General features: G+C 70.2%; 50 protein-coding genes and 2 CRISPR repeat arrays (1 of these 52 running past the window's edge). Of the genes, 24 read left to right on the top strand and 26 right to left on the bottom strand.

What is annotated here, in order from left to right; genetic code table 11:
- Positions 1-145, top strand: the end of a protein-coding gene (locus ACIBVQ_RS34565; protein WP_386189503.1) for an NUDIX domain-containing protein. It extends 263 nt beyond the left edge of the window; 145 of the gene's 408 nt are visible here — the last part of the coding sequence; its start codon lies off the left edge, out of view; its stop codon occupies positions 143-145.
- 77 nt (positions 146-222) lie between these two features.
- Here ACIBVQ_RS34565 and ACIBVQ_RS34560 read toward each other — a convergent pair whose 3' ends face one another.
- On the bottom strand, positions 223-591 hold the full coding sequence (locus tag ACIBVQ_RS34560; protein WP_399182720.1) for a hypothetical protein: 369 nt from the start codon (positions 589-591) through the stop codon (positions 223-225).
- A 666-nt stretch (positions 592-1257) separates the two neighbouring features.
- On the opposite strand from ACIBVQ_RS34560, the gene ACIBVQ_RS34555 reads away from it, so the two are divergent.
- Genes ACIBVQ_RS34555 through ACIBVQ_RS34535 form a run of 5 tightly spaced genes read left to right on the top strand, consistent with a single transcriptional unit; the run spans position 1258 to position 8965 of the window.
- Positions 1258-1740 (top strand): hypothetical protein, encoded by a 483-nt coding sequence (locus ACIBVQ_RS34555; protein WP_399182718.1) that lies wholly within the window; start codon positions 1258-1260, stop codon positions 1738-1740.
- Positions 1706-3349, top strand: coding sequence for a SulP family inorganic anion transporter (locus ACIBVQ_RS34550; protein WP_399182716.1), 1644 nt, complete (start codon positions 1706-1708; stop codon positions 3347-3349). Before ACIBVQ_RS34555 ends, ACIBVQ_RS34550 begins: the two co-directional genes overlap by 35 nt.
- Positions 3346-6342 carry a YbcC family protein gene (locus tag ACIBVQ_RS34545; RefSeq protein WP_399182714.1) on the top strand — a complete coding sequence of 999 codons (2997 nt, stop codon included), beginning with the start codon at positions 3346-3348 and terminating at the stop codon, positions 6340-6342. Before ACIBVQ_RS34550 ends, ACIBVQ_RS34545 begins: the two co-directional genes overlap by 4 nt.
- On the top strand, positions 6339-7697 hold the full coding sequence (locus ACIBVQ_RS34540) for a proton-conducting transporter membrane subunit (RefSeq protein ID WP_399182712.1): 1359 nt from the start codon (positions 6339-6341) through the stop codon (positions 7695-7697). The genes ACIBVQ_RS34545 and ACIBVQ_RS34540 overlap by 4 nt, the downstream gene beginning before the upstream one ends.
- Entirely contained in the window at positions 7694-8965 is a 1272-nt protein-coding gene (locus tag ACIBVQ_RS34535; RefSeq protein ID WP_399182710.1) for a proton-conducting transporter membrane subunit, read from the top strand. Before ACIBVQ_RS34540 ends, ACIBVQ_RS34535 begins: the two co-directional genes overlap by 4 nt.
- Before the next feature lie 162 nt (positions 8966-9127).
- On the opposite strand, the gene ACIBVQ_RS34530 is transcribed toward ACIBVQ_RS34535, so the two are convergent.
- The gene (locus tag ACIBVQ_RS34530) at positions 9128-9295 is read right to left on the bottom strand and encodes a DUF3073 domain-containing protein (protein ID WP_352015836.1); all 168 of its coding nucleotides are present in this window, start codon (positions 9293-9295) and stop codon (positions 9128-9130) included.
- Between the two features lie 351 nt (positions 9296-9646).
- On the opposite strand from ACIBVQ_RS34530, the gene ACIBVQ_RS34525 reads away from it, so the two are divergent.
- Together ACIBVQ_RS34525 and ACIBVQ_RS34520 are read left to right on the top strand one after the other, a co-directional pair.
- On the top strand, positions 9647-9988 hold the full coding sequence (locus tag ACIBVQ_RS34525; RefSeq protein ID WP_352015835.1) for a metalloregulator ArsR/SmtB family transcription factor: 342 nt from the start codon (positions 9647-9649) through the stop codon (positions 9986-9988).
- A 79-nt stretch (positions 9989-10067) separates the two neighbouring features.
- Positions 10068-10445 carry a hypothetical protein gene (locus ACIBVQ_RS34520; protein WP_399182708.1) on the top strand — a complete coding sequence of 126 codons (378 nt, stop codon included), beginning with the start codon at positions 10068-10070 and terminating at the stop codon, positions 10443-10445.
- Between the two features lie 114 nt (positions 10446-10559).
- Here ACIBVQ_RS34520 and ACIBVQ_RS34515 read toward each other — a convergent pair whose 3' ends face one another.
- From ACIBVQ_RS34515 to ACIBVQ_RS34505, 3 genes are all read right to left on the bottom strand, one after another.
- A complete protein-coding gene (locus ACIBVQ_RS34515) occupies positions 10560-10784 on the bottom strand; it encodes a BldC family transcriptional regulator (protein ID WP_352015833.1) in 225 nt (74 codons plus the stop codon).
- A gap of 791 nt (positions 10785-11575) precedes the next feature.
- A complete protein-coding gene (locus tag ACIBVQ_RS34510) occupies positions 11576-12079 on the bottom strand; it encodes a hypothetical protein (RefSeq protein WP_399182705.1) in 504 nt (167 codons plus the stop codon).
- A complete protein-coding gene (locus ACIBVQ_RS34505; protein ID WP_399180239.1) occupies positions 12076-12300 on the bottom strand; it encodes a hypothetical protein in 225 nt (74 codons plus the stop codon). Before ACIBVQ_RS34505 ends, ACIBVQ_RS34510 begins: the two co-directional genes overlap by 4 nt.
- A 902-nt stretch (positions 12301-13202) precedes the next feature.
- On the opposite strand from ACIBVQ_RS34505, the gene ACIBVQ_RS34500 reads away from it, so the two are divergent.
- The 3 genes from ACIBVQ_RS34500 to ACIBVQ_RS34490 all read left to right on the top strand — a co-directional run bounded on the left by ACIBVQ_RS34500 (position 13203) and on the right by ACIBVQ_RS34490 (position 14887).
- Positions 13203-13595: a GntR family transcriptional regulator gene (locus ACIBVQ_RS34500; RefSeq protein WP_399182703.1), complete on the top strand. Its 393-nt coding sequence runs from the start codon at positions 13203-13205 to the stop codon at positions 13593-13595.
- Between the two features lie 244 nt (positions 13596-13839).
- Complete coding sequence (locus ACIBVQ_RS34495; protein WP_399182701.1) at positions 13840-14694, top strand: helix-turn-helix domain-containing protein; 855 nt, start codon at positions 13840-13842, stop codon at positions 14692-14694.
- A complete protein-coding gene (locus ACIBVQ_RS34490) occupies positions 14681-14887 on the top strand; it encodes a DUF397 domain-containing protein (protein ID WP_362783031.1) in 207 nt (68 codons plus the stop codon). The genes ACIBVQ_RS34495 and ACIBVQ_RS34490 overlap by 14 nt, the downstream gene beginning before the upstream one ends.
- A gap of 107 nt (positions 14888-14994) precedes the next feature.
- Here ACIBVQ_RS34490 and ACIBVQ_RS34485 read toward each other — a convergent pair whose 3' ends face one another.
- The 7 genes from ACIBVQ_RS34485 to ACIBVQ_RS34455 form a co-directional block, all read right to left on the bottom strand.
- Positions 14995-15933: an NAD-dependent epimerase/dehydratase family protein gene (locus ACIBVQ_RS34485; protein ID WP_399182699.1), complete on the bottom strand. Its 939-nt coding sequence runs from the start codon at positions 15931-15933 to the stop codon at positions 14995-14997.
- A 308-nt stretch (positions 15934-16241) separates the two neighbouring features.
- Positions 16242-17432 (bottom strand): cytochrome P450, encoded by a 1191-nt coding sequence (locus tag ACIBVQ_RS34480; protein ID WP_399182697.1) that lies wholly within the window; start codon positions 17430-17432, stop codon positions 16242-16244.
- 70 nt (positions 17433-17502) lie between these two features.
- Positions 17503-18399 (bottom strand): UbiA family prenyltransferase, encoded by an 897-nt coding sequence (locus tag ACIBVQ_RS34475; protein ID WP_399182695.1) that lies wholly within the window; start codon positions 18397-18399, stop codon positions 17503-17505.
- Entirely contained in the window at positions 18396-21107 is a 2712-nt protein-coding gene (locus ACIBVQ_RS34470; protein ID WP_399182693.1) for a PEP/pyruvate-binding domain-containing protein, read from the bottom strand. The genes ACIBVQ_RS34475 and ACIBVQ_RS34470 overlap by 4 nt, the downstream gene beginning before the upstream one ends.
- On the bottom strand, positions 21104-21823 hold the full coding sequence (locus ACIBVQ_RS34465) for a nitroreductase family protein (RefSeq protein ID WP_399182691.1): 720 nt from the start codon (positions 21821-21823) through the stop codon (positions 21104-21106). The genes ACIBVQ_RS34470 and ACIBVQ_RS34465 overlap by 4 nt, the downstream gene beginning before the upstream one ends.
- 2 nt (positions 21824-21825) lie before the next feature.
- Positions 21826-22491 (bottom strand): isoprenylcysteine carboxylmethyltransferase family protein, encoded by a 666-nt coding sequence (locus ACIBVQ_RS34460; RefSeq protein WP_352015823.1) that lies wholly within the window; start codon positions 22489-22491, stop codon positions 21826-21828.
- Positions 22488-23393 (bottom strand): AfsA-related hotdog domain-containing protein, encoded by a 906-nt coding sequence (locus ACIBVQ_RS34455; protein ID WP_399182689.1) that lies wholly within the window; start codon positions 23391-23393, stop codon positions 22488-22490. The genes ACIBVQ_RS34460 and ACIBVQ_RS34455 overlap by 4 nt, the downstream gene beginning before the upstream one ends.
- Before the next feature lie 764 nt (positions 23394-24157).
- Between ACIBVQ_RS34455 and ACIBVQ_RS34450 the strand changes: the two genes are divergently transcribed.
- The 4 genes from ACIBVQ_RS34450 to ACIBVQ_RS34435 all read left to right on the top strand — a co-directional run bounded on the left by ACIBVQ_RS34450 (position 24158) and on the right by ACIBVQ_RS34435 (position 27462).
- Entirely contained in the window at positions 24158-25009 is an 852-nt protein-coding gene (locus ACIBVQ_RS34450; RefSeq protein ID WP_399182687.1) for a maleylpyruvate isomerase N-terminal domain-containing protein, read from the top strand.
- 226 nt (positions 25010-25235) lie between these two features.
- Positions 25236-25397 carry a hypothetical protein gene (locus ACIBVQ_RS34445; RefSeq protein WP_362911318.1) on the top strand — a complete coding sequence of 54 codons (162 nt, stop codon included), beginning with the start codon at positions 25236-25238 and terminating at the stop codon, positions 25395-25397.
- Positions 25398-25459: 62 nt separating this feature from the next.
- Positions 25460-26470 carry an MvdC/MvdD family ATP grasp protein gene (locus ACIBVQ_RS34440; protein WP_399182685.1) on the top strand — a complete coding sequence of 337 codons (1011 nt, stop codon included), beginning with the start codon at positions 25460-25462 and terminating at the stop codon, positions 26468-26470.
- Positions 26467-27462, top strand: a complete 996-nt coding sequence (locus ACIBVQ_RS34435; RefSeq protein WP_386189535.1) for a TIGR04500 family putative peptide maturation system protein — start codon at positions 26467-26469, stop codon at positions 27460-27462. The genes ACIBVQ_RS34440 and ACIBVQ_RS34435 overlap by 4 nt, the downstream gene beginning before the upstream one ends.
- 12 nt (positions 27463-27474) lie before the next feature.
- Here the strand turns inward: ACIBVQ_RS34435 and ACIBVQ_RS34430 are convergent, their stop codons facing one another.
- The 4 genes from ACIBVQ_RS34430 to ACIBVQ_RS34415 are packed head-to-tail and all read right to left on the bottom strand — an operon-like array spanning position 27475 to position 35000.
- The gene (locus ACIBVQ_RS34430; protein WP_352015817.1) at positions 27475-28161 is read right to left on the bottom strand and encodes an ABC transporter ATP-binding protein; all 687 of its coding nucleotides are present in this window, start codon (positions 28159-28161) and stop codon (positions 27475-27477) included.
- Entirely contained in the window at positions 28151-29119 is a 969-nt protein-coding gene (locus ACIBVQ_RS34425; protein ID WP_399182683.1) for an ABC transporter ATP-binding protein, read from the bottom strand. The genes ACIBVQ_RS34430 and ACIBVQ_RS34425 overlap by 11 nt, the downstream gene beginning before the upstream one ends.
- Before the next feature lie 2 nt (positions 29120-29121).
- The gene (locus ACIBVQ_RS34420) at positions 29122-31701 is read right to left on the bottom strand and encodes a hypothetical protein (RefSeq protein ID WP_399182681.1); all 2580 of its coding nucleotides are present in this window, start codon (positions 31699-31701) and stop codon (positions 29122-29124) included.
- Positions 31698-35000: an ABC transporter permease gene (locus ACIBVQ_RS34415; protein WP_399182679.1), complete on the bottom strand. Its 3303-nt coding sequence runs from the start codon at positions 34998-35000 to the stop codon at positions 31698-31700. The genes ACIBVQ_RS34420 and ACIBVQ_RS34415 overlap by 4 nt, the downstream gene beginning before the upstream one ends.
- Before the next feature lie 340 nt (positions 35001-35340).
- Between ACIBVQ_RS34415 and ACIBVQ_RS34410 the strand changes: the two genes are divergently transcribed.
- Positions 35341-35751, top strand: coding sequence for a hypothetical protein (locus tag ACIBVQ_RS34410; protein ID WP_399182677.1), 411 nt, complete (start codon positions 35341-35343; stop codon positions 35749-35751).
- A 12-nt stretch (positions 35752-35763) separates the two neighbouring features.
- Here ACIBVQ_RS34410 and ACIBVQ_RS34405 read toward each other — a convergent pair whose 3' ends face one another.
- From ACIBVQ_RS34405 to ACIBVQ_RS34395, 3 genes are all read right to left on the bottom strand, one after another.
- Positions 35764-36408, bottom strand: coding sequence for a hypothetical protein (locus tag ACIBVQ_RS34405; RefSeq protein WP_399182675.1), 645 nt, complete (start codon positions 36406-36408; stop codon positions 35764-35766).
- Positions 36405-37814 carry an AAA family ATPase gene (locus ACIBVQ_RS34400; protein ID WP_386189540.1) on the bottom strand — a complete coding sequence of 470 codons (1410 nt, stop codon included), beginning with the start codon at positions 37812-37814 and terminating at the stop codon, positions 36405-36407. The genes ACIBVQ_RS34405 and ACIBVQ_RS34400 overlap by 4 nt, the downstream gene beginning before the upstream one ends.
- A 77-nt stretch (positions 37815-37891) precedes the next feature.
- Entirely contained in the window at positions 37892-38437 is a 546-nt protein-coding gene (locus tag ACIBVQ_RS34395) for an ATP-binding protein (RefSeq protein ID WP_386189541.1), read from the bottom strand.
- A gap of 259 nt (positions 38438-38696) precedes the next feature.
- Between ACIBVQ_RS34395 and ACIBVQ_RS34390 the strand changes: the two genes are divergently transcribed.
- A complete protein-coding gene (locus ACIBVQ_RS34390) occupies positions 38697-41588 on the top strand; it encodes an AAA family ATPase (protein WP_362911309.1) in 2892 nt (963 codons plus the stop codon).
- A 488-nt stretch (positions 41589-42076) separates the two neighbouring features.
- On the opposite strand, the gene ACIBVQ_RS34385 is transcribed toward ACIBVQ_RS34390, so the two are convergent.
- Positions 42077-42673, bottom strand: a complete 597-nt coding sequence (locus tag ACIBVQ_RS34385; protein WP_362911308.1) for a TetR/AcrR family transcriptional regulator — start codon at positions 42671-42673, stop codon at positions 42077-42079.
- A 74-nt stretch (positions 42674-42747) separates the two neighbouring features.
- On the opposite strand from ACIBVQ_RS34385, the gene abc-f reads away from it, so the two are divergent.
- Positions 42748-44247, top strand: coding sequence for a ribosomal protection-like ABC-F family protein (gene abc-f / locus ACIBVQ_RS34380; RefSeq protein WP_399182813.1), 1500 nt, complete (start codon positions 42748-42750; stop codon positions 44245-44247).
- Positions 44241-45086 carry a virginiamycin B lyase gene (locus ACIBVQ_RS34375; RefSeq protein WP_399182671.1) on the top strand — a complete coding sequence of 282 codons (846 nt, stop codon included), beginning with the start codon at positions 44241-44243 and terminating at the stop codon, positions 45084-45086. Before abc-f ends, ACIBVQ_RS34375 begins: the two co-directional genes overlap by 7 nt.
- On the opposite strand, the gene ACIBVQ_RS34370 is transcribed toward ACIBVQ_RS34375, so the two are convergent.
- Positions 45062-45868, bottom strand: coding sequence for a class I SAM-dependent methyltransferase (locus ACIBVQ_RS34370; RefSeq protein WP_399182669.1), 807 nt, complete (start codon positions 45866-45868; stop codon positions 45062-45064). The genes ACIBVQ_RS34375 and ACIBVQ_RS34370 overlap by 25 nt on opposite strands.
- Positions 45869-46328: 460 nt before the next feature.
- Between ACIBVQ_RS34370 and ACIBVQ_RS34365 the strand changes: the two genes are divergently transcribed.
- Positions 46329-47069, top strand: a complete 741-nt coding sequence (locus ACIBVQ_RS34365) for a hypothetical protein (RefSeq protein WP_399182667.1) — start codon at positions 46329-46331, stop codon at positions 47067-47069.
- A 231-nt stretch (positions 47070-47300) separates the two neighbouring features.
- On the opposite strand, the gene ACIBVQ_RS34360 is transcribed toward ACIBVQ_RS34365, so the two are convergent.
- From ACIBVQ_RS34360 to ACIBVQ_RS34345, 4 genes are all read right to left on the bottom strand, one after another.
- A complete protein-coding gene (locus tag ACIBVQ_RS34360; protein ID WP_362911305.1) occupies positions 47301-47933 on the bottom strand; it encodes an AAA family ATPase in 633 nt (210 codons plus the stop codon).
- Between the two features lie 181 nt (positions 47934-48114).
- Positions 48115-48486 (bottom strand): VOC family protein, encoded by a 372-nt coding sequence (locus tag ACIBVQ_RS34355; protein ID WP_399182665.1) that lies wholly within the window; start codon positions 48484-48486, stop codon positions 48115-48117.
- 62 nt (positions 48487-48548) lie between these two features.
- A complete protein-coding gene (locus ACIBVQ_RS34350) occupies positions 48549-49439 on the bottom strand; it encodes a DnaB-like helicase C-terminal domain-containing protein (protein ID WP_399182663.1) in 891 nt (296 codons plus the stop codon).
- Positions 49440-49535: 96 nt separating this feature from the next.
- Positions 49536-50114 (bottom strand): RICIN domain-containing protein, encoded by a 579-nt coding sequence (locus ACIBVQ_RS34345; protein ID WP_362782966.1) that lies wholly within the window; start codon positions 50112-50114, stop codon positions 49536-49538.
- A 276-nt stretch (positions 50115-50390) separates the two neighbouring features.
- On the opposite strand from ACIBVQ_RS34345, the gene ACIBVQ_RS34340 reads away from it, so the two are divergent.
- The gene (locus ACIBVQ_RS34340) at positions 50391-51674 is read left to right on the top strand and encodes a sensor histidine kinase (protein WP_399182660.1); all 1284 of its coding nucleotides are present in this window, start codon (positions 50391-50393) and stop codon (positions 51672-51674) included.
- A gap of 56 nt (positions 51675-51730) precedes the next feature.
- Positions 51731-52240, top strand: coding sequence for a DinB family protein (locus ACIBVQ_RS34335; RefSeq protein WP_352015800.1), 510 nt, complete (start codon positions 51731-51733; stop codon positions 52238-52240).
- An 81-nt stretch (positions 52241-52321) separates the two neighbouring features.
- On the opposite strand, the gene ACIBVQ_RS34330 is transcribed toward ACIBVQ_RS34335, so the two are convergent.
- Positions 52322-53935 carry a M4 family metallopeptidase gene (locus tag ACIBVQ_RS34330; protein WP_399182658.1) on the bottom strand — a complete coding sequence of 538 codons (1614 nt, stop codon included), beginning with the start codon at positions 53933-53935 and terminating at the stop codon, positions 52322-52324.
- Positions 53936-54307: 372 nt separating this feature from the next.
- Here ACIBVQ_RS34330 and ACIBVQ_RS34325 point away from each other — a divergent pair, with 372 nt between their 5' ends.
- Both ACIBVQ_RS34325 and ACIBVQ_RS34320 read left to right on the top strand, forming a co-directional pair.
- On the top strand, positions 54308-54604 hold the full coding sequence (locus ACIBVQ_RS34325; RefSeq protein WP_399182656.1) for a hypothetical protein: 297 nt from the start codon (positions 54308-54310) through the stop codon (positions 54602-54604).
- A gap of 200 nt (positions 54605-54804) precedes the next feature.
- A complete protein-coding gene (locus ACIBVQ_RS34320; RefSeq protein ID WP_399182654.1) occupies positions 54805-55623 on the top strand; it encodes a phosphotransferase family protein in 819 nt (272 codons plus the stop codon).
- A gap of 116 nt (positions 55624-55739) precedes the next feature.
- Positions 55740-56255: a CRISPR direct-repeat array (repeat unit 28 nt; unit sequence GGACCATCCCCGCGTGCGCGGGGAGCAC).
- A 307-nt stretch (positions 56256-56562) separates the two neighbouring features.
- Positions 56563-56715: a CRISPR direct-repeat array (repeat unit 28 nt; unit sequence GTGCTCCCCGCGCACGCGGGGATGGTCC).
- Positions 56716-56831 lie beyond the last annotated feature (116 nt).

The following is a 56831-nucleotide window of genomic DNA, read 5'->3' as shown; positions in this document are numbered from 1 at the left end:
GCGCGCCACGGTCGACGGCTCCGCCCCGCTCCAGGTCAGTGAGGAGCACAGCGCCCTGCGTTTCTTCCCTGTGGACGAGCTCCCTGAGGATCTGGAGAACGGCTACGCCGACCTGATCGGCAAGGCCGTCGCCTTCCCCGCCTGAGCCGTACGGCTCGGCGAGAACGCGGGGCCCGGCCGGAGACGCCCCTGGGACTCCGGCCGGGCGGTGTGCCGTCGTGGTCAGCAGTTCTTGATCGACCGCGGGTACGGCGCGAGGGCCTTGATGGGGTACGTGGCGGTCCACGTCACCGTGGAGCCCCCCGGGATGGTCCTGCAGGGCAGGTCACGGGCCCAGCGGATGTCGACCTTCTTGCGTGAGGTGCGGGAGCCGCAGTTCGCCCAGGTGATCCGGTAGGTACGGGTGTGCCTGCCGTACCTGTGCGTGTCCTTGTGGGTGATCGTTCCACCGCAGTCGGAGGCGGCCACCGCGGTGGGCGCCTGAGGGACCCGTGCCTGGGCCGCGTTCGCCGGGCCGACCGCCGTGAGCAGCCCGGCCGCCGCGATGGCCGCCACGGCGGTCACTCTCAGAGAGGAGCTTGGTGCGCGCATGTTCGGCTCTCCTTGTCGGAAGCGGAATGACACGGGCACCGTAGGCCGGGGGGCGTTGAGGATTCGTTGAGGATTCGTCGGGCCCGGCGTCCCCGTCTCCGGACGCGCACCGGACGGCCGCGCGCCGGAGAACGACCGGCGCGTTCCCTATAAGGAACCCAACATTCTTCCCATGTTAGGGAAACGCGTTATGGCACACGAAATTACGGCATTCATCGTATAGAAAAGACGATGTTAGGTATTTGGGTTATAGCCGGGCATCACAGCGAATGCCGATATCCGTGTAGAGAAAACAGCGATCCCGCAGCCCTTCCGATAACGCTTTGGTAACGTTTCCCTGTTCACGACCTGCGGCGTTTACAGAAAGTCATAGTGACATTGACCGGGAGAATTTCCGGTAACCGGCAGATCATCGCAGCTAGAGTACGGTCGCGTGCGCCGCGAAGCCACGGATGGAGAGTGAACAACCACTCTTCGTAGGTCTTGACCGATTTAATCCTTTTCTGGATCAATCATGAGGCTTCATCCCGACCCATATCGTGGCCCGGAGCCAAAGTGACCCCGCCATCCCTCGACCGGCCGAATGCCCCTTTTGTCAGGGCATCATCCCGGCACGGGCGGAAACTGCTCCGTGCGGTGGGGGCGGCGCTCGCGGTCGTGATGGCGATGACGTCATGGTTCGAGACGATCGCCCCGGCCAGGGCCTTTTCCGTGGCCTGCGCGGACACGCGCCATCACCACCACCACGAAGAGCTCGACCGCACCAGGGCCGTCCCACCGACCCCGGTGCGAGGCCCGATCAGCGGGACGGCCATGGGAAGCCTCGATTCCCCGGTCGCCACCGCCTTCGGCGACGAGCACGACACCTTCGGCAACGACTCGCGTGAGGTCAAGGACGACTTCACCGACAGTGAGACCACCGACTCCCGTTCTCCGGTACGCGACGTCACCGTCGCGATCCACCAGGAGCGGCCGTCGGAGACGATCCTCGAAACGAGCGTGGCCCGCGGTCCCCCCGTGCGCCCAGGACGCCTGCGAGCAGGCGTTTCCCGTGCGCACGACCTCCGGCCGAACACGGCCGGAGCAGACCGCCCACGCCCTTGTGAGGATCTCAGTGACGTCAGAACAGCACGGCCTGAAGGCCCATGACGACTTAGCCACCGCGCCCCGCCGCGGCGCCTTCCAGACGGCCGACGTCAAGTCCGGCTTCCTGGTCTTTCTCATCGCGCTCCCGCTCTGCCTGGGGATCGCGCTGGCCAGCGGGTTCCCGCCGGTCGCCGGTGTCCTGACGGCGATCGTCGGCGGTGTGCTGGTCAGCCTGCTCGGCAGCGCGCCCCTGACCATCAAGGGCCCCGCCGCGGGCCTGATCGTGATCGCGCTCGGCGCGGTCCAGGAACTCGGCGGAGGCGACCTCGCGGTCGGCTACCGGCGGGCACTGGCCGTCGGCGTAGTCGCCGCGGTCGTCCAGATCGCCTTCGCGCTGTGCCGGGTGGCCACCGTCGGCATCGCCATGTCCCCCTCGGTCGTGCACGGCATGCTCGCCGCGATCGGGATCATCATCATCTCCAAGCAGGCCCACGTCGCGCTCGGCGTCAAGCCGGAGAGCAAGGAGACCCTCGGCCTGATCGCGGAGATCCCGCACAGCGTCGCCAGTGCCAACCCCCGCGTCCTGCTGCTCGGCGCGCTCGGCCTGCTGATCATGTTCGGCATGCCGCTGATCAGGGCCAGGTGGGCCAGGGCCGTACCCGCGCCGCTGGTCGTGCTCGCCGTGACCGTGCCGGTCGCGCTGTGGTTCCACGTCGGTGTCCCGCACGACTACCGGTTCATGACCACGACCTACCACCTCGGCCCCGAGTTCCTCGTCCGGCTCCCCGGCACCCTGCTCGACGCCGTGGCCTTCCCCGACTTCTCGGTGATCCTCAGCGGGACGTCGCTGAAGTACGTGGTGATGTTCGCCCTGATCGGCACCATCGAGTCGACGCTGACCGTGCTGGCGGTCGACTCCATGGACCCCGAGAGGCGTTCCTCCGACCTCAACCGCGACCTGCTCGCCCTCGGCGGCGGCAACCTCGTCTCCGCGCTGATCGGCGGCCTGCCGATGATCTCGGAGATCGTCCGCAGCCGGGCCAACATCGACGCGGGCGCCGCCTCTCGGGGGTCCAACTTCTTCCACGGTGTCTTCCTGCTGCTGTTCGTCGCCCTGGCACCGGGCCTGCTGCAGACCATTCCGCTGGCGGTGCTGGCCGCCATGCTCGTCTACACCGGCACCAGGCTCGCCTCCCCCCGCGAGTTCGCCCACGCCCGTGAGATCGGCCTCGACCAGCTCGCCCTGTTCCTGACCACCATGTTCGTCACGCTCGCCACCGACCTGCTCATGGGCGTCGCGGCCGGTCTCGCCCTGAAGATCGTGCTGCACCTGGTCCGCGGGGTGCCGCCGGTGGCCTTCCTGCGGCCCCGCGCCGTGGCCGTCCGTTCGGGGAGCGTGCTGAACGTCCGCGTCCCCGTCGCCGCCGTCTTCACCGCCCTGCTGCCGCTGCGCCGTACGGTCAACGGGGCCACCAAGGACGACACGGGGGACGGCGGCGTCACCGAGGTCGTCGTCGACGTGACGGACGCGACGCTCGTCGACCACACCTTCCTTTCCGGGCTGGCCACGATGTCACGTGAGTGGCGGGCCACCCTCACCCTGCGCGGGCTCGACGGGCTCGTCCCCGTCTCCGCCCACCCGCGGGCGACCAGACGCCGGAGGCGAGCATGACCCATCTGGACATCGCCGCGGCCCCCGGACGTGGGGACCGCGTCACGGACGTCACCGAGCTGGTCGAACGGGCGGCGAGGCTGCTGCCCGAGCAGGCTCCGTTGCAGACGTTCGTCCACCACAACACCCTGCACGCCTTCGAGCACCTGCCCTTCGACGAGGCCGTCGTCAGCGCGGCGCGGGTGTTCGGCACCGAGCCGTTCCAGAGTGAGGCGGCCTTCCGGGACCACGTCGGCTCCGGACGGATCCGTCCCTCGGACATCGACGCGGTCGCCGAGGCCGAGGCACCCGGCGGTGCCCCGATCGTGCCGGGTGGGCCGACGCGGGCGCGCTTCCTCGCCCTGCGGCTGCGGAACCTGTTCGAGATCCCCAGCGGCGCCGCGCTCGACTGGCTGCTCCTGGAGACCGACGCCCGAACCCGCCTCAGCGACCTTCTCGACCCCCGGCGACGCGCCGAGCTGCTCGCGCAGGCCGGCCGCGACTGGACCACGACGCCCGAACAGACTGCGCGGGCCTCGCAGGCGCGGCTTCTCGACACCCTGTGGAACGGCTTGGCCGCGGCGGCTCCGGCGGTGCCCGGCGCGGGCGCTCCCCCGGCGCGCGGGCGGGACCGGATCCTCGCCGAGACCGGGACCGACACCGACGAGCTGGTGCACCCGCTGCTGATCCGGCTGTCGGCGGCCTTCCTCGACCAGGGGATCGCCTACTGGCCGATGCCCGAACGCGAGCTGGGCTTCCTGCGCGCCTTCCGCCGCCTGTACGGCCAGGCCGGCGGCCCGCCCGACCGGTTCCTGCGGGGTCTCGGCGCCGAGCTGAGACGGCAGGAGGCCGAGGGCTGGACGGCCGAGCGGACGGTCGTCTGGGCCCTGGACGAGCTGGCCGTACCCGAGGAGGCCCGGGGCGCCGCGATCGAGGCGACGCTGCTGTCGCTGCGCGGCTGGGCGGGCATGATGCGTCAGTTCGAGCACCGGCCCGACCTGGCGCCGGTCGAGGCGCGTGCGGCACGGCTGCTCGACTACCTGGCCGTCCAGCTCGTCCTGGACGTCCAGGCCGCACGGCACGCGATGGCCGGTCGCCTCGACCGGCCGCCCAGGGTGACCGGCGCAGACGACGGGGCGGTACGGCCCGGCCTCGAACTGGTCTACGAGGCGTTCGTCCTGGCACAGCTGATGCCCGTGGACGTCACGGTCCTCGCCAGGCCGGAGCACGCCGCCGCCTGGCTCGGGGCGGTCGCCGCCTGCGACGAGACCGAACGGCGCCGTCTGCTGCACCTGGCCTACGAACGGCGGCACCGGGTCGGGGCGCTCGACGCGCTCGACGCCCACCGGCGGTTCACGGCCGGAGCCGAGGCGCCGCCCGTCACGATGCAGGCCGTGTTCTGCATCGACGAGCGGGAGGAGTCCCTGCGCAGGCACCTTGAGGAGCACTTCCCGCAGGCCAGGACCTACGGCTACGCCGGTTTCTTCGGGGTGGCCATGACCTACCTCGGGACGGGCGAGGTGCGCCCGCGCCCGCTGTGCCCGGTCGTCGTCACCCCGACGCACCTGGTCGTCGAGGAACCCGCAGAGTCCCGCACGCCACGGCAGCCGGGTTCACGGCACGGCCGGGGCGGGCTGAGCCTGGGTCTGGCCGTGGGCAGCAGGACCCTGGCGCGCGGCAGCGTGATCTCCCTCGGCCTCGGGGCGACCCAGGTCGTCACGCTGGTCGGCCGCTGCCTGTTCCCGCGCCGGTTCCACCGCTGGTCCCGGCGCCTGGACCACGACCCCGGCGGCGGGGCCGTGACCAGGCTGGCGATCGAGCGGGCCCCCGGCGCCGTGGAGACCGAGGACGGCCTGCGGCGGGGGTACTCCGTGCCGGAGATGACGCAGGTCATCTCCTCCGCCCTGCGGACGACCGGGCTCGGCCGTGAACTGGCGCCCGTCGTGCTGATCGTCGGTCACGGCTCCTCAAGCCTCAACAACCCGCACGAGTCGGCGCACGACTGCGGGGCGACCGGCGGCGGGCGCGGCGGCCCCAACGCGCGCGCGTTCGCGGCGATGGCCAACCACCCGGGAGTGCGCGCCGGACTGCGTGACCTGGGCCTGGACATCCCGGACGGCACCTGGTTCGTCGGGGCGTACCACAACACCTGCGACGACTCCATGACCTACTACGACGAGGACCTCGTCCCCGAGCGGTCGAGGCACGCGGTCGAGGAGGCGAAGCGGATCATGGCGCGGGCGTGCGTCCTGGACGCGCACGAACGCTGCCGCAGGTTCGAGTCGGCCCCCCTCGACCTGCCGCTCGACGCGGCGCTGGCCCACGTCGAGAGTCACACCGTCGACCTGGGCCAGCCCAGGCCCGAGTACGGCCACGCCACGAACGCGATCGGCGTCGTCGGGCGCAGGTCGCGCACCCGGGGGCTCTTCCTCGACCGGCGGGCCTTCCTCGTCTCCTACGACCCGGAGGGCGACCCGTCGGGGGACCTGCTGACGAACCTGCTGCTCGCGGCGGGACCGGTCTGCGCGGGCATCAACCTGGAGTACTACTTCAGCTACGTCGACCCGGCGGGGTACGGGTGCGGCACGAAGCTGCCGCACAACATCGTCGGCCTGCTCGGCGTCATGGACGGCCACGCCTCCGACCTGCGCACGGGCCTGCCCTGGCAGATGGTCGAGATCCACGAGCCGGTACGGCTGCTGCTCGTCGTCGAGACCGAGCCCGAGCGGCTGGCCGCGATCGTGGGGGCGCACGCCGTGCTGGAGCGGCTCGTGAGCAACGGGTGGATCCAGCTCGTCGCGTGGAGCCCGTCGTCGGACGCGATGCACGTCTTCGAGCGGGGCGGCTTCGTGCCGTACGTCCCCGAGGGGGAGGCCCTCCCCACGGTGCACCGCTCGGCGCAGTTCTACGCGGGCAGGCGGGAGCACCTGGGGTTCGCCCACGTGACGGCCTCCCTCGGCACGGGGTCCGGGGAGCCGGTCTCCCCGGAGCTTGTCGGAGAGGAGGCGTCGTGAACGACACCCTCCAGCGGTTTCTGCTGCTCTCGGTCGCCGGGTTCCCGCTCGGGGCGTTCGCCCTGATGGCGGTGTTCGCCTGGCAGGGGCGGCGGCGGGTCGAGCGGGCCGTCTCGACGGCCGTCGCGCTGGCCTTCGGGCTGGCGACGGCCGCCGCGCTCACGCTGGCCTGCGTCATGGTCGGCGAGGGGCGGACGTTGGTGACGGCGCCCGTCGGCACCTGGTTCGGCAGCGGGGAGTCGGAGTTCCACCTGCTGCTCGTCGGCGACCGGCTCTCGCTGCCCTTCGCGATCCTGGCCGCGCTGCTGTGCGGCCTGATCGGTGTCTTCTCCCGGCGCTACCTGCACCGGGAGCCCGGCTACCTGCGCTTCTACATGCTGCTGGCGCTGTTCGGCGCGGGCGTCGAGCTGGTGGCCCTCGCGGGCGCCCTCGAACTGTCCCTCGTCGGCTGGGAGCTGGCCGGGCTGTCCTCGGCGTTGCTGATCGCGTTCTTCCACGAGCGCAGGAGGCCGGTCGAGCACGGTCTGCGGGCCTTCCTCGTCTACCGGGCGTGTGACGTGGGCCTGCTGGTCGCGGTGGTGTGGCTGCACCACGCCACCGGCTCGTCGAGTGTGGCCGGGGTCGACGGCGGCGGGTGGGCGCTCTTCCCGCCCCCCACGTCGAGCGGGGACGCGCTCATGGTCGGCCTGGCGTTGCTGTGGGCCTCGATGGGCAAGGCCGCCCAGGTCCCGCTCGGCGGCTGGCTGCCCCGCGCCATGGAGGGGCCGACGCCGTCGAGCGCCGTCTTCTACGGCGCGATCTCCGTCAGCATGGGGCCGTACCTCCTGCTGCGCACCGAGTCGGCCTGGTCGGGGGCGCCGGGGGTGCGGGCGGCGATCGTGGTGGTCGGCGCGCTGACCGCCGTGCACGCCACCCTGGTCGGCCGTACCCAGACCGACATCAAGAGCACGCTGGCCTACGCCTCGATGACCCAGATCGGGGTGGTCCTGGTCGAGGTCGGGCTCGGGCTGCGGTATCTCGCGTTGGCGCACCTGGTCGCGCACGCCGCTTTGCGCACCGCCCAGATCCTGCGTTCGCCGAGCCTGATCCACGACCACCACCACCTCGAACAGGCGCTGGGCGCGCCGCTGCCGCCGACGGGAAGGCACCTGGACCGGCTCGTCCCGGCGGGCCCGCGGGCGTGGCTGTACCGCTACGCGCTCGAACGCGGTTACTTCGACGCGTGGCTGCGCGACCACCTGGTCGGCGGGCTGGCGCGCCTGGTCAGGCGGGCCGAGTCGCTGGACGACCGGTGGGCGCGGCTGCTGAGCGCCGGTGACACCGCCGTCCCCGTGAGAGAGGGGCGCACGTCATGATCACCTTTGTCCCCTCGCTGGTCGCGGTGCTGTTCCTGGTGTCCTCCGTGGTCGTCGCCCGGGTGGCCGACCGGCAGCCCGCCCGCCGTACCGCGGTGACCTGCGCGTCGGCCGCGACGGCGCTGTCCGTCGTACTGCCCTGGTCGGGAGGGTTCGTCCCGTTCCTCTCCGGCGAACACGCCGTACTGCCGGAGGGCACGGCCAGGCTCGTCGTCGTCGCGACGTGCGCGGCGGGCCTGCTGGTCGTCGCGATGAGCCCGCTGGCCTCCCATCCGCCCGCGACGCTGGCCAGGATCCTGCGGCTGCTCGCGGTCTCCTGCGGCTTCGTGGCCGTACGGCACCAGGCGGTCGACGTCGTGCTGTGGGCTCTGTCGGCCTGGCTGGTGTGGGCCGGGTTGCGCGGCGGCGAGGGAAGCCGGGGCGGCGACCGGCTCGACCGGCTCTTCGCCGCCTACCACCTGCCCGGCGTCCTGCTCTTCGGGGTGGGCACCGCGTTGTCGGCCACCGGCTGGCGGACGGCGGGCGGCGTCCTCGTGGTGCTCGCGATCATGGCCAGGTTCGCGGTCGTCCCGCTGCACAGCTGGTATCCCCGCTTCGTCGAGCGGGTCCCGCTGGGAGTCGTGGTCGTCTTCCACACCGCGCCCCTCGGCCTGCTCGCCCAGCTCGACCTGCCGGTTCCGCTCGCCCACGACGTGGCGCTGCTCGGCGGCGCGACCGCCGTCGTGGCCGCGCTGTTCGGAGTGGTCCAAGGGGAGGCGAGGCGTGCGCTGGCCTTCCTGACGATGAGCCAGACCGGGCTGGTGACGTGCGGGCTCGGCGGCTCGCCGGAGGCGGTCTCCGGGGCGGTGCTGACCTGGGAGGCCTCCGCGCTGGCCGTCTCCGGGCTCGCCATGACGCTGGCCGCCCTTGAGGCGCGGCGCGGCTCGCTGTCGCTGCGCGCGCCGAGCGGGAACTTCGCCAGGACCCCCCGGCTGGCCGTGGCGTTCCTGCTGTGCGGGCTCGCCACGGTCGGCTTCCCGCTCTCCCTGGGGTTCGTGGGCGGCCACCTGCTGATCCACGGCTCGGTCACCGGGTCACCGGTCGTCTGGCTCGCGCTGGCCGGAGCCGTCGGCGTCAACGGCATGACCGTGATGCGGTGCTTCTTCGCGCTGTTCGCGGGCAGCCGTACGCACTCGGGGGAACGTGACCTCGTCCCGCTTGAGACGTACGCGCTGACGATCGCGATCGGCGCGCTGCTGGTCGGAGGCCTCTTCCCGATGACCCCCTGACCCCACGGAACCCGAAGGACCGGCCGCCGGAGTCCGGCGGCCGGTCATATAAGGCTCCGTCGCGCCACACGGTCTCGTTCGTGTCGTACGGCTGCGCCAACGCGGTAAGACCTCGTGTGGCTTCACCGGCACCGTACGGCTCGGCGATCCGGCGCGGGGAACCTACCGGTTGGGAAGCTCCTCCACGGGCTCTTCCGTCCGGTCCTCCTTCGCAGAGCCCCCGGTCGCGCTGAGTTCCTCACGCAGCCGGTTGAAGTCAATCCCGTGGCTGCTGTACTTCAGCTCGCGCGCCACCTTCGTCTGCTTCGCCTTGGCTCGACCCCGCCCCATTGGCTGTACTCCCTCACACGGCCGTGCTGACCTACTGTCACCGTCGCGTCGCCGGCGAATCCAGCCTGGCGCGGCAGGTCAGGCTGTGTTCGCCGGTACCTGTACCCAGCGACGCCCTACCCCATCCTCGTATCGACCGGGATCGGGTCTGCCGAGCGGCGTTGGGGAACAGAACACGGCCTCATCCTACCTAGAAACCTGACGATTTGAACAATTATGCAATTTGCCAGATTATAAGTGTCTTGTGTTCCTCGATTGGATCCAGCAGGAGGTCATCGGTCCACGAGAAGTGGGCGGCGTCAACGCGTTCGCGGCCAGGCCGCGGGCACACGCCGACGGGGCGTCCTGATCATGCCCGCGCCGCTCTACCAGGTCAAGGCCGACCTCTTCCGCACACTGGGGCACCCGCTCCGCATCCGGGTTCTGGAGTTGCTGCAACGCGGCCCGCTGCCCGTCCGTGACCTCCTGGTCGAACTCGACATCGAGGCCTCCAACCTGTCCCAACAGCTGGCCGTACTGCGCCGCGCCGGGATCGTGAACGCCACCCGTGACGGGGCGACCGTCGTGTACGCGCTCTCGACCCCCGACCTGGCCGACCTGATGGTGGCCACCCGCAGGATCCTGGCGAACCTGCTGGCCGACCGGGACGAGTTGCTGGCCGAACTCCGCGATCCCGACAAACCCATTCCCTGACGCTCCCGACTTCGGCCATGATCGACCCGCGGGCGGCATCCCGCCCGCGGGCAGCCGATCAGAGCACAGGAGCGCCGTCATGGACCCAACCGTACTCACCGCGATCGTCACCGCCCTCGTCGGTGGCGCGGCGGGTGAGGTAGGCAAGAGCGCCTGGACCTCGCTGGTCACCCTGGCCAGGAACCGCTTCGGCGGCGACTCCGGCGAGGTCGCCGCCCTTGAGGCGGCCCCCGGCGGCACCACCGGGCAGGCCAAGGAGATCACCGGCATCCTCATCGACCGCGCCACGGCCGACCCCGCCTTCGCCGACGAGCTGGCCGCCTGGGCACAGGAGACGGCCAAGGTCGTACGGCAGAGCCACGACGTCTCCAACACCATCGGCGGCGACGCCACGATCCACGGGACGGTGATCCAGGCCGGCGACGTGTTCGGCTCGATCAACCTGGGCCCGCGCTGACGGGTTCCCCGCCCGGCCTCGACCGGGCGGGGAGACTGTTTCGGCGACGTTCACGGGGCGGCCCAGCTGGTTCCTCTGTTCGCTCTTCATCGATCCCGGCCTCCTGGACGGCCGTCAGGGGGAGGGGTTGAGGAGGGCGTCGATGTCGCTCTGGCGGTAGCGGCGTTGGTTGCTGGGGGTCCTGACCGAGGGGATGCGCCCGGTGAGCGCCCACCGGTTGACGGTCTTGGGATCGACCCCGAAGACGCGGGCCACCTCGCCGGGGGTGAGGAGGCGTTCTGTGGTGTCGGGGCCGGTGGTGAAGGTGCCGTCCGGTGCGACGGCCTTGAGGGGGGACAAGGAGCTTCTCCTTCAGTGGCGGAGGGTGTGCGGGCTGGGCTTCTGATCGCTTGGGTTGTGAGGCTCAGTGGGGGTCCGGGGTTCATGACTTTGTCGGGGGTGAGAGGGCGGGTGCCCGGCCCCGAGCCGGGGAGCACGACGGCCGGGCACCCTGGAGGAGGACCGGCCTTCCACGAGGGAAGACCGGTGCGCCAGACGGCTCCCTCCTTCCCCAGCACGCCCTGCCATGTCCCGGCGTGCGTGGAAGCCGTCTCGCGAGGGGTGCGGCCCAGGTCCCTCCCACCTGAGCCGCACGTCTGAGGAGGTACGGCGGGCCACGAGCCTTCCCGCCCGCCGTACCGGCTTTCCGGAGTTGTGTGCGGTCCAGGTCCCTCATCCCTGGACCGCACGCTCAAGGGGTACGGCGAGCCGCCGTACCGGCTATGGGGAGCGCAGCAACCTGCGCAACGCCGTAGGCCGACCAGGCGCGATGGCCTGACCAGGGCATACGGCCTGAACGACCCGAGCGGTCCGAGTCCGAAGCGCGCGGGCGACGGCCACGGCCTGGATGCTCGGCGGCACCACCGGAGGTGCCTGGGCGGTCAGCTTGCGCTCCAACTCCCCGACCGACCCGGCCCGCACCAGCAGCACGTCACCGGGACACGGCCTGCCGGACAGGACACTCCGATAGGCGCTCCACAGTCCGGACCGTGAGCTGTGGAACACCAGCCAGTCAGGATGAGCCCGCCGCAAGCTGTCGCAACTGGGATATGCGACACCACCCACTGGACACGTCGGTTCGACGAACGGCATCATGCCGCCCTCCCACCCGGCGAACGCCCTCCGGCGGACACCGTCTCCCCACCCGACGAAGGCCGTCCACCGGCGAACACCATTCCCTCACCCGGCGAAGCACCCGGCGAAGACCGTCCCCCAGCCGATGCCGTCTCCTCACCCGGCGAACCCCGCTCCCCGCCGACCTCCCCGTTCCGCGCCCCGGAAGACGGACGACCGGCCCCGCCCCTCCTACGCCGAACCGGCGCCGGGGAGGACTGCGGCGAGAGCCGGAACGCCCGGATCATCTCGGCCTCCCGCATCCGCTCCTCCAACCCCTCGGAGGTGGGGTCCTCCACGATCACCGGCCGGGGACCGTCCCAGGCGGCGACGGCGTAGAAGGAACGTCGGCCCAAGCTGTAGAGCACGGTCCAGTCGGCCCATGCCTGGTCGATCCGCTCGGCCTCGGCGCGTGCCGGGCCGTCCCACACCCGCCGATACACCGGCGCGTACGGCAGACCGTCCCTGTGCCGTCCGGTCACGAGGTGACCTCCTCGACCAGGGCGACGCGGGCGGTCTCCTCCTGCTCGGCGACGACGGCCTGGATCTCCTCGAAGGTGTCGGCGTCCACGGCCGATTCCGCTCCGGCCCGTACGGCGGCGCGGGGAAAGAGGTGGTTGCGGAAGGCCCAGAACCGGCCCGCGTCACTGATGATCAACCGCCAGCCCGGGATCACCGGGCGGTTGGGGGTGGGGTGCTGCATGACCTGAACCTCCAAGATCCGATCAGAGGCATGCCTGGCCAGGGCGTTCACCAGACGGGCCTGCCCTGCGAAACAAGAAACAGCCGGAACCCGAACCGGCCGACAGGCCGTACGAGCACGAGCAACGGGACATCGAGGCCGTACGGCCAGGCGGCCGGGCCGGTGCACCCGCGTCCAGATGACCCCCGACCGAGGAACCATGGGGAACGGACGCCGAACCCGCCTGGGCAACGGAGGCCGTACCGGCACAACCGGAGCGGCGACCGGCCTGTCCACAGGCACCGGCGCGGAAGCGCCGTCCTCCTCCACAGGACCACCCGGTACGACGGTCACGGCCTGGGACACCGGCTCGGGAGCAGAACGCCCCTGTCCAGCCCTTTCCACAGGACCGTCCGGTACGGCCCTCGCGGCCGGAACCATCGCGGGCGCCTCCGGCTCAGGCTCAGGGTCGGGACGCCGCTGAGCGGGCACCAACGGAACCACCTCAGCGGGAGCCACCTCCACCGGAGGCCGAGGAGCCGGAAGAAGCTGCGGGCCGTACTCACGACGGGCCTGGAGACGGGCGTTCATCAACAGCCCGGACGGCTGCACGTACTCGTGCCCGTCCTGCTGCGAACACCCGTGGGCATAGGGGGCATGCCCACACCGGGCACACCCCATCGGCAGGGGCACGGCACCGGCGAAGCAGCCGCAACCGTCCCGGATCGACGTGTCCGGACTGGAGTCCGGAGCACTACTGTTGCTCACGTCAGGAGACACCTTCCTGATAGAGGGCCTGTCCCGGCGGTCGCGACGTCGGGCAGGTCCGTTTTTCATCTATGGCCTATGGCCATATGGCCCAAAGGCCGGGTGCCCTTATGGCCTGATGCCATAGGGCAATGCCTCCTCGATTGCGTCGCCACGTGCCTCTGTATCGGCAGATCGCGGATGATCTCCGGCAGCAAATCGCCAAAAAGACGCTTTCGCCGGGCCAGCGACTGGCAGCCGAAGCCGATTTGGCCCACAAGTACGGAGTGGGGGTGGACACCGTACGAGATGCTTTGGCCCTACTACGAACCGAAGGAGTGGTTCGTACGGTTCGAGGCGAAGGCAGCTACATACGGGAGCAAGCTGAGCGTGTAGTGCTGACGGTGGAGGGACCGGCTCTGATCTCGGCACGGATGCCATCGGCGGACGAGAAGGAATCTCTCGACATGCCTGAGGGGGTGCCGGTCCTTGTGCTGGAGATCGGTGAGGAGACGCGGATTCTGCCCGCGCACGAGACGAAGATCGAGATTTCCGGCCCCGAGTCGTGAACACGAAAGATTGAGGACTGCGGCGGCTTGGGCTGCGCCCAACGGAGATGCCCTCCGTTGAAGCAGAGGCCCGGCCCTGGCCTCGCGGCCTGAGCACCCTCTCCATCAAATCCTGTCACGAAACCCTCACTCACTGTCGCGGGCCACAGCACCCAATGATGCGCGTGCAATTGCACGCGTGCAAGGGGAACACGAAAACGAGATCCGTGGAAATCCACGCGGGCACCCCTCCACACTGGTGCCCATGCCCATGAAGTCCCCCACAGTCCGCCACCGTCGCCTGGGCCGTGACCTGCGCCAACTCCGTGAAAAAGCGGGCTTGCTCGCGGACGAGGCAGCCCGGCGGCTCGGCTGGTCCCCCGCCAAAATCTCAAGGATTGAGAACGCGAGGACCGCACCGTCCGTCACAGACGTCTCCAACGCCTGCGACCTCTACGGTGCGGACTCCGCGACCAAGGCCGGCCTGATCGAACTGTGCCGCGAAGCCGGTCAACGTGGCTGGTGGACGGCCTATTCGGACGTGTTCACCGGCTCCTACATCGCGCTCGAAGCCGAGGCCAAGCTCATCCGCATGTGGGAGCCGCTACTGATTCCTGGCCTACTCCAAAGCGAGGGCTACGCCCGAGAAGTCATAAGTTCCGGACGCCCTGACCTGAGCAAACCTGAAGTGCAGCGCCGAGTGGACGCCCGCATGATCCGCAAACTGCGCATGGTAGGACCCTCGGCCCCAACATTGCACGCGGTCATCGACGAGGCTGTTTTCCAACGTCCGCTGGGCGGCTCCGAACTCATGAAGCACCAGCTTGACGACATCCTTCAGGTTGTGGACTGGCCAAACATCATCATCCAGGTTCTGCCCATCCGCGCACCCGTCGTGGTGGCCAGCATGGAAGGTCGCTTCTGCGTGATGTCCTTCGGCGACTCGGGCGACCCGGATGTGGGCTACGCGGAAGGTCCTGCGGGAGAGGTGTACGTCGAAGCCGACGGGCAGGTCCGACGTCTTATGCTGCTTTTCGAGCGCCTGGCCGACGTGGCGCTGTCCCCCGAGGAGTCCGCGGCCTTCATCGCTGCGGCGAGGAGCGAGCATGATTTCCACTGATCTGCACGGTGCCAAGTTCCGCAAATCCAGCCTCAGCACAAGCGGCAACAACTGCGTCGAAGTCGCCACCAACCTCCCTGGCCTGGTTGCCGTCCGCGACAGCAAGGACCCCTCCGGCCCGGCCCTGGCGTTCACCCCCGCCCAGTGGCGTTCGTTCATCGGCCGCGTGAACACCGGTGCCTTCGACGCCTGACCACCCACCTCCACGCAAGGCCTCGGCGCTGACACGGTACCGAGGCCTTGCACGTGTCGGGGAGCGCTCACACAGTGATGACGGGGGACACGCTGTGGAAGCGTTCCCTAGGAGAGCGCCCGGTCGGGCTGGCCGTCGCGCACCCATGCGTACGCGCGGGCGATTCCCTGCTCGATGGGAGTGGTGGCCGTCCATCCCAGGTCGTGTTCGGCGGCGACGGCGTTCAGGGCGCTGCGCTGAAGCTCACCGGGCCGGGCGGCGGCGAAGACCGGTTCGATGTCGCGGCCGGCGGCCTGGCCGATGTGCTTGATCAGCTCCACGACGCTGGTCTCCTGGCCGGTGCCGATGTTCCACACCCCACCCACCCGGGTGTCGCCTGCGGCGAGGAACGCGGCGGCGACGTCGCCGACGTACACGTAGTCGCGGGTCTGCGCGCCGTCACCGAAGATCGTGGGTCGTCGGCCGGTATGGGCACAGCCGGAGAAGATCGCCACCACACCGGCTTCGCCTGCGGGGTCCTGGCGGGGCCCGTAGACGTTGCCCAGCCGCAGCGCGGTGTGGCGGGTGCCGTACAGCCGGTTGAACAGGCCGAGATACTGCTCGGCGCAGTACTTCGCCGTGCCGTACGGGGCTTCGGGCGCGGGCTGGACCTGCTCGTCGGAGGGGATGGGCGCCTCCGTCCCGTACAGGGCGCCGCCGGTGGAGGCGAACACGAGTTTGGCGTCCACCTGACGGGCGGCCTGTAGCAGATTGATGGTGCCGCCGATGTTGACGGCCGCGTCGTGCGCCGGGTCGGTGACCGACGTCCGGACGTCGATCTGCGCGGCCAGGTGATAGATGACCTGCGGCTGCGTCTCGGCGACCACGGCGGCGACCGAGGCGGCGTCGGTGACGTCGATCTCCCAGAGCATGGGGCCCTTGGGCAGGCGGCTTGTCCTGCCGTTGGAGAGGTCGTCGATCACGTGGACGGTGTCGCCCCGTTGGAGAAGGGCATCGACGATGTGGGAGCCGATGAATCCGGCACCGCCGGTGACGAGTGTGTTCATGCCCGGCAGCCTAAGGGCGCTCATACCGCCTGACCTGGAAAATCGGACGGCTTAGCACACGCGTTGGCCGCGCAGCTAAACCCGGTCGCCCAGGTGCTGTAGGTCGGATGGCAGGCGATGCGCTCGGTGGTACGCACCTGCCGACGCATGTTCATCCAGCCGCCGCCACGCAGGACTCCATAGCGTCCCTGGGCGAGGCGCAGGTCCCTCATCGCCCTGGTGTGGTTCCTCCAGCTCGGCCCTGGCGGGCCGGCGACGCCTCACAAGAGGAACGGTTCCCCGCCCGGCCGTGACCGGGCGGGGAGGGTTCACCAGCGGACCGGAAGCTCCCGCAGTCCCCGGATGAACATGCCGCGGCGCCACACCAGTTCCTCGGCCGGTACGGCCAGCGCCAGCCCGGGGAACCGGCCGAGCAGCGCCCCGAGGCCGACGTGGATCTCGGCCCTGGCCAGGTGGGCGCCGGGGCAGAAGTGCCTGCCGTGCCCGAAGGCCAGGTGCGGGTTGACCTCGCGGGCCGGGTCGAACCGCCCCGGTTCGGTGAACATCCCGGGGTCCCGGTTGGCGGCGTCGATCAGCGGCACCACCACCTGGCCCGCGCGCACCAGGGTCTCGCCGAGCCGTACGTCCTCGGTGGCGACGTGCGGCGCTCCGCCGGTCGAACCGAGCGCGTTCCAGCGCAGCATCTCCTCGACGGCGGGGGCGAGCGCGTCCGGTTCGGCGCGCAGGCGGGCGGCCAGGGCCGGGTCCTGGAGCACCGTGAGCACGCACATGGCCAGCTGGTTGCCGGTCGTCTCGTAGCCCGCCATCAGCAGCCCGGCGCCGAAGACCACGATCTCCTCGACGCTGAGCCGTTCCTCCTCCGGCGCGGTCAGCAGTTCGGTCAGCAGGTCGGGCCCGGGCCGTCCGGCCGCGATCTCCTCTCCCCTGGCCGCGACCAGGGCGGTGAAGTAGCGCCGCGACTCGGCGTGCGCCTCGGCCACCTCCTCGGGGGCGAACCGGCCCGCGGACATCATCCTGTCCACCAGCGGGCGCAGCATGGTCCGGTCCGCCCAGGGGACGCCGAGCATCTCGGTGATGACGCGCAGCGCGAGCGGCACGGTGAACCCGTCGACCAGGTCGACCGGCCGTTCGCCCTTCTCCAGGTCGTCGAGCAGTTCCCCGGCGACCTCGCGCAGCCAGGGCGTCTGCTGCCTGGCCCGGCGCGCGGTGAAGGCGTGCAGTACGGCCCGCCGCCTGCGGGTGTGCACCGGCGGGTCACTGGTGGCCAGCGCCAGCGACTCGGGGGTGCGGGCGAACATCGGCCGCCCGGAGAAGGCGGCCCGGCTGAACCGGTCGTCGGACAGCACCGCCCTGACCTCGGCGTGCCGGGAGACCAGCAGCGCCTGCCTGCCGTTCGACAGCGTCACCTCGGGCAGGCCCGGCTGGCTGAGCAGTTCCTCGTACTCCTTCGGCGGCCGGGCGTCCGGCCCCTCGGGGAAGGGGAAGCGGCGGGTGGTCATCCGGCGTCCTCTCCGAATAGGGCCACAACCAGGTCCTCGTACTCCCTGGGGGAGGGGAAGCGGCGGGGGGTCATCCGGTGTCCTTTCCGAGCAGGGCCACGACCAGGTAGAGGACGAAGCTGGACAGCAGGAACAGGGCGGGCGGCAGCACCGGCCACCGTACGGCCCGCCGCCGCCAGAACGCGTCGGCGCCGGAGACGACGAAGCCCAGCGGGAGCACGACCAGCCAGCCCCACGGCGACGACTCCCACGGCCGGACGAACGCCAGCGCGACCGCGACGGACACCACGGCGCTGACCGTCGAGATCACCGCCGTCCGCTCCGCACCCCACACCGTGACGTAGCTGCGCTCGCCCGGCCGTAGATCACGGGTGACCTTGCGGGCGAACTCCAGGTGCAGGTACGCAGTCGCCGCGGTCAGCAGCGCGGGCACCACGTGCCACCCCGGCCCGAGGCCCGTCTGGTGCAGCACCCCGGCGTAGAGGTAGAGGTTGATCAGGATCTGCACCGGGAAGCTGACCAGCAGGCCGGTCACCACGTCGTCGCCGTGCGGCCACCCGAGCAGCCGGTCGGCCGCCAGCACCAGCAGTGCGTACCCCAGCTGCACGGCCAGCGCGACCAGGGCGATCCCCCGGCCCGCGTTGAGCGCGAGCACGACCACGACACCGACCGCGATGAGGACCGCCAGGTCACCCACCCGGACGGCGCCGCTCGGCAGCGGCCGTCCGGGGTTGTGCTCGCGGTCGTAGTCGAGGTCCCTGATGTCGTCCAGGGCCCGCATCAGCAGCAGGTCGATCGCGAAGGTCAGCGCCGCGACCACGACGCCGACGTCGGGACGCCAGCCGGTGAGACGCGGGTCGACCAGCGCGAACAGCGCCGTGACGCCGACGGCCCAGCTCACCCCGTAGGGAAGGTAGAAGGCGGGCGGGTAGCTGCCCAGCACGTATCTGCCGAGACGGCCGATCATCCCTCGCCCTCCTCGGGGGCCTCGTCCAGGACGCGTACGGTCCCCGCGGCTCCGTCCAGCTCGATCAGGGCTCCGTCGGGGATGCGGGTCGTCGCGCCCGCGACCGCGACGACGGTCGGCACCCCGAGCAGCCTGCCGGTGATGGCGGTGTGGGACAGCAGCGTGCCGCGTTCGACGACCAGTCCCCTGGCGGCGCTCATCAGGAACAGCCACCCGGGGTCGGTCTCCCTGGCGATGAGGATTCTGTCCTGGCAGGCCTCAGGGGGGATCGAGGGGTGCGGCACGACCTTGGCGCGGGCGCGCACGACTCCGGCGCTCGACGCCAGGCCGCGCAGCAGCCGGGGGTCTCCCTCCTGTTCCCGGGGCTCCGTCCGCCGTGCCCCCACGTCCCTGGCGAGGCCCTCGCCGGTGAGCAGGCGTGAGGGCGGGGCGGGCAGGGCCTCGTTGAACTCCCGCTCCTTCCTGCGGTGCGCGGCCAGCGGACGCAGGTCGGCGCCGGGCAGCGTGCCCTCGAAGGCACCGAGGACCTCCTGCACGGTCAGGTCGATCACGTCGTCCGCCCGGTCGAGGTGACCCGCCTTCGCCAGTTCGGCCCCCAGCCGGAACAGCACTCCCCGGGACAGGCCGTACAGCTCGGTGCGGCAGAACCTGGTGTCCTCCCGCGCCTTGACCAGCCCGCGCATCGCGGCGGCCAGCAGCCGCAACGCCGTACGGCGCAGCAGACCCGGGCAGCGTTCGCGCAGCTCCCGCTCCGCCTCCCGGCGGACCCGCAGCTCCTCGGCCCGGCTCGCGGCGACCGTGAGACCCTGCCTGACGAAGGGGCGGACCATGTCGAGCACCATCCACGGCCGCTGCCTGGGGGTCGGCTCCTCAAGCTTGAGGTCACCGGCCGCGCGGTCGCCGTAGCGGCGCAGGTGCGCGACGGCCGCCCCGGCGATCGCGGAGCCGTACCGGCCCTCGACCAGTTCCTCCCACGCCCGTCTGGCGTCCTCGGGCCGTTCGGCGGCGAGGACCCGCTCGCGGGCGGGCCCGTTGGCGCCGACCAGTTCGGCCAACGCGATCGCGGAACGCAGTGCGGCCAGCGAGCGGTTGTCCGGCCCGCCGGACAGCAGGCCGAGCATCAGGGCACGGCCGTCCTGCCCGGCCCAGCGGCGCAGCAGCCGGTCGAGGGTGCCCGCGACCGTCATGCTGAAGACGCTGTTGGTCAGCGTGACCCCCCAGCGCACCGCGACCTGCGCCCACAGCCGCCGGTAGAAGGCGACCAGTTCCGCGGGTTCGGCGTGGTCGATCCGCTCGTGGGCCGTGGCTGCGGTCCCGTCCCACCAGGTCAGGAACTCGCGCACGTCACGGGGGTGGCGCAGCGCCCTGCGGAGGTAGCCGGGGGCGATCCGCAGGGCCCGCAGCGGCCAGCCGGGGCGGGGCGGGACCGAGCGGGGGTCGTCGGCCAGCCCCATCGAGTGCTCCCACCACCCCCTGACGAACTCGAAGACCGGCAGCCTGCCGTGCAGGGCGTACCAGGCGTCGAGGCGGTAGAAGACCCGCCCGTCCACCATGCCGACCATCCGCTCCAGGTGGTGCCTGTCGCGGCGCAGCGAACGTTCGGACACGCCCATCCGCCGGTACAGGTCGGTGAAGATCCACCGGTAGAAGTCGCGGGCGAGGGAGTAGGTCAGCGCCCCGGAGACCCCGGGGTAGCTCTCGGTGATGTTGTGGTTGCTCCACAGCACCTGCCGGGTCCGCGGTCTCTCCTCGGGGGGCTCCGCCATGGGCCTGGCCTGCACCACGTACAGCCGCCCGTCCTCGGTGAAGGTGCCCTCCACATCCTGTGGACAGCCGAAGTGCCGTTCGATCCTGGTGAGGGCCTCCACGATCCGGGAGATCCGCTCCCGGTCGAGCACCGGCTTGCCGGCCAGCTCGTCCGGTACGGCCAGCAGGGCGAGCTCCCCGGAACCGTCCGGCGGGCCGACCATCCGGTTCTTGCGGACCGTCCGCTCGGTCACCTCGCCGGTGGCGTGGCTGACGAAGAAGTGGTCAACGTCGGCCTTCTCCTGCACCACGCCCTCGCCGATCCCGAGGGCCGCGGCGATCACGTGCCGGGCGGAGCCGTCACGCGGGTCACGGCTGAAGGCGACGAAGGAGCGGGTTCCCGGCACCATCAGCTGCACGCCGACGGCGACCCGCGTCGCCGTCGGGTCGGCGCCCGCGCGCAGCCGGTACAGCACGGCCTCCGGCTTGTAGGCCGAGGCCCAGCAGTCCACGATCCTGGTGAGCAGGTCACGGCGCGGTACGTACAGGAAGCTGTCGCTCATCCCGGCGAACGGGTCGGCGGCGTCGTCCTCACCGGTCAGACCGGCCGCGGGCACCACGCACGCCCGTACGGCCGCCAGCCCGTCGGGGCCGATCACCTCGTCGAAGGCGGCCAGCGCCGCATCGGCCAGCTCGCCGGGGACGGCCAGCCGGGCCACCTCCGCCGTGGCGGCCTCGCCCCAGGCCTTCACCGCCCCGGCGTCACCGAGCGGCGGCACGGCGGGCAGGCCGTCACGGACCTTCCCCACGACCAGGTCGAACGCCTCGGCGGGCAGGCAGTACAGCGGCGGCACGGGCAGACCGGCCAGCCGCATCGACTCCAGCCTGGCGAACTTGTTGCCGACCCGCGTCACGTCGTGGAGGTCCACCCGCAGCACGGGCGGCTCCGGGACGGGGGTCACGGGTTCGGCTCCTTCCCTGGGCCGTCCTCGCGAGAGCCGTCCTGGGGTCCGTCTCTGAGAGGGCCGTCTCTGAGAGGGCCGTTCCAGCCGTCGATGTGCAGGACCTCCTCAAGGGGAAGACGGGGGCCGGGCCCGAAGTCGGTCCTGAGGCTGTGGGCGGTCGGCAGCAGGCCGCCCTGGCGCACGTTCGGCGGCAGGCCGAGTAGTTCGGCCGCCTCCTTCTCCCGGTCCAGGTGGACGCTGGTCCAGGTCGTGGCCAGGCCCCGGCTGCGCGCGGCCAGCGCGTAACTCCACATGGCCGGCAGCAGGGAGGCCCACAGCCCGGCCTGGTTGCCCTCCGGCAGGTGCCCGTCGGCGAGTTCGAGGCAGGGGATGACGAGCACCGGGATGCGGTGGAGCCGTTCGGCCAGGTCCCGGCCGTCGGTCGCCATGCGTCGCGTGCGCGGGTCGAGTTCGTCGAGCCGGGCGAACAGGGGCGCCATCCGTTCGAGGAAGGCGCGGCGGTAGACGTCGGCGATCCCGGCCCGCAGGCCGGAGTCGGTCAGCACGATCCAGCGCCAGTTCTGCTTGTTGGAGCCGTTGGGGGCCTGCAGGGCCAGGCGCAGGCACTCCTTGACCAGCTCCAGGTCGACCGGCCTGCTCTCGTCGAGGCCGCGCCGTACGGCTCTGGTCGTGGTGAGCAGTTCGTCGCAGGTGAGGTCGGGTCGGGGGTTCACGTTCACCACACTCCGGGGACGACGCGGGGGTGGCCGGTGGCGTAGTCGCGGTAGGCGGGGATGGCCAGCAGCTCCCGCTCCTCGACGTGGATGCGCCTGGCGATGGCCAGGGCCAGGACGACCAGCAGCGCCACGCTGAACGGGTTGAGGAAGAACAGCACCAGCCCGGTGTGCCCGAGCAGCATGCCCGCGTAGGCGGGGTGACGGACCACCCGGTACGGCCCGGTGCGGACGATCACGTGGTCGTCGCGGCGGATCACGTGGTGCGAGTAGAACTGCCCGAGCGTGCGCATCGCGATCTGCCGCAGCGCCACTCCGGAGACGAACATCAGGGCGGGCAGTACGGCCAGCGGGCTCAGCCGCTGCCAGGGGAACGGCCCCAGGAGCGCCGCGGCGATCACGGCGACCCTGGCGCCTCCGTAGAACAGGAGGGTGGCGACCTCGCGGGGCGGGGCGGACGGCCTGCGGAACGTGACGGGCGTCTCCAGGGCGACCCAGACCAGGTTGGCCACGGCGAAGACGGCGGCGGCCAGGTGCGGCGGCTCACCCGCCCGGCCGAGGTGCACGACCAGTCCCGCGACGTTGGCGGTCACGGCGAGCAGGAACAGCACGGGGATGATGTAGCCGGTCCACGCCCTGGGTGTGACCGGTGAGGGGGTGCCGCTCACTCCTGTTCTCCGTTCTGGCGAATCCTCTGGTAGGAGGCGGGGCTGAGGGCTCTGGAGCCGTAGGACAGCGAGCCGATCGGCACGCCCTGGCCGGTCGCCGTCCCACGGCTCACGGTGAGGTCGAAGGTGCCCCGGTTGCCCCGGGGCGGCTGGGTCGGCCAGCGCAGTGTGAGCCGTTCGGCGCGTGGGGGCGCGGCGGGCAGGTCCGCGGCCAGTCTGAGCCAGAGCATCACCGCGTCGCGGGGCCGTTCGTGCGCCAGGTGACTGGCGGCGGTCGCGAACTGCCGCCCCGCCTCGATCATCTCCTCAAGGCCGTAGTGCTCGTTGCCGTGCCTGAACAGGAAGTGCCCGACGGGCGGGGGGACGAGCGGCACCACGTACTCCTCGCGCTCACCGTCGTGGGAGATCGTGGGCTCGCCGATCAGCACGTTCCTCGGGTCGGCGCGGTGCGCGAGCCCTCCCTCGATCGGCGCCGGAGACACCGCGGGGCCCTGTTCCTCGGGGGACTCCGGCCTCGGCTCCTCCGTGAGGGCGACCGTGCCCGCGCACACCGGCCGGTCCTCCTGCAGGGCCAGTACGGTCCACTCCCCCCGCTCGTCCGAGAGTTCGGCGGACAGGTCGATCCCGGGACCGAGTTCGCACATCGAGGTGAACTCGAACGACAGGCGCACCCGGTGGTCCCGTGACAGGACCGCGTGGTCGCGCAGCAGGTCGAGCAGTCCGGTCACCAGCAACATGCCCGGGACGTGGTCGAGCGGGTGGTCGAAGAAGAAGGGGTGGTTCTGGTCCACACACAACGTGGCGCCGTACCGCCCTGGCCGTCCCTCAACCGGAGTGATGACGTTCAGCCAGTCCGACGCCGGAGCGCCGAACGACGTGCCCAGATGGTGATGGGATACCAATGCACAAACCTCCAGCATGGAGTGCGGTGAACAGGGTCAGGCGAATACGGCGGCCCGAAAAAACGCCACCATCAATCGAAAAACCCTCCGATCTCCCGGTGTGCGCGACCGAAAACACGGATTCAACACGACCAATTCGCGGAGCGAACATCATCGCCGGATTCGGGTTGCGCATCTTCCAAATTGCTCTATTTCGGAGAATATGTTGACAGTGCCCGTTTGGAATAGGTCTGTCGTGTTACCTGGGCAAAGATGGCAATCCACCGGCGACTACGACATCCCTAAGCATCCGAAACATGGACATAGGTCACGAAAGTATGTTTTTGGCCGACCCTGATGCCCGTCCGGCGCCCCGCCCTGGACCCGCACCGGAGCACCCCTCAGGCCTCCGATGCCCCATCCGCCCCTCACGCCGAGAACACGGCCTCACAACGGCGGCCGAAGAAAGGAGATCCGAGCCCTGGCCGCCGGCCGGTACCCGACCGAGCCCGCCCGGGGAAAGGGGACCGACTCGGCCCACAACGCGTTCCCCGGGCGTTTCTCAAGGTCAGGCCATACCTGATCGCGAAATATCCCCCATCGGGCTGCTTCCTGGTGGAGAAACCACGTCATCGGCCATTAGGTTCGTATGTTCGGATGTTACGGTGATGGAGTTTTCGGCCGCTCCCGTCTCGTGGAGGCGGATCGGCTTCCCTCCCGGGAAACGCCATTCCGGCCCGCGAAACGCCTTTCACGAACCCCCACGCGAAAACATGGAGGCAGACGTGGCCGCGCCCATCACCCATGACCAGTGGAAGTCCGTACGTTCCTCCCTCAGGCGGGTCGGCGACCGGTTCACCGAGATGGTCGTCTCGGCGCCCGACGCCCGCGCGGAGGTGACCCCCGGCTGGTCGGTCTCCGAGACCGCCGCCCACCTGACCGTCGTCGCCTGGCTCTACACCTCCCTGGTACGGCCCGCGGAGGTGCCCAACCCGTTCCCCGTCCTGGACGGGTGGCTGGACGACATCACCGTCGACGACATCGACGACTTCAACGAGCTGACGCTGCGCGACTTCACCGAACGCGACCCGCGCAGGCTCGCCGAACTGCTGAACACCCACATCGACGACCTGCTCGCCTCGACCGAGGACTTCGACCCGACGCTGCCGGTCTCCTGGCTCGGCGGCTCCCGCGTCCCGGTCGCCGGGATCATCGCCCACCTGCTCAACGAACTGCTGCTGCACGGCCACGACATGGGACGCGCCCTCGGCATGACGTGGCGGATCGCCTCCTCGGACGCGGCCTTCTTCGTCGAGCTGTTCATGGCCGGGGTCGTCCGCCACGGTTCCGGACGACTGCTGGAGACCGGCCAGCCCCGCTCCGAACGCCCGATCGCGGTCGAGTTCCGCTCGCCGTACATCACCACCGTGACGATGGTCCTGCGCGACGGGCGGGTGACGCTCGGGGAGCCGGGGCGCAGGCCGGACGTGCGGGTGACCTTCGACCCGGCGGTCTTCAACCTGATGATGTTCGGCCGCATCGGCAAGCTGCGGGCCCTGCTCAGCGGCCGGGTGACGATCGGCGGGCCCCGACCCTGGCTGCTGCCCGCCTTCCTGCGCGTCGTCCACATGCCCTGAGCCCCTTTCCGGACTTTTCCGGATTTCTGCACTCTTTCGCCAATTTTCTCCTCATATGTCGACTGCTCTCTCGGGCGTCGGCGGCGAGGATCGTGAGCGGCTCTCATAATTCCCGGCCGATATCCGGATTTCCTTCCAGGCAAGATCCAAGTTTCCTCCAAGTCCTCTCCAAGGGGCCGGGTGAAGGATCGGTCTCGTTGAAGCGAGAAACCGATGGAGGTGTGGAATGACTGTTCGCATCGATGACCTGGACGGCTCCGCCGAGGTCTCTGACGAGGTACTGGGCGCCGTGGTCGGCGGTCGGCCGCCGATGACGCCCCCGACCCCGAGGTACGCCTCTTCGCTGGGCAACGGCACCCAGGGCGACCCGCTGCCCGACATTTCCTGAAAGTAAATGGATGGTGCCCGTACGGGTGCACGGGCACCATCCGCCTTCCCGCGGAGAAACCCGTGATCCTGGTAATCAGCAGAAAAGAAGACCTCGCGGTCAACCTGGTCCTGCCCGAACTCACCGAGCGAGGAATCGAAACGCTCTGGTGGGATCCGGGCGACTATCCCACCGAGAGCCGGATCACCTCGCGCCTGACCGGCGGGCGGTGGCGGCACACCCTGGTGACGAACGGCACCGAGTACGACTTCTCCCTCTTCAGCGCCGTCTGGAACCGCAGGCCCTCCCGGCCCAGGGCGGCGGACGTCGTGACGGACGAGACGCACCGCGACTACGTCCGGAAGATCGCGCGCTTCCACCTCAACGGGTGGGAGGACACCCTGGACGCGCGCTGGTTCCCCGCCCGCACCGCCGACGTGCTCCGCACCCAGAACAAGCTGCTCAACCTCGCCGCCGCCGCCGAACTCGGTTTCACCGTCCCGGAGACGACCGTCACCAACAGCCCCGAAGGACTCATCGAGGTCTGGGAGGAGACGGAGGGCCGGATGATCGCCAAGGAGGTCGAGTTCGTGGAGTTCGGAATCGACGGCATGGGCCACAACTTCTACACGACCCCGGTCTCCCGGCGGCATCTCACCGGCAGGCACCGCCTGGCCCACGCCCCCGTGATCCTGCAGCCCTACGTGGACAAGGCCGTGGAGCTGCGGATCACCGTCGTGGGCGACCAGGTCTTCACCGCCGAGATCCACTCCCAGGGCTCGAAGGCGACCCGCCACGACTACCGGCACTACGAAGGCCACTTCTCCAAGTACGCCGTCCACGACCTGCCCAAGGACATGGAACGGCGCTGCGTCGAACTGGTCCGTTCCCTGGACCTGGCCTTCGGCTGCATCGATGTGATCCTCACCCCGGAAGGCGAGTACGTGTATCTGGAACTCAACCCCAACGGACAGTGGGGATGGATCGAGGAGTTCACCGACCTGCCCATCTCCAGGGCGATCGCCGACTGGCTCGCCGCCGGAGAACCCGCCGTCGGGGCGGACGGGCCGACCCGGCAGGAGGTCCCGGCGTGAGCGGGTTCCCCGAGACGCTCGCCGGGGCCGTCGAGCTGCTGCGCGAGCTGCCGCGCAGGCGTGAGGCCGTACCGGACGCCCGGGAGAGGGTCTCCGCGTGGCGCGCGGCCCACCCCGAGAGCCTGGCCCAGCTCGTGGTCGACGTACGGCCCGGCACCCCGATCGTCGACTACGACCTGGTCCTCGACCACCCCGACGGCGGCTGCGTCGCCATCACCGCCCCCGCCGAGGACGGCGTCCCGTGGACGGCCGAGCACTCCACGCACTGGGCCGCGAGCAACGTGCTGTCCGTGGACGGCCAGCAGCTCTCCGTACAGACCGCCCTGTTCACACTGAAGGCGCTCGCCGACCGCGACCGGACCGTGCACGACGACCTCATCGACTACTGCCTCCTCATCCTGGAGAGCTGGCAGGAGCCGGCCCCCTCCCAGGAGGAGCTCCAGCGGGCCTCCGACGACTTCCGCAGGCATCGCGGCCTGCACAGCCGCGCCGACATGCTGCGCTGGCTCGAAGAGGTCGGCCTGACACCCGGCGCCTACGACAACCACCTGCACTCGCTGGCCAAGATGCGCGGTTTCCGTGCCCGTAGGGAGGCCGAGTCGGCCGAGGCCTACTTCGCGGAGCACGCCGCGGAGTTCGACCGGGTCTCGGCGGTGTGGGCGACCGGCTCCGAGGAGCGGCTGACGGAGCTGGCCGGGCGCGACGACCCCTTCGCCGCGCTCGGGGAAGCGGTCGCCCGGCCGGTCGGGGACCTCACCGTCCACGTGGCCGACCGGTCGGCGTCCGAACTGCCCGCCCCGCTGCGCGAGCTGGGTGAGGGCGAGGCCATCGGTCCGGTGCCCCACCGGGACGGATTCCTGTTCGGAGCCGTACGGCGCCGCGACCCCGCGCGCCCCGACGGGCCGACGCTGGCCGCGGCGGGCAGGGCCGCCTTCACCGCCTTCCTCGCCGACCGGCGGGCGAAGGCCAGGATCGAGTGGTACTGGCTGTGACCCGTCCCCGGCTCAGGCCGGAGCCAGCACCCCGTCACGGAGTTCGAGGACCCGGTCGGCCAGCGTGATCAGGGCGGGGTCGTGCGTGGCGACCAGCGCCGTGACGCCCTCGCTGCGGACCAGGGCGCGGATCAGCCGCATGATCTGGCGGCCGGTCTGCGAGTCGAGCTGGCCGGTCGGCTCGTCGGCGATCAGCAGCCGGGGACGGTTGGCCAGCGCCCGCGCGACGGCCACCCGCTGCCGCTGGCCTCCGGACAGCTCGTAGGGCCGCTGGTCGGCGTGCTCGGCCAGCCCGACGAGGGAGAGCAGCACCCGCACCCGGTCCTCACGCGCGGCCGTCGGTGTACGGCTGAGCCGCATCGGCACCCCGACGTTCTCGGCCGCCGACAGCACCGGGATCAGCCCGAACGACTGGAAGACGAAGCCGACCACGTCCCTGCGCAGGGCCAGCAGCCCCTCCTCGGGCAGCGCGGTCACCTCGTGCCCGGCGACCGTCACCCGGCCCGCGTCCGGCCGGTCCAGACCGCCGACCAGGTTGAGCAGGGTCGTCTTGCCCGACCCGGAACGCCCCCTGACCGCGACCAGCTCCCCGGGGGCCGCCTCGAAGGACACCTCGCGCAGGGCGACGACCTCCTTGGGGCCACTCCGGTAGACCCTGCGCAGCCCCTCGACGGCGACCAGCGACTCCTCAGTCCCCATCCTCGTCCTCCATCTCGCCGACCTTCCTGCCCGGACCGTCGGCGACCTCCTCAGGCCGGACGCCGATGTGGTCGCTCTCCAGCCGCAGGCGGACGCGGCGTTCCATGTTCAGCTCGCTCGTGAAGTCCCTGGGCAGCTGCAGGCGGCCGACGCGGTCGAGCACGGCGTACTCCTCCGCCACGACCAGCCCGTCCGAGGAGGCGCGGCGGAGCGTCTCGCTGCTGGTCCGCCCGTCCCTGATGCCGACGGTCCGGTCCACCTGCCCGGAGACCATGGCGTCGTGGGTGACGATCACCGTGGTGACGCCGAGTTCGCGGTTGGCCCCGCGCAGCGCGGCGAACACCGCCTCCGAGCTCTCGCTGTCCAGCTCTCCGGTCGGCTCGTCGGCCAGGATGACCTGCGGGGCGTTGGCCAGGGCGACCGCGATGGCCACCCGCTGCTGTTCGCCGCCGGACATCTCCGCCGGTCTGCGTTTGGCGCAGTACCCGACGCCCAGCAGGTCGAGCAGTTCCGTGGCCCGGTCGCGCCGCCGTCTGCCCGCCAGGCGCGTCGGCAGTTCGACGTTCTCCGCGGCGCTCAGGTAGGGCAGGAGGTTGCGTGCGGTCTGCTGCCAGATGAAGCCGACCACCTGGCGCCGGTACCTCAGCCGGTCGCGCGCCGTCATCGCCAGCAGGTCGACCCCGGCGACCCTGGCCACCCCGGCGGTCGGCACGTCGAGCCCGGACAGCACGTTGAGCAGCGTGGACTTGCCCGAACCCGAGGCTCCGACGATCGCGACCAGCTCACCCTTCTCGATCAGCAGGTCGAGACCCTGCAGGGCGACCACCTCGACGCCCTCGGTCTTGTAGATGCGCACCAGGTTGTCGCACAGGATGTGCGCGCCCTCCCCGAAGGCGGGGCCGTGCCGTACGGCCTCGGCCTCAAGCTCCGCCAGCGAGGTGTCCGCCAGTCCGCTCACCGTCACTCTCCCTCTCTCAGGCGCGGGGCGACCGCGCGCCCGAGCGTCGCGTACACGAAGGCCCCGAGGACGGCCGCCGCCGCCAGGCCCGCGGTCAACAGGACCGGTGTGGTCAGGTCGGCGGGATAGACCTCGACCGCGAGACCCCCGGTGTAGGCCCGCAGGTCGATCCCGGGCCCCAGTACGGCGGGCAGCGCGAGACCGAGCAGCATCCCGGCCAGCGCGGTCAGCACGATCATCGGGGCGATCTCAAGCACGGTCAGGCGGCGGGCCTGGGCCGTCGACAGTCCCAGGGCCCGCAGGTGGGACAGGGTGCCGGTGCGGTCGGCGCCGCCGGTCACCAGGGCGACGAGCACCGCGGCCAGCGCGTAGCAGACCAGGGCGATCGTGACGACGGTGAAGGCCCGTTCGATCGTCGCGGTGAACGGCGCCCCCTCGATGTCGGCGAGGACGTCGTCGAGGCTCGTCACCTGCACGTCCGGCATGCCGGCCGCGGCCCTCAGCTGTTTGGCGTCCATGCCGGCGCCGTCGATGAACACCGTGTTGACCGGGGAGCCGTCCGGCGGGGCCACGACCAGGGGGCCGCCGCCGTACACGCGGGACAGACCGGTGACGACACCGCCGGGGGTCAGCGCGCGCGAGGTCTTGGCGACCAGTTCGATCGGCCCCCGGCCTGCGAGGTCGGGCGAGACCAGCACCGGCGCGTCCGGCAGGACCAGAGGGCTGCCGGACAGCAGAGCCCGGTAGGCGCGCGTGTCGACGCCGAGCACGATGACCTGCTGCATGTCGGGTCTGACCATGGCGGTGCTCCGCGTCGCGGGGACGACGTTCCCGACCCCGGGGACCTGCCTGATCCGCTCGACCGCCTCCGGGGTGAGGGGCAGGGCGCTGTCCAGCCGGGCGCGGGCGCCGACCTGCTGCCACCCCGAGGCCTGCTGCGTCGTGGCCAGCCCGCCGGAGATCACGGTGCCGAACACCGCGACCGCCAGCGCGGGCAGCAGGATCAGCACCGACAGCGTGGCGGCGGGCCTGGCCCTGGCCGCGAGGGTCAGGCCGAGGAACGGCACCGCGGGCCGCAGCCTGGCGGCCAGCCGTACGGCCAGGCGCAGCGGGTAGGGGTAGCAGCGCAGCACGACCAGCGCGACGGCCACGGTCAGCCCGGCGGGCACCAGGATCAGGAAGGGGTCGGAGCCCCGTTCGCCCGTCTGGGTGGTGAGTCCGCGCTGACGCAGCAGGTAGGTCCCGGCGAGGGCGAGCACGACGACCGCGGCCTCGGCGGTGATCCGCCGGGGCGAGGGGCGGGAGGTCGCGACGTCGTCACGCCGGTCGGCGCGCGGCCACCGGTGGTCCAGGGCCTGCCCGGCGGCCAGCAGCGCGGTGACGGCCACGACGACGAGCGGGCCGAGGTGCACGAAGAGGGTGAGCGGGCCGGGCAGCGCGTAGGACAGGGCGTAGCCCACCACCCCGGCGGGCACCGCGACCGCCGCGACCGTCGCGGCGGTCGTCGCGGCGATCCCGGGCAGGGAGGCTCCCCTGGCCCGGATGAGGACCAGGCTGTGGCGCATGCGTTCGGCCAGCAGCCGTACGACCAGCGCGATCACACCGAGCGACACGGTGAGCAGGCCCCCGATGACGAACAGCAGCAGCGACTCCGCCACGCGCATCCGGCTCAGGTGCTCGTCGAGCAGGAAGTCGAGCCCGGTGTCGAGGGAGCCGGGCGAGGTGCCGTCGAGCACGACCGGGACGGCCCCCCGGAAGGTGCGCACCGCCTCGGCGAGTTCGGGTGCCCGCAGGGTCGTGACCGCGGGGCCGTTGACGCCGATCACCCACTGGTAGGTGACGTTGGGGTACATCGCGCCCAGCTCGGGCAGGGCGGTTCCGGCGACCAGCCCGGTGGCGTACCAGTCGTCGGTGTCGGCCCCGGGCTTACGGATCTTCATGACCCGGCGGAAGGCCTCGTTGTGCCGCCAGTAGCCGCTGTCCGGCTCGATCGGCTCGAACAGTCCGGTGACCGTGGCCGACAGCTTCTGCAGACCGCCGAGCTGCACCGTCGAGCCGACGGGCATCCGCATCTCCTCGGAGGCCTGCTTCGCCAGCGCCACCTCGAACAGCGGTCCGTCGTCCAGCTTCTTCGGCTCTCCCGGCGGACGGCCCTCAACATAGCGGACATACCGCTCGGTGCCGGAGACCCAGCCCAGGTTCAGGTACTGGTAGGAGCGCACCTCGCCGTCCACGGCGAACACGGGGTTCTCGCTCTTGCGCACCATGTGGTGGCTGCTCCCGGCGCCCTGCGCCGCCACGGCCCGGCGGAGTGCGGAGGGCAGTTCCGCCCTGAACCTCCGGTCCGCGTCCAGCAGCACGGCCGGGGTGAGCGGCTCCTGCGGGGGACCGTTGCGCCTGCTGACCACCGTCAGGTCCGTACGCTTCGGCTCGCTCTTGGCCATGGCGTCACGCAGTGCCTCGTCGTAGGCGGTCTGGGTGACCTTGGGCACGGCGGCGACCAGCAGGCAGGCGCTGAGCACCAGCAGGCCGAGCACGGCGGCGACGCCCCGGTTGACCCGTACCTGTGTCCAGGGGTTCATCGGTCCTCCCCGATCCGCAGGGCGCCGCCCATGCCCCGGCGCCGCAGCGCACGGGCCAGCACGGCGACGATCGCGAACAGCAGCACGGCGACCGTGACCAGCAGCCCCAGCGTGGCCGGCCACGGGATGTCCAGCAGCACCCTCGGGGTCACGGCCGTGGCCTGGCCCGTCAGCACGATGTACGGCACGACCAGCGACGCGACGACCACGGCGACCCCGGTCCCGGCCGCCAGGGACAGGCCGATCAGGAAGGCCTGTTCGACCGCGAGCATCGTGAACACCTGCCGGAAGCCGACGCCGAGGGCGCCCAGGATGGCGAACTCGGACGTTCGCTCCCTGGCCGCGACGGCGGCGTTGACGACGAAGCCGAGGACGGCGAAGGAGAGCGCGGCCAGGAAGCCGAGCGTCAGCGCCCCCCTGAGCCCGCCGGCGAGCGGGTCGTCCCTGAGGCCGTCGGCCAGCGAGGACAGGTCGACCACGGTCGTCTCCCAGCCGGGGTGGCGGCTGAGTTCGGCGGCCGCCCCGGTGGTCTCGGCCCCGTCCGTGCTCAGCCACCACTCGGTCGGCATGCGCGGGTTGCGATGGCCGAGCATGTCCCACGCCTGCATCGTCTGCCAGTCCAGCAGTACGGCGGGCACACCGGACGTCGTCCCCGGCACCCCCTCCACGATCCCGGCGACCTTGATCACGGTGGTGTGCCGGTCGAAGGTGACCTTGGCCGTCGCGCCCGTGGTCAGGCGGAGTTTGGCGGCCAGGTCGGCGGTGAGGACGATCGGCAGCGGGCCGAGATGGTCGCCCTGCGGGGTTCCCTCGCTGAAGAACACCGTCTCCTCCCGCACCTCCTTCGCCACGGGGGTGACCGTGACCCGCTGCGGGGCGAGCGCGTCGAACGGTTCGCGGCGCGGCGGGGCCTCGAACGAGGCGGTGAACAGCCCCTCCCCGGTCTCGAAGCCACGCTCCTTGGCGGTCGTGGCCGAAAGCCCGTGGACCAGCCGCGTCCCCTCCGGCACGGTGATCTGGGCGCCGTCTCCCGTCCTGACGCCGAGCACGGCCGCCTCGAAACCGGCCCCCTCGATCGGCAGCGGCACGTCGACGACGATCGCGGCGACGGTCAGCGGGTAGGTCAGCCGCCCGCTCCGCCCGCGCAGCGGCGTCAGGTCGAGTGCCGTCTCCCGCTCCCCGAGGCCGGGGAAGAAGCGGACGGGATACCTCGTGCCCGCGCCGTCGGCGAGCGTCAGCATCAGCCCCGTGTTGGCGTAGTCCTCGGTCTTCGCGGGGTCCTGGACGGTGAGGCGGGTCCGCACGAGCAGCCGGTCGGGGCGTCCGGGGACCGCCAGGCCGGGCAGCTTCGGGCGGGCCGCGGTGAGCCCGCGGGCGAGCGTGCCGATCGTCTCCTTCGACAGGTCGGGACGGAGCTTGAGCATGCCGGGCAGCTCGCTCCCGTCGACGGCCAGCAGGGTCGTCTCCTCACCCGCCAGTTCGCCGCCGCTCTGGTAGACCGGGCTGAGCGAGGTCACGCCGGGCAGCGACGTGTAGGCCGCCGCCCTGCCGAGCGGTCCCAGTTCGGCGTTCTCCGGCGGCGCGGCCACCCGCAGGTCGGCCCCGGCCTGGTGCCTGGCCTGGTCCTCCTGGGAGCCGCGCCAGGTGGCGGTGGTCGCCATGCTGACCACACCGATCGCGACGGCCATGGTCAGCAGCAGCGCGGGCCCCGAGTAGCGTCCCGGACGGCGGCTGACCTGCCAGGCGCCGAGCGCGGGCGCCAGGTCGACGCGGCGGGCGGCGAGCCGTTCCGCGATTTTGGAGACGGGCGGCACGACGCGCAGCCCGATCACGCCACCGCAGAGCAGGGCGACGGCGGGACCGGCCACGATCAGCGGGTCGATGCCCAGTTCGCCCCCGGCGGTCGCGGTGACCGGGGCTCCGTAGTGCTGCAGCTGCCACACCGCGAGCGCCGCGACGACGAGCAGTACCACGTCCGCGCCCGCCCTTTGGAGCGGGCCGTACCGCTGGCCGCGCCCACGCGCCGTCTGCTCGGCCACATAGGTGCGGCGGGAGCCGCTGAGCGCGGGCAGCGTCATCAGTACGGCGCAGCCGAGCGCCACCGCGACCGAGACCACGTAGGCGGCGAGGTAACCGGACGGCCCGACGTCGACTGCGACCGACGTGCCCGACGCCCCCGCCCAGGGGATGGCGTTGACCGCCCTGAGCAGCGGCAGGGCCAGCGGCGGGGCGAGCGCGGCGCACGGCAGCGCGACCAGCAGCGCCTCCCCCGCCGCGAGCAGCGCCAGCCGTACGGCACCGCCGCCCCGGGAGCGCAGCAGCGCGGTCTCCGTGCGCCGGTGGTCGGCCAGCAGCCGGGCCGTCAGCGTCAGCGCGTAGGCGGCCAGCAACAGCAGCTGCAGCACCGGCACGAGCATGGTCGAGCGGGCGACCAGGGTCGCGGTCGCGAGCTGGTTCAGCCGCTCCGGCAGGCGGGTGGCGAGTGTGCAGCCCTCACAGCCCGGCCTTCGCTTGAGCACCCCCTGCATGGCGCCGACCTCGGCGGCCAGGGGACGCAGCCCCTCCCTCGGCAGGGAGCGCAGGTCGGGAACGGCCAGCCAGGAGACCGAGGTGCCCGCGGCGAACCGGTCGAGGAACACCCCCTCGGACACCATGAGCGGTCCGTGGGTGACGTAGCCGCCGACCTCGATGCCCCGGGTGAGCAACGGCTGCCCCGTCCAGCGGCCCGAGTGGGAGTCCTTCAGTTCGAAGACACCGACGATCCTGACGCGGACCTTCGACTTGTCGAGTCGTCCCTCGACCGTGAAGGAGTCCCCGACGGCCATTCCGGTGTCCCGCGCGACGACGCCGGTGATCGCGGCCTCGACGACCTCGGTCCCGGTCTTCGGCCAGGCGCCCTTGACGAGCCGGGCGTGCTCGGCGAGACCCTGCTGGGTGCCGAACCTCAGCAGCTCCGGCTTGGACCTGCGCTCCTGGCCGGGCATGGCGTAGGAGTCCGACTGACCGTGCACCGTCACCACGACGGGCAGGCCCGCGTAGGTCTCGGCGACCTGCGCGCGCAGGGCCTTGTCCGTCGCCTCGAAGGTGCCCTCGTGCACCGGCGCGTTGACCATGGCGCCGGAGACCTCGATGGGAACGGTCTCCAGCGTACGGCGGACACCCGCGTCGACCACCGAGGTGGCGTAGACGCTCAGCCCGACCAGTGTGGTCGTGGCGAGCAGGATCGCCCCGAAAGCCGCGAACAACAGCAGTGGTTCACTGAGCGCGCGGCGCACGACCAGTGCCGTAGGCCTCGGCATGGCACCGCCTCCCCGAGCAGCGATTACATCCGTTGCCGCCACATTCCGGGTAAACGGCACTCCGGAACAAGTTCGGGCAGCGCACAGTGATGGAGCTGATATTTCAGGGCAATGTCAACGTGATATCGATCTCATGACATTAGGCTTTTCCCGCCCTATATCCGCAGCTCAGCGGGCCATTTCGGAACGTCCAACATTGCCGTTCAACACCGGTTACCCCCCGAAAGGGCATGTAACCGGACAGTAGGATTCGGGCGTGGGACACCATATCTGCGCTCTCGTCGTGGCCGGGCGGATCGACGCCGACCGAGCCCGTTCGGTGGGGCTGCGCGCCTAACTCGTGCGCGACGGCGTCAGCGTCCTCCCGATCGACCACTACTTCTCGGCCTACTGGGCCGCGACCCGGGACCGTGACACACGACTCGACCTGCCCGAGGGCCTCCCCGCCACCTTCCCCGGCGAGACGGTGCCGTGCGACCTCGTCCGCGAGGTGACCGGCGCCGAGGAGCCACGGTTCGCGATCATCCAGACCGAGTACTTCGCCGGCTTCGGCGACCAGTGGGCCGTCGCGTTCGCCGGTGAGCGACGGCTGACGACCGGCCAGGCCTCGATCAACGACGCCCTCGCCCTGCTCGGCGTCCAGGCGTCACCCCCGATGGACGAGTTCGACACGATCGGCCTCGGCACCTACCGAAGCAACCCCGACCACCTGGACCGCTACGCCGACCTCTGCGACGAACTCGGCGTCTGACCGGGCGGGGAATCAGCCCGAACTCAGACCGGCCGCCTGGCTCAGACCGGCCAGAAGGTCCTCGTTGAAGCTTCTCCACGAGGAGACCTCACAGATGGGACCCAACGGGTCGATGCGGTCCAGCAACTGACGGCGATGCTCGGGAAAACGCTTCTTGAACTTGTCCAGCCTCCGGCCGGACAGCCCCGAGGCCAGAGCGAGCTTCTCGACGAGCATGGCCTTGGGGTCCGGAATCCTCTCCACGGACGCCGGCTTCGGGAGCCCCAGGTCCATCCTGCCGTTCGGGTTTCCCGCGACCTGCCGGATGTTGCGCTCGTCCAGCATGAGCCACGCCTCGGTCATGCGAATCGGGATGGCTCCCATGAAGGGAGTGTCCGGCATGACCGCCTCGACGGCCTGTCTGATCTCATGCAGACGACGCTCCCTGCCGTCGCCGTCGGCGTCACGGTGGACGATCACCAACTCGTAGACGCCGCCGATCTCCTTGATCGTCTCCAGTTTCGACCTGACCGTCCTCTGGCGCGACTGGGGGAATCTCTCCGTGAGGGGATCGGTGACGACGACCCTGAAACCGTATTCGGTCGCTATACGCCTGATATGAGTTGTGATACCGCCGTCACTGCTTCCTTCGCCAAGAAACAAGACACGCAGAATCACGCGATCCCCAGGGTGAGTTGAGCTCCGGGCGGGGCCGTAAGGTAAGGCAGTATATCCGCCTTGGTAACGGCCCTGCCTGTCGAATTCTCGTTGTCCCGCCAGGAACCCGCGAGAGGGCGCAGTTGGAGCGCGCGCGTCATCGTGCCGTCCGGCGCCTGCCGGATATCCGCCTCGGCGAAAAGAAGATCCTGGGGATCGACCAACTGGACGACCGCGGGCGAATGGGTGTTCACAATCACCTGTCGGAATGGATTGTCCGGCCCCGGCGCCTCTTCGGCGTCAACCGCCAGATCTTCCACCAGATGGACCATCGCATTGAGATTAGCCGGATGTATGCCGTTCTCTGGCTCTTCCATGCACAGAAGACCTTCGACCGACGGGTCCTCCAGGAGAACGCAGAGAGCCAGAAAGCGGAGGGTTCCCTCGGACAGGCTCCTCGCGGGCAGGGCGAGCCCGCCCGACTCGACGAGCTGTACCGTGAGCAGTTCCCGCACGTCGTCCTGGTCGACCCGAAGACCTCTGACGTCGACACCCGACAGGTCGGCCAGCCGACCGGCGACCCTCGCGTAGACCCGCTCCGGGTCACCGTCCTCGTAGGCGATACGGAAAAGCGCCGCCGCGAGATGCCGCCCCGTCGGATCCATCTGACGCCGGTCGACGTAGCGGTCGGCCGTCCGGAGCGCGGAGGGTTCGAGGGCCAGCCGCCGCCAGGACTGCATCTCCCTCCTGGCGGCCAGAATGGTGGGGTCTTCGCTGCTCGTGACCGTGCTCACGACCGTCGCCGGGGCCCGGGACGCGGCGGCGGGAATCGACTTCCACCTGTTCACACCGTCCTGGTGGATGCTGATGATCGGCTGACCGTCGGCGTCCTTCGTCGTCGAGATGAAGGCGGTGCCCGCCCTGCGCCCGTGAAGCACCGCCTTACGAAAGTGACCGGCGCTGTGCCTGAAGCGGAGCTTGTCCGGTGCGTCCCCCAGCCTGATGTGCTGCAGGTTCTCCGTCAGAAGGCTCAGGCGGCCGATCTTCTCGATTCCCCCTGGGGGAATGTAGCCGATCTCCAGCTCGTAGCGCAGAAAGGTGGTCGTAGGCGTGGCAGGACGGCCGAAATCATCTTCGATCTCGCCCGGGACGATCATCTCCACCGCGAACCGCATCGTGTGATGGGCACCGGAATATCCGTTCCAGAATAGGTCGCGAGGATCACCCAGGCGTTCACCGTGAACACCGCGAACCTCCTGGGCGGCTTCGATCAGAGACTTGTCCGCCAGAAGGCTGATGAATTGAATGGCGTCGAAGATATTCGACTTTCCGGTGCCGTTGACGCCCGCGATACATGTGAAAGGACCAAGATCCACCTCGAACTGCAGGAGATTCTTGAATCCGTCGACCTCTAGTCTTGTAAGCATCAGCGCCTTCCCACCCGCCCCATGTTATCGACGGGAGGGAAGCACGTCCCACCGGACGACGTGTCCCTTACGAGAAATCAGCCCGTCAGGGTGTTGCTCGGGGAGTGGGTGGTGCCGACCCTGAACCACACGGCGCCGCCCATGTCGCCGCAGTGCGAACCCCAGTCGGCCGACAGCAGGTCCACCAGGAACAACCCCCGGCCGCCGAGGCCGTCCGCCGTCGCCTCCCGTACGGCGGGGCCACCCGTCGCCGACCCGGCGTCGAGCACCTCGACGTGGACCATGCCGTTGCCCACGCCGACACGCACCGTCACCAGCCCCTCCTCGTGACGTGCCGAGTCGGAGTGCACGACGGCGTTGGTGACCACCTCGCTCAGCAGCAGCAACACGTCGTCGAGGAGGTCGGCGCAGGACGCGCCGTCAAGGTCCTCAAGCAGCTCACGCACCCACGCACGGGCGTCGGGAACCGAGGAGGGCGTGGCCGCGAACGCGCGCAGGCCGACCGGGCGGACCGTACCCCACCGGGCGTCCCAGCTCGCGTCCCACCGCGCGGCCCAGCACCTGGCCCAGCAGGTCGCCCACCGCCCCGGGGTCCTCTCCCGGCACTCACCCTCAAGGAACACGCACGGACGAGATTGCCGATGCGCCGTCATGGACATTTCGCGTCCTCATCGTCTCCTCGTCATACCCCCCGTCCGAACGTCAGGGGATGCCCAACAGCCGTACCGAAGCACCATCTCCCTGGGACCAACACAACGCAATCCGTAGGAACCTCCGTAGAGCTACGTAATCCACCGAAAAACTGGTGTTCACAACCACTATGAGTTCACTTACGCTTTCACTCCACGTGGTGCTGCACGGCGATGCGGACAGGGGCATGCGATGGCCACGGCTCCAAGGCACGAGGCGTACGGTCCGGCGCGAACGGCGTCACCCGTCCTCGTGGGACGTGAGACCGAGCTGGAGTCACTGACCGCGACGCTCTCCGAACAGCCCGCGGTGGCCATGATCGAGGGCGAGGCCGGAGTCGGCAAGAGCAGGCTGCTGAGAGAGCTGCTCGGCCGTCCCCCGCTGCGGAACCTGCGCATCATGCTCGGCCGCTGTCAGTCTCTGCGGGAGCCGTTCCTCTACGGTGCGGTCATCGAGGCGCTCGGCGGCCTCGCCCACCCGCCCGTCCCGCCCTCCCTGGCCCGCAACCGGCTCAACCCGGTCACCGGCGTGCTGCGCGCGCTGCTGCCCGAACTGTCGGCCTACCTGCCCGAGGCGCCGGAGCCGACCGGCGACCCGCGGTCGGAACGCCACCGGCTGTTCCGCGCCGTCAGGGAACTGCTCTCCGGCGTCGGGCCCGCGCTGCTCGTCGTCGAGGACCTCCAGTGGGCCGACGACGGCTCACGGCACCTGCTCCGCTTCCTGATGGCCGACCTGCCGCGCAACCTGTCGATCGTGGTCACCTACCGGCGCGAGGACGTGCCCGGCGGGGTGCCGCTGGGCAGCGCCTACCGTCCCCCGCCCGGCGCGGCGAGCATCCTGGTGAACCTGCGCCCCCTCGACCGCGCCCAGGTGCGCGTCCTGGCCGCCGCCCTCCTCGGCAGGACCATCTCCACCCGGTTCGCCGGAAAACTGTACGAACGCACGGCCGGCATCCCCTTCGTCGTCGAGGAGACCCTGCTCGCCCTGCGCGACTCGGCCGAGGGCGGCCGGGCGACCCGGCAACTGCTGGAGAACGTCGAGGTCCCGGTGCTGCTGCGGGAGGCCATGGCCGAACGCCTCACCGGCATGCCCCTGCCCGCCGTACGGCTCGCGCAGGCGGCGGCCGTACTGGAGACGCCCGTCGACGCCGGGCTGCTGAGCGAGGTCGCCGGGCTGACCGAACGGCGTTGCCACGAGGCTCTGGCCTCCGCGCTCGGCAACGGCGTGCTGTACGAGATCGACGAGCGCTCCTACGGCTACCGCCACTCGCTGGCCCGGCAGGCCGTCTACGACACGCTGCCCGGCTACGACAGGCAGCGGTTGCACGCCCGCGCGCTGCGGGCGCTCGAACACCGCGTCCCCAGGCCCGTGGTGCGGATGGCGGAACACAGCCACCACGCCGGGGACGCCGCGCTCGCGCTGCGCTACGGCGAGCGGGCCGCCGACCTGGCCGCGCAGGTCGGCGACGTCTCGGCGGCCACCGGCCTGCTCCAGCGCCTGCTGGGATACCCGGGACTGCCCGCCCGCGACGTCGACCGGTTGGCGGTCAAGCTCGGCCAGGTCGCGCACACCGGTCTCGACCAGTACGACCCGGTGGCCACCCTGGAACGGCTGCTGAGCGACCCCCGGCTCTCGACCGCCGCCAGGGGCGAGGTGCGGCTCTTCCTCGGCATGCTCCTGGTGCGGCAGATCGGCGGTCTCGAAGCGGGCCGCGCCGTGATCGAGACGGCCCTCGACGAGCTCGGCGAACGCCCCCACCTGCTCGCCAGAGGGGTCTCCGTCCTGGCGCAGCCCTTCTACGGCACGGCTCCGGTGGCACAGGTCCTGCTGTGGCGGGAACGGCTGCGCGAGCTGATCAGGGCCTCTGAGGGCGAGGTGCGCCTGTCCCTGCTGGCCAACCACCTGTCGTCGCTGATACAGACCGGCGACCCGAGCGTCCTGCGGGAACTGGCGTTCCTGTCGCCCCCCGCCCCGCTGACCACCGGCGAACAGCGGCACCTCGCCCGCGTGCACTGCAACATGGCCGACGCCTGCACCTGCGTCGGCCACCACGACCAGGCCAGGACCCTGCTGGAGACGGGCCTGCGGCTGGCCATCGACTCCGGGGCGCCGTTCGTCGTCAGCACCGCCCGCGCCTCCCAGGCCAGGCTCTCCTGGTTCCTCGGCGAGTGGAACGGCCTGGCCGAACGCGCGACCGACCTGCTCGACGAGTACCACGACCTGTTCCCCGTCGCCAGCGAACTCTCCCTCGTCCTCGGCTCGCTGGCGATCGTCCGCGGCGACTGGGAGGAGGCGGAGGAACGCCTGGCCGTGACCGGCGTCGCCGCCCCGCACGACGCCATCACCCCGATCGCCATCGGCGGCTTCGCCGGCCTGGCCAGGCTCAGGCTCGCCCAGGGGCAGAACGCGCTCGCCCTGGCCGAGATCGAACGCGGCCTGGCCGTCGCGCGCGCGAAGGGCGTCTGGTCCTGGACCGGGGAACTCGTCCCCGTCGCGGTCGCCGTACTCGTCGAGGTCGGCAGGACGGACGACGCCAGGCAGCTCACCCGGGAACTGGAACGCAACATCAAGGGCAAGGACACCCCGATGGCCGCCGCCGCGCTGGAGATGGCCGGGGCCTGGCTGGCCCGGGCCTCCGGCGACCCGGCCCTGGCCCTCGACGGTTACGAACGGGCCAGGGACCTCTACCGCGCGCTGCCCGCGCCGTACTACGCGGCGCTGGCCGCCGAACAGGCCGCGCTGTGCCGGATGGACCGGGGCGGCGCCGAGGCGGCGCGGGCGACCGAGGAGCTGTCCGCGCTGGCCGACGACTTCGCCGCGATGGGCGCGCCCCGCGACGCCGACCGGTGCAGGTACCGCCTGCGCAGTCACGGCACGGTCAAACCGTCCAAGCGGGGCCGCCGGGGGTACGGCGACGTACTGTCCCCCCGCGAACAGGACGTGGCCAGACTGCTGGCGAAGGGCCGGACCAACCGCGAGATCGCCCAGGCGCTGTTCCTGTCTCCCCGTACGGTCGAACAACACGTCGCCAGAACCCTCAAGAAACTCGGCAAACAATCCAGAACCGACCTGCTCGACGACTGACCCTTCCCCACGGGGGCCGTGGACCGGAGACCGTGGGCCGGGAGCCACGGGGTCGTGGGGTCAGTGGGGTCCGTGGGTACGGCGGGCAAAAACCACGTACCCCTACGGATGTCGTCCCGGATTGTTCGGCGTCCGCCGTCGGCACAGAGTTGTCCATGACGCCCTCCCACCTCGTGGAGTACGGAAAGGACTGCGGTGCCTCCCGGGACGGGCAACGGCGTCCCCCGTCTCAGCGGGGTCTCCTCGGTCGGTGGGAGGGCGGAAACGGCATCTTCCCCCACCCACCACACGAGGTTCGGGAGCCAGGGATCGGCAGTGCTGTTGGGAGCCGCCGGGTAAGGGCATCCCTGGATGCGAGTGGCCCCCGGGGCTCGGGAAACCCGGGGGCCTGGCGCACGTCTCTCCCAAAAAGCGCGGGAGACCCACGTCGATCCGTGCCCGGATCGGCCGTCGCCGACGGCGGGCCGTTCGCGGGCCGTGGTCGGGGTCTACGGCTGGAGTGCCGAGAAGACGCCCGCGCGGGCGGCGGCGGCAGCGGCGTCGGCCGCGCGTACCGCGTCGTGTTCGGTGACCGGCTCGTGGGTGACGAACAGCCGGTAGTAGACCGGGGCGACGGCCGTCCTGATCACGTCGGCGCCGTCCGTGCCCGCGGGCACCTCGCCCCGTTCGACGGCCCGCCGTACCACTTCGGCCGCCTGCTCGTGGCGGGCCGTGAAGAAGTCGTGCAGGGATCGCGCGGCGTCGCCGTTCTGCACGGCGGCCGTCACGAACGCGGCGGAGACCGGGCCGGCGACGGGGTCGGCGAACCCGCTCTGCACCAGCCGGACGATCTCCCGCAGGTCCTCCTGGAAGGAGCCGGTGTCGGGCATCGGCCACGGCTCCTCACGCGCGAGCTCCAGCGCGTCCGCGATCAGCCCCTCCACGCTCCCCCAGCGGCGGTACACGGTCGTCTTGTGGACACCTGAGCGGATCGCCACGTTCTCCACCGTCAGTCCGCCGTAACCATGTTCGGCCAGTTCGGCGAGGGTCGCCTGCCGTACGGCGTCGCGCACGCGAGCGCTGCGACCACCGGGACGCTGCTCCAAAGTCTACTCCAGTTGCATTAGGCGCCTTGACCCTGCTAGCCTAAAGCAACACGAGTTGCGATTGGAGTTCTTCACTGACCACACAGCTCTCCCTCAAAGGAGTCTCGAAGTCCTACGGCGAACGCCGGGTCCTCAACCAGGTCACCCTCAGCGTCCGCCCCGGCGAACGCGCGGGGATCGTGGGCGAGAACGGTTCCGGCAAATCCACGCTGCTCCGGATCATCGCCGGGACGGAGACGCCGGACGACGGCGAGGTGACGGTCTCGGCGGCGGGTGGCGTCGGCTATCTGAGCCAGACCCTCGGCCTGCCGGGCGACCACACCGTCCAGCAGGCGATCGACGCCGCCCTGGCCGAGCTGCGCGCGCTCGAACGCGGCATCCAGGAGGCCGCCGAGGCACAGGACATGGACAGGTACGGCGAGCTGCTCACCGCGTTCGAGGCCAGAGACGGCTACGAGGCCGACGCCCGGGTGGACAAGGCGACGCACGGGCTGGGTCTGTCACGGATCGAGCGCTCACGCGTGCTGTCGAGTCTGTCCGGCGGCGAGCAGGCGCGGCTGGGGCTGGCGTGCGTGCTGGCGGCCTCGCCGGAGATCCTGCTGCTCGACGAGCCGACCAACCACCTCGACGAGGCGGCGGTGGCCTGGCTGGAGGACCGGCTGCGCGAGCACAGGGGCACCGTGGTGACGGTCTCACACGACCGGACCTTCCTTGACCGGGTGGCGACGGCGATCCTCGAAGTCGAGGACGGCACGACGACCAGGTTCGGCGGCGGTTACAGCGGGTTCCTCGCCGAGAAGGCGGCGGCCAGGCTGCGCCGGGAACAGGCCCACGCCGACTGGCGGGAGGAGATCCGGCAGGTCAAGGAGTTCGCCACGACCACCGCGCACCGCGTCGCCGTCGGCCGGGCCATGAAGGACAACAACAAGATGGCCTACGACCGCAACGCCGGGCGCGTGCAGAGCTCGGTGGCCTCACGCGTACGGCAGGCCCAGGAGCGCCTGCGCCGCCTGGAGGAGAACCCGGTCCCACGCCCGCCCAGGCCACTGCGCTTCCACGGCACGTTCGCGCCCGCCGGTGGGCGCACGGGCACGCTCGTGCGCCTCGACCGGTTGCGGATCGCGGCGGGCGACCGGCTGCTCATCCACGGGCCCAACGGCGCGGGCAAGTCGACACTGCTCGCCGCGATCGCGGCCGAGGCGGGCGCACGGACCGGCTACCTCCCGCAGGAGGTGACGTTCGATCCGGACAGGACGGTCATCGAGACCTACGGCGGAGAGGAGGAGGCGCTGCTGGCGACCGGCCTGTTCCCTCCGGAGGCACTCGAACTCAAGGTCGGCGCCCTGTCGGTGGGACAGCGACGACGGCTGGCGCTGGCCGTACTGCTGGCGGGCGAGCACGACCTGCTGCTGCTCGACGAGCCCACCAACCACCTCTCGCTCACTCTGGTCGAGGAGCTCGAAGAGGCGCTCGACGGCTACGGCGGCGCACTCGTGGTGGTCACGCACGACCGGGCGCTGCGGCGCCGTTTCACCGGCACGGAGATCGAAGTCTCAGGGGGCGACATATGTTGATCAATGGTTCACCTTACGGCGTCGTCACCGGTTCCGACGGCGCGCTGTGGTTCACGCTCGTCCATCAGGGGCGGATCGGGCGGGTCGTGCCGGGCGAGGAACCCACGATCTTCCAGCTCGATCCCGCCGACGGTCAGCCCACGGTGATCACCGCGGGGCACGACGGGGCGCTGTGGTACACGGAGTTCGCCGGTGGCCGGATCGGGCGGATCACCCTGGACGGCACGGTCACCGCCTTCGACGTGCAGTCGCCGTACGGCATCGCCGCGGGCCCCGACGGGGCCATGTGGTTCACCCAGCTCCAGGGCGACCGGATCGGACGTATCACCACGTCGGGCGACATCACCCTCCACCGGCTGCCGACCGAGGGCGCGATGCCGTCGGCGATCACGGCGGGACCCGACGGCGCGCTCTGGTTCACCCTCAACCAGGGCGACGCGATCGGCAGCGTCACCGTCGACGGCGAGGTGACGCGGTACGCACTGCCCACACCGGGCGCCGCTCCGGTGGGCATCTGCGCCGGACCGGACGAGGCGCTGTGGTTCGTGGAGATCGGCGCGGGTCAGGTGGGCAGGATCGACACCTCCGGCGCGATCGGCGAGTTCCCGCTGCCCGACCGCGCCGCCAGGCCGCACGCCATCGTGACCGGCCAGGACGGCGCCCTCTGGTTCACCGAGTGGGGCGCGGGCAAGCTGGGCCGCGTCACCACCGAGGGCCGGATCGAGGAGTATCCCCTGGAGGGCGCCGAACCCCACGGGCTCACGGTCGGGCCCGACGGCGCGATCTGGGTCGCGATGGAGTCCGGAGCCCTGGTTCAGCCCAGCCTCACGGCCTCATAACACTGTGTGGTCCAGTCGACGGTCACCAGGTCGTCGAAATCCCGGTGAATCATCGTGGTTATTCTCCCGATCAGGGACTCGCCTCTCTCCGGCCCGAGCGTCTGGAAATAGGACGTCGAACGCAGGTAGGCGCCGAATTCCGCGGCCCTGAGCGTCTCCTGCCACGGAAAAAGAACGCTGCCGAGATATTCGAACCCGGGATGCGCGTCCAGTTCGTCGCCCGGCCAGGTCTCCGGATCCTGGATCACCTCGGCCTCGGCCCCGGTGATCGGCTCGGCGGGCCGCTCAAGGTCGGACAGCCCGAAGTCGTCGTAGATCGCGCGGATCGCGGCGACGACCTCCTCCTGCCTGAGCGGGCCGCAGTTCCAGACCAGCCCCAGGAACCCGCCGGGCCGCAGCAGGGCGGCCGCCCGGTCCATCCGGGTCTCCGGGTCGGTCCAGTGCCAGGCCTGCGCGCTGACCAGCCCGTCGTACGGCCCGGCCGCCGCGAACGACTCGAAGGTCGCCACCTCGACCCCGACCTGTCCCCCGGCGCGGCTCGGCAGGATGGCCGCCATCCGGGGATCGGGCTCCACGGCCGTCACCGTGAGCCCCTGGTCGACGAGCCCCATCGTGACCTTCCCCGTACCCGCCCCGACTTCGAGCACCTTCGGCCCGGGGAGCCTTCCCGCGATGTACTCGAAAAGCTCGTCCGGATAATCCGGCCGAGCGTCGTCGTAAACCTGGGCGACACCCCCGAATGACAGAGTGTGCCGTTCCGTGTACGCCTTATCGTCCTCCATGGAAATCACTCTATTTCCCGAAGGCGATTTTCGTTGCACGGACGAACTTCTTCCATCGACCATTTCCGTTCGTTCGGCCTCGAAACGGGTTCGTTTCGTTCACGGAACGCTTGGGAACGACGGATAGCGCTGAGCCTTTCCTGTCCCGAAGTCACAAACTGGAGCGGTCGGCGTCTCGTGGGGGTGCCAGGCGCCCAACTGTGCGTCGGCCCGCTCGCCGGAACTGCGCAGCCCGGCGTGGCCGCCATTCGCGTTCCTCTGCGAGATCGGCCTTGCCTCGTACGGAACGTACGTGTTCACCTACGCCGAGGAACCTCTTGCCGGCGAGGATAATCAGCCCGAGGCAACCAGGCCGCACAAGACGCCTCAGACGCGAAGCCTTCAGATCGCACATCGCTCCGTTCCCATCACATCAACGACCTGAACCCCAACTGGGCCTGATCACCGAAAGGAGGACACCATGAGAAAGGCTCTCATCGTTACCCTCATGCTCGCGACGGCCACGACCATGTCGGCGTGCAGCGGCGCCAACGACTCGCAGGTCTCGACGCCCCAAGCTTTTTCCCACACAGAAAGCAGGGGGGAGCTTGATATTTCTGTGCTCCGTACAGCGGAATACGACTTTCCTGCGTACAAAACACCTGAGGCGCTCGCAGCAGCTCGGCCCATCGTTGCCGCAGGCGTCATCGACGGCTGGCAGCAGGGCCCGATTCTCGACAGCGGTACTGGAACGCTCGATTATCGCATCGTTTTGCGAATGCGCGTAACAGATCCACTCAAGGGCGTCAAGGAGAGGAAAACAATTCCAAACGGAATCATCTTCATCGAACTCTCTCAAGGTGCCGTCCTCAGCGATCCGGCAGTTCCTCCGAAGCAGTGGAAGCCGTATAAAACCGTCGCGGACTTCGAGAAGGCCCTACCCGTCGGCACCAACGTACTCGCGTTCCCTCGGGAGCGACCGGGCCAGGAGCAACCGGTGGTTGACCCCGGTGAACCACTGCCGGCCGGAGCCGAGTTGATGCTGGTTCCTCCTCAAGGCTTGATCCTGGAGGACCCGAAGCTCTCCCGGCGGCAACCAAGTGAATCCACAGCACTTGTCGGCGGCCTTGAGGACCTCAATGTCGGCGGCTCCGCCTGGCTCGAACAAAAGAATATCCAAGGCATGGTTTCTCGCCTGAAAGAGCATGGGTTCGACGAGTAAGGCGGAGCGAGGCTCGGGCTTGGCTCAAACGGACCACCACCTTCAGGTTTGAAACAGTCCCACGCTTCGTGAGTGAGCCTTTTCCATCTCCCCGCCGGGCATTCTCAAAGCAGTCTGTGGGGAACCGCTCGGGCCAAGCTGGAGCGCCCGGCGACCTGCTCGGTGTCGGCTTGCGCGTCCTGCACTCCTGTGGACCGCTCTGATCTGCGACTTCAAGATGGAACGGCTCACTCAGTCGAAACGAATGTGCCTGAGGCCCGTCGCCGCCCGGCGGACACGACCCCGTAGTCGGCCGTCGGTGTTCGGGGCGAGCTTCAGGCCGGTCGAGGCGGCGATCCGGTCGGCGACCTGGGCGACGGTGATGTGGTCGGTCCAGATGTGCTCGGCGAACTCCTCACCGCGCAACCGCTCCAGGCACCGGTCGAGCTTGGCCACGGCGAAGCTCTCCCTCCTCAGGGCGACCTTGCGCCCCGCGAAGAACCGCACGACCTGGCCGAAGCCGCGCTCACGCAACCGCCGCAACACGGTCGCCCGGTCGGCCAGCAACGCGAAGTGCCGTACGTCATGGCCGTTATCCCGCAACCGGCCGACGATCTCCCTGAAGTACTCCGGCTCAACGACCGTCATCGGCACGATCACCGGCCCGTCGTGCTTGCCGAGGACCAGCTCAAGCATCTCGTGAACCCCGCGCCGCCAGGCGGGAAGGTCCTGGAAGTCGCCCCGCAGCTCCGGCGGCAGCATCCGGTGCAGACCGAACCCGACATGCTCCGGATCACAGATCACACTGCCCGGCAACCGCCGCCGAAGCTCATGAGCCGTCTGCGTCTTCCCGCCCCCAAAAGGCCCATTAACCCAAACCAACATCCCCCGACCCTACGACCCCATCCCCGCATGCGCCGGGAGCACCAGTACGACATCACGCTCCCGATCAACCCCGGGGGACCATCCCCGCGCGCGGGGAGCACTTTCCAGTGGTGGGCGTCGATCCTGTCTAGTTGGGGCCATCCCCGCGCACGTGGGGATCGTTCATCAGCAGGCCCCCGCCTCACCCCCTGAGCAAGCAGAACGGGTGGCCAGCCGGGTCTGCGAAGATCCTCCAGCCTCGGGGGTCCGTGTGGAGCAGGGTGGCTCCGAGGCTGAGGACCTCGTTCTGGGCCTGGTCGAGGTCGGGGACGTCGATGTCCAGGTGGAACTGTTGCGGGTGCGCGCTGTCAGGCCATCGGGGCGGCCGGTAGTCCTCCACCCGCTGGAACGCGAGCACAAGACCGGAGCCGGTGTGCAGGGTCGAGAAGTCGTCGTCGACCGCCCACCGAGGATCGGGCCGATTGACCACGCCGCCCAGAAGCGCCCGGTAGAACCGTGCGAGTCCCAGAACGTCCGGGCAGTCCAGAACCACGCACTGCAGCCTGCCGATCATCGAAAACCCCTTCGCCAACAACCCGACAGCGCGCGGCCGTCCGCCCACCGCGAGCCGGAACATCAGCCGTGCGGAGACACGTCCACATCGTGTGGCATGTCGACAAAGCGACCGTAGTGCCCCTGGAAGGCCACGGTGACCAAGGCCGTGGGGCCGTTGCGGTCCTTGGCCACGATCAGGTCGGCCTCCCCCGCGCGGGAGGACTCGCGCTCGGCGGCGTCGTCGCGGTGCACCAGGACGACAAGGTCGGCGGTGCGGGCGACGGGGGCGCACAGGTCGGTGTACATGTCCGGCGGTCGGTTGGAACCCGCCTCGGACGGGAGGTCGAGGTCGGTGGAGACGATGATGGGGACCTCCAGCCGTACGGCGAGCGCCTTGAGGGTCTGGACGGTTTCGGCGATCTCCTGCTCGTGGGTGCCACCGCGCGTGTCGGGGCGGATGTGCCGCAGGCCGTCGACGGCGACCAGGCGGGCCGCGGGCTCGTCGGTGCAGGCACGGGTGATGCGGGCGCTCAGCTCGCCCAGGGTCCAGTCGGCGGGAGTGGCCAGGAACAGCGGGGCTTCGGCGATGCGGGGTGTCACCTGGGCGAGCCTGTCGCGGTCGATGTCGTGCAGGGTGCCGCGGCGTATCGCGTGCCGGCTGACGCGGGCCTCGGCCGAAGCGATGCGGGTGAGCAGGTCACGCCGGGAGGACTCGTAGCTGACCAGCAGAGTAGGAGTGTCGTCGGTGAGGGCGGCGCCTCGGCAGAAGGCGAGCAGCAGGGTCGTGCTTCCCACGCCGGGACGGGAGGCCACGACGGACAGGGTGCCGGGACTCAGGGAGACGAGAAGGGCGTCAAGGTCGGTGATGCCCGTGAGGACACGGCCGGAAGGCCGACTCCGAACGGCGTCGAGGTGCTCTAGAAGACCGTGGAACTCCTCGCGGACCGGGGCTGGGGCGGGGTCGTAAGGCATGGCGGTCATCTTGTCAGCCGGTACCGACACCCACCGGTCGCCGCGCGAGGACCTGTCAGCGGTTCCGCAGCGCGGCGGCCGGTCATGACAGGTGGTTCAGAGGAGCTTCCACTCCTGGTAGGGCAGGTCGTTCGAACAGTCCTGCTGGACCACGAGGACGCCGTCGGTGAGGTTGCCTCGCGGGACCGTCAGGCACTTGCCGCTGTGACGGGCGACCAGGCTGAAGTAGCCGTTGGGCCGCTGGACGAGCTTCCACTGCTGCTGGGTCGTGCGGTAGGTGGTGTCGCAGGCCTGCTGGATGACGGACGCCTGGTCAGTGGTGGCCCCTCCCTGGACCTCCAGGCACTTGCCGCTGTGCTGGGCACGGATCGTGTAGTAGTTGTCCGCGACGAACCCGTCCGCGAGGTCGCTGTTGTAGGCGGCGACGAGGTTCCACGTCTGGTTGTCGGGGGCGTCGTAGCAGTGCCACTGCTGTACGGGCTGCCCGGCGGCCTGGTTCGCGCCGGGGACGTCCAGGCACTTGCCGCTGTGGTTGACCATCAGCTTCGCCCTGAACAGCGGGGCGGGGACCGAGGTCGCCGCCGACGCGGCGGGGGCGACGGCCGGCATCGCCCCGCTGACTGCCAGGGCGCACAGACCGGCGGCGATTCGTACGGTGGAGATCGTTGCCTTCATCGTGATTTTTCCTTTTCGACCGATTCGGGAAGATCACTCAAGCATTTCCAACACCGTATGTAATGAATCAAACACGTAGAGCTTTGTCCATCGTCGATTTTCACGTCCAGGCCCCACGCCCAAACCCCATGAAGGTCGTCAGGGTGCGGAAGCCGTACCACTCGGCCGGTGACCTTTCGACCACGAGTTCACCCCCGGAAGGGCATTTGACCTGGCGTTTGTGGTGGTCCTGGCACAGTCGGACACATGGCGCGCGCTCACTCCATCAGAGCCCGGATGACGATCACGACGGTGGTCGCGTTCGGCCTGGTCATCCTGGGTGGAGCGGCGACGATCTCGGTCACCTACCCGGCGCGGGTGCGGGCCCAGCTCACCGACCAGGCCGCCGCCGCCAGCCGCCACCTCACCACCATGATCGACGACCGGCGGTTCCCCGGGCCGATCCCACCGCAGGGCGATGTCCGGCTCCTGCAGATCGTGGACGACCAGGGCCGCGTCCTGGTCTCCTCCCGCAGGCTGGAGGGCCGCCCGCCGCTGACTCGGGCCAGGCCGACCGGAGGCGACTCGCGGGTCGACGACCGGGTGTGCGTGGGGTCACGTTGCATGGTGATCGTGGGCACCAGCAACCGCGCCACCGTGTACGGCCCGGTTGTGGCCTACGCCGCCATGGAAGAACCGTTCATGGTGAACTCGCCCCTCCTGCCCGCCCTCCTGTTCGGCTCGTCCGCGCTGCTCCTGGCCCTGATGGGGTGGGGCGCCTGGTACGGCGTCGGCCGCGTCCTGGCACCCGTCGAACGGATCAGGCAAGCCCTGGAACGGTTCAGCGCCGAGGACCTCAGCGGACGTGTCGAGGTTCCGTCCACCGGGGACGAGGTGGCCGAGCTGGCCGCCACGGCCAACGAGACGCTGAACCGGCTGGAGAACGCCGTCGAACGGCAGCGCCGCTTCGTCTCCGACGCCTCCCACGAGCTGCGCACCCCGATCAGCGGTCTGATGGTGCGCCTGGAGGCGGGGATGGAGGAGCGTACCGAGGCCGACTGGCGGGCGGCCCTGGACGACGTGCAGCGGTTGGCCGACATCGTGCAGGACCTGCTGCTCATGGCCCGGCTCGACGCGGGGGCGCCCGTCTCGCAGGAGCGCTTCGACCTGGGACGAATGGTCGAGGACGAGAGCGGGCGGCGGCCCTGCCGGCTCTCACTGACGCTGGACGTCGAGCCCGGCGTGTACGTGCGGGGCAACCGGCTGCGGCTGGCCCGCCTGTTCACCAACCTGCTGTCCAACGCCGACCGGTACGGCGACTCGATGGTGCGGGTGGTCGTACGGGGCCACGGCGATGAGGCCGTACTGGAGGTCGTGGACGACGGTCCGGGGATTCCACCGGAGATGCGGGAGCGGGTGTTCGAACGGTTCACCCGGCTTGACCGCACCCGCTCACGCGACGCCGGAGGGACCGGGCTCGGGCTGCCCATCGCCCGGGACATCGCCCGCGACCACGGCGGCGACCTCAGCGTCGGGGACGGCCCGCAGACACGGCTGGTCCTGCGGCTCCCCCGGGCCTGACGATCGACGTCCGCTTCGGCCGTACGGCGGGCCTGTCCGGCGGTTAGGTTCCGGGCATGAGCCTTTACGAGCGACGGCCTCCCCTCGTCGCGGATGAGCGGACCCAGCTGGTCGGGTGGCTGGACCTGCAGCGGGTGCTGGTGCGCCACAAGCTGGAGGGGTTGCGGGCCGAGGACGAGCACCGTGCCGTACTGCCGGAGTCTCCGCTGATGACACCGGCCGGGCTGGTCTCGCACATGCGGTGGACCGAGCACTGCTGGTTCAACGTGATCTTCCTCGGTGAGCCCGAGGAGACGAACCCGCAGTTCCGGAAGGATCTGCCGTTCAACGCCGACATGATGGCCGACGGCGTACCGCTGGCCCGGCTGCTGGACGAGTTCGAGGCGCAGTACGCGCGTTCGAACGAGATCACCGCGGCCCACTCGTTGGACGACGTCGGCGGGCAGCCGGACTACGCCCCGACCCTGCGGTGGATCCTGATCCACATGGTCGAGGAGACCGCCCGCCACGTCGGCCACCTGGACGCGATGCGCGAACTCCTCGACGGACAGAAGGGGTACTACTGACGGCGCCAGGGCGGCTCCAGGAGTGTCCCCGGACGCGTGCCGATTCCCGTCCGGGGTCCTCCTGTGGCCGTCATGTGTGCACTACGGGCAGGTCGGTTCGAGGAACTGGGCGTGCACGCCGACGGCGTCCCACGCGGCCTTGGTCGCGCTGAACTCGTAGGAGCAGTTGAAGTGCGTCTTGGCCGTCCTGAGTGTGGCGATGCGCGACGCGCGGTGGGTCCACGGCTGGGTCTTGCCCTGCAGCCCTCCCATGAAGATCAATCCCGCCTTCTGGATGCCGATGCCGACCACCTCCACCGGCCCGCCCGAGCAGATCGGGGAGCTGGGCTTGCCGCCTCCGGGGTTGCTGCCCTCGGCCAGCAGGTAGAACCAGTGGTTCTGCGGCCCCGCAGCCTTGTGGGGATCGATGTTCGAAGGCAACGGGTAACAGTTCGGGTCGCCCGCGAGGGAGGGGTTGTACATGTAGCGGATCGGCCCGGTGCCCACCAGGTTGACCTCCTCACCGACCAGGTAGTCCGGCGGGTCGAGGGTGGCGGGCTCGTTGGCGTACGCCTCGGTCAGCGCGCCGAAGATGTCGCCCGCGGACTCGTTCAGGCCGTCGGTCTCGGTGCCGCTGCCCGCTCCGCCCGGCGTTCCTTGGAAGATGGCATGCCCGTACTCGTGGCCCACCGTGTCCAGCGAGGTCACCTGGCGCAGGTTGTCACTGGAGTGGCCGAAGCTGGTGTAACTGCCGTTCCAGAACGCGTTGACGTCGTTGAGGCCGACCCGGCCGGGGAAGCCGTGGCCCAATCCGTCGTGACCGTTACGACCCAGCCAGTTCTTGAGCATGTTCCACTGGGTCTGCGCGGCGAACATGACGTCCACGCAGGCCGTCACGAGGTCGGTCCCGGTGCCGTTGCCCCACGAGTCGGAGGCTCGGGCGTACACCTGCCCGCTCTGGTTGCCGCACTTGAGGCCCGGCCGAGTCAGGTCGGACATGGTGTACGACCCGAACGATCCGGACGTGGAGATGGTGACGGGATTGCCGTTGTAGTAGCTGTTGCCCGTACCTTCCCTGACCTCGTCCACCTTGTCGATCACCGCGCCGGTGCGGGCATCCACGAAGACGTGCAGCACGCTCGGGCCTCTCGTGGTCGCGCCGGACACGTCGACCGCCCAGGCCAGCCGGGGTGTCGCCGTGGTGGCGTGGACCACCAACGCGGGCGCGCCCGCGCTCTCCACGGTGGCGAGCTGGGATCGGGCGATCGCGACGGCCCGCTCGCCGGTGACCTTCGCCACGGTGCCGACGGTGATGTCGGCCGTCTGCCCGGTGGTCACCTGCTGGACCACGCCGCCCGACCGGTCGGTGCCCACAACGACCTCGCCGCCGTACACCGGCAGCCCCTTGTAGGTGCGTGAATACCGCAGATACTGCACGCCGAACGCGCCCGTGACGTTCTCGGCCAGGGTCAGCGTCTCACCGCTTCCCTTGTGAAGCCGCTTGGCCTGGGCCGCGATGGCCACGTCGGCCGCGGACTCGGCCCGCAGGCGGGACTGGGGGTCGGAGGGGGCGAACACCGGCGTGCCGGCGGAGGCGGCCTTGCCGTACGGCACGGCACCCGGTGCGGCGGCGAGCGCGCCGCTGGACGTCGAGGCCGCGGTCATGGCCGCCGCCGCCAGCATGGCGATCGCACCTGTCCTGTGAATGCGGTTCACTCTCGATGACTCCTCTCACAGTTCCCTCGGGGGGTGAAGGGATTGCAGAGAGCCCGGATGAAATGGGCCTGAACCTGCCCTCAAGCTGACCCCGTACACAGGGCGGGAATACCCTGCAACTTTCCATAGAATGGCGTTATGGAAACGTTTACGGATAGCACGGAACACCTTTTCCGATCATGTCCCAAGAGTTACGGCAACCCGAAAACTCTCCGACCGGATGACCTTCACCGAACCCGCGGAATAGCTAAAACGGTTCACCAGGGAGTCGACGGGCGGCGGCCACTCGTAGCCGCTTTCACCGGTGGCCTTTCCCCTCACGGGCCATAATGGAATGATCCACTGCGACCGGGATCGGCCGAAGGGAAGTGTATGAACGCCAAGGTGCTCGCTTTCATCGGCCTCCTGTTGGCGGGTTCAGGCGTTCTCGCCGGAATGATGCCCGTCACCTCAGAAGGAGAGGAATGCGGCTCGGCGTTCTTCGAGACCGATGTCTTCGATTCCATCACGTCCGGGGATGAACCCTCTCGGGACATCGGTTATCGGAGTGGCTGCACAGACACGAGAAGCCTCGTCCGTATTCCGAGCACCGTCCTCATCGTCGCCGGCGGAGCGACATTAATCGCCGCCTCCCTCTCCACACGAAAGACCGACCCGGAAGGCGAGTGACCGAAACTCCGTCACACGCGTGCACGGCCGACCGTTCCGATCCCGCCACCGGGGCAGACGTCATACCGATCATGTGAGGACACGGAATGCCCGCCGTACCCGACCCGCCCGAGAAGAACGTTTCCCGTCTGCCGAACGGCGCCCTTCGATAACCTCGTCCCGTCCCATCCCGGACAACGGAGAAGGCGTACGGCGAACGCATGGCCGACCGGTTCAGCACCCACGACCTCGAACTCGGCGACAACGTCGTGACCAAGCGATACGCGTCGTGGGACCGGGGAGAGCCGCACCGGGAGTGGACGGCGTTGACGCTCCTGGCCGAACACGCCCCCGGCCTCGCCCCCACCCCCGTGAGGGCCGCGCTCGACGCCGACCCACCGACGATCACGATGAGCAGGCTCCCCGGCCGTGTCCTGCGCGGAACACACGCCACCGACGAGCAGATCGGCGCGCTGGCCGCCGCCCTGAACCGGCTCCACCGGATTCCCGCCACGGTGGCGCGGACGCTCCCGCCCGCCCCCTGGGGTCCCGCCGTGGCCGTGAACAAGGCCCGTACCTGGGCCGACAGGCGTCCCGACCTCGGCGACGACCCTCTTGTACGGCACGCCTACCGCGCGGGAGTCGCCTGGCTGTCCTCGACCGCCCCGGACGAACTCACCGTGAACCCGTTCCCACCCGTCATCGGCCTGGCGGACGGCAACCACGCCAACTACCTCTGGGACGACCACGAGCGCCGGATCCGGCTGGTCGACTGGGAGGACTCCGGCCACAACGACCGCGCCTTCGAACTCGGCGAGGTGGTCGAACACATCTCTCGCCTCGACGGCACCCTCGACGCGGAGAAACTCCTGGCTCACTTCACCCTCACCCCGGAAGAGGCCAACCGCGTCCACGGCTTCCGCCGCCTCATCGCCCTGCTGTGGTTCCTCCAGTTGGGCCCCACCGGCCCGGCCACCCCCCACAACCCACCGGACACCCTGAGGCGCCAGGCGAAAAGGGTCGTACACCTCCTCACCTGACGCCCTCACGCCGGGACCGTCACCCACTCGCAGGTACGGCAGGCGCACCCGCTCCGACCGGTCGCCGGCAAGCCTTCGGCAGAGGTCACACCGCACAACGCCCAACGAACGAACGCGGCTCTTCCCCGCATACACGGGGAGCACTCCCAGCCCCGGTTTGCCGCCGTGGTCATGTAGGGACCATCCCCGCGTGCGCGGGGAGCACCGACCGGGCGCCATGGGGAGCGCGAGCGCACGGGGACCATCCCCGCATGCGCGGGGAGCACTCGCTGATCCGACCACGTGTGCGCTCGTCATCGGGACCATCCCCGCGTGCGCGGGGAGCACCCGATCGAGGCGACCGGGTTCTCGGTGTCGGCGGGACCATCCCCGCGTGCGCGGGGAGCACCCTGCGCCCCAGCGAGCTGCGGACCGTCTACGCGGACCATCCCCGCGTGCGCGGGGAGCACCTCGACGAAGACCTCGCGGCTTGTGATCAGCAGGGACCATCCCCGCGTGCGCGGGGAGCACTGTCCGTCCGCGCGCATATACACCCGCAAGGAAGGACCATCCCCGCGTGCGCGGGGAGCACCGATAGGAGGGGAGAAACCGTGACAGAACCGGCGGACCATCCCCGCGTGCGCGGGGAGCACCCTCGCCGACCTGCGGGTTTATCAGCGCAGAGGGCCGAAATTCATCACTTTCATCGACTTGGACATACCGGACACACCATCAAGTTCACCGAGACAACGCCGACCACAGGCTAACGTGCAACACGACACAAAACCCCCTGATCCACAAGCACGCCCCAAGACGGGAAACCCACCCACCAGAAAGCCACGCCGCCGCCCTTGCCCTCAGAGTCCTCCACACCCACCAAACAACATGCCCGAAATATCCGACTCAACGAAAGTAATGATTTTCAGCCCTCACCGCCGACAAACCCGCAGGTCGCCGAGGGTGCTCCCCGCGCACGCGGGGATGGTCCTCCAGCAGGCGGTGTCCATGACACCGTCTGGAAGTGCTCCCCGCGCACGCGGGGATGGTCCCGCGACGCGATCGTCGCCGCGATCCGCTACTTCGTGCTCCCCGCGCACGCGGGGATGGTCCCGCAGCGTTCGAGCAGTACTTGCGCCTAGGAGCTGTTCGGGGTTCGGATCTCGGTGGGGCCGGAGAGCGGGCTGGCTGTGGCTGGTAGAACTCGGACGTGGCGCGTTTTGATGTGACGG

This window comes from Streptosporangium sp. NPDC049376 (assembly GCF_044466505.1).
Taxonomy (GTDB): domain Bacteria; phylum Actinomycetota; class Actinomycetes; order Streptosporangiales; family Streptosporangiaceae; genus Streptosporangium.
Note: the sequence above shows the minus strand (reverse complement) of the source record. Positions and strands in the feature narration are given on the sequence as shown.

Excerpts from the sequence above, each read along its gene's own strand:
- ACIBVQ_RS34560 (WP_399182720.1), bottom strand. The coding sequence starts at position 591 with ATGCGCGCACCAAGCTCCTCTCTGAGAGTGACCGCCGTGGCGGCCATC.
- ACIBVQ_RS34555 (WP_399182718.1), top strand. The coding sequence starts at position 1,258 with ATGACGTCATGGTTCGAGACGATCGCCCCGGCCAGGGCCTTTTCCGTG.
- ACIBVQ_RS34545 (WP_399182714.1), top strand. The coding sequence starts at position 3,346 with ATGACCCATCTGGACATCGCCGCGGCCCCCGGACGTGGGGACCGCGTC.
- ACIBVQ_RS34535 (WP_399182710.1), top strand. The coding sequence starts at position 7,694 with ATGATCACCTTTGTCCCCTCGCTGGTCGCGGTGCTGTTCCTGGTGTCC.
- ACIBVQ_RS34530 (WP_352015836.1), bottom strand. The coding sequence starts at position 9,295 with ATGGGGCGGGGTCGAGCCAAGGCGAAGCAGACGAAGGTGGCGCGCGAG.
- ACIBVQ_RS34525 (WP_352015835.1), top strand. The coding sequence starts at position 9,647 with ATGCCCGCGCCGCTCTACCAGGTCAAGGCCGACCTCTTCCGCACACTG.
- ACIBVQ_RS34520 (WP_399182708.1), top strand. The coding sequence starts at position 10,068 with ATGGACCCAACCGTACTCACCGCGATCGTCACCGCCCTCGTCGGTGGC.
- ACIBVQ_RS34505 (WP_399180239.1), bottom strand. The coding sequence starts at position 12,300 with ATGCAGCACCCCACCCCCAACCGCCCGGTGATCCCGGGCTGGCGGTTG.
- ACIBVQ_RS34495 (WP_399182701.1), top strand. The coding sequence starts at position 13,840 with ATGCCCATGAAGTCCCCCACAGTCCGCCACCGTCGCCTGGGCCGTGAC.
- ACIBVQ_RS34490 (WP_362783031.1), top strand. The coding sequence starts at position 14,681 with ATGATTTCCACTGATCTGCACGGTGCCAAGTTCCGCAAATCCAGCCTC.
- ACIBVQ_RS34485 (WP_399182699.1), bottom strand. The coding sequence starts at position 15,933 with ATGAACACACTCGTCACCGGCGGTGCCGGATTCATCGGCTCCCACATC.
- ACIBVQ_RS34480 (WP_399182697.1), bottom strand. The coding sequence starts at position 17,432 with ATGACCACCCGCCGCTTCCCCTTCCCCGAGGGGCCGGACGCCCGGCCG.
- ACIBVQ_RS34475 (WP_399182695.1), bottom strand. The coding sequence starts at position 18,399 with ATGATCGGCCGTCTCGGCAGATACGTGCTGGGCAGCTACCCGCCCGCC.
- ACIBVQ_RS34445 (WP_362911318.1), top strand. The coding sequence starts at position 25,236 with ATGACTGTTCGCATCGATGACCTGGACGGCTCCGCCGAGGTCTCTGAC.
- ACIBVQ_RS34430 (WP_352015817.1), bottom strand. The coding sequence starts at position 28,161 with ATGGGGACTGAGGAGTCGCTGGTCGCCGTCGAGGGGCTGCGCAGGGTC.
- ACIBVQ_RS34420 (WP_399182681.1), bottom strand. The coding sequence starts at position 31,701 with ATGAACCCCTGGACACAGGTACGGGTCAACCGGGGCGTCGCCGCCGTG.
- ACIBVQ_RS34415 (WP_399182679.1), bottom strand. The coding sequence starts at position 35,000 with ATGCCGAGGCCTACGGCACTGGTCGTGCGCCGCGCGCTCAGTGAACCA.
- ACIBVQ_RS34400 (WP_386189540.1), bottom strand. The coding sequence starts at position 37,814 with ATGCTTACAAGACTAGAGGTCGACGGATTCAAGAATCTCCTGCAGTTC.
- ACIBVQ_RS34390 (WP_362911309.1), top strand. The coding sequence starts at position 38,697 with ATGGCCACGGCTCCAAGGCACGAGGCGTACGGTCCGGCGCGAACGGCG.
- ACIBVQ_RS34375 (WP_399182671.1), top strand. The coding sequence starts at position 44,241 with ATGTTGATCAATGGTTCACCTTACGGCGTCGTCACCGGTTCCGACGGC.
- ACIBVQ_RS34370 (WP_399182669.1), bottom strand. The coding sequence starts at position 45,868 with ATGGAGGACGATAAGGCGTACACGGAACGGCACACTCTGTCATTCGGG.
- ACIBVQ_RS34365 (WP_399182667.1), top strand. The coding sequence starts at position 46,329 with ATGAGAAAGGCTCTCATCGTTACCCTCATGCTCGCGACGGCCACGACC.
- ACIBVQ_RS34360 (WP_362911305.1), bottom strand. The coding sequence starts at position 47,933 with ATGTTGGTTTGGGTTAATGGGCCTTTTGGGGGCGGGAAGACGCAGACG.
- ACIBVQ_RS34355 (WP_399182665.1), bottom strand. The coding sequence starts at position 48,486 with ATGATCGGCAGGCTGCAGTGCGTGGTTCTGGACTGCCCGGACGTTCTG.
- ACIBVQ_RS34350 (WP_399182663.1), bottom strand. The coding sequence starts at position 49,439 with ATGCCTTACGACCCCGCCCCAGCCCCGGTCCGCGAGGAGTTCCACGGT.
- ACIBVQ_RS34345 (WP_362782966.1), bottom strand. The coding sequence starts at position 50,114 with ATGAAGGCAACGATCTCCACCGTACGAATCGCCGCCGGTCTGTGCGCC.
- ACIBVQ_RS34340 (WP_399182660.1), top strand. The coding sequence starts at position 50,391 with ATGACGATCACGACGGTGGTCGCGTTCGGCCTGGTCATCCTGGGTGGA.
- ACIBVQ_RS34335 (WP_352015800.1), top strand. The coding sequence starts at position 51,731 with ATGAGCCTTTACGAGCGACGGCCTCCCCTCGTCGCGGATGAGCGGACC.
- ACIBVQ_RS34325 (WP_399182656.1), top strand. The coding sequence starts at position 54,308 with ATGAACGCCAAGGTGCTCGCTTTCATCGGCCTCCTGTTGGCGGGTTCA.
- ACIBVQ_RS34320 (WP_399182654.1), top strand. The coding sequence starts at position 54,805 with ATGGCCGACCGGTTCAGCACCCACGACCTCGAACTCGGCGACAACGTC.